47 protein-coding genes and 1 pseudogene (2 of these 48 cut by a window edge) are annotated in these 57,671 nt (G+C 72.4%); 26 read left to right on the top strand and 22 right to left on the bottom strand.

All coding sequences use genetic code 11. The annotated features are described in order from the left end of the window. On the bottom strand, positions 1 to 455 hold the 5' portion of the coding sequence (locus AB0G10_RS02645) for a DUF4126 domain-containing protein (protein WP_360915383.1). 169 nt of this gene lie to the left of the window's left edge; the window shows 455 of its 624 coding nt (coding positions 1-455); it begins with the start codon at positions 453 to 455; its stop codon lies beyond the left edge, outside the window. A gap of 54 nt (positions 456 to 509) precedes the next feature. Between AB0G10_RS02645 and nucS the strand changes: the two genes are divergently transcribed. Next, positions 510 to 1,169: an endonuclease NucS gene (gene nucS, locus AB0G10_RS02650; RefSeq protein ID WP_360915386.1), complete on the top strand. Its 660-nt coding sequence runs from the start codon at positions 510 to 512 to the stop codon at positions 1,167 to 1,169. Positions 1,170 to 1,367: 198 nt separating this feature from the next. Here the strand turns inward: nucS and AB0G10_RS02655 are convergent, their stop codons facing one another. Genes AB0G10_RS02655 through AB0G10_RS02665 form a run of 3 tightly spaced genes read right to left on the bottom strand, consistent with a single transcriptional unit; the run spans position 1,368 to position 4,975 of the window. Next, positions 1,368 to 2,852, bottom strand: coding sequence for a DUF6297 family protein (locus tag AB0G10_RS02655; RefSeq protein ID WP_360915388.1), 1,485 nt, complete (start codon positions 2,850 to 2,852; stop codon positions 1,368 to 1,370). Then, the gene (locus AB0G10_RS02660; RefSeq protein WP_360915391.1) at positions 2,849 to 3,472 is read right to left on the bottom strand and encodes an ATP-binding cassette domain-containing protein; all 624 of its coding nucleotides are present in this window, start codon (positions 3,470 to 3,472) and stop codon (positions 2,849 to 2,851) included. Before AB0G10_RS02660 ends, AB0G10_RS02655 begins: the two co-directional genes overlap by 4 nt. 9 nt (positions 3,473 to 3,481) lie before the next feature. Next, on the bottom strand, positions 3,482 to 4,975 hold the full coding sequence (locus AB0G10_RS02665; protein WP_360915393.1) for an aldehyde dehydrogenase family protein: 1,494 nt from the start codon (positions 4,973 to 4,975) through the stop codon (positions 3,482 to 3,484). 53 nt (positions 4,976 to 5,028) lie between these two features. On the opposite strand from AB0G10_RS02665, the gene AB0G10_RS02670 reads away from it, so the two are divergent. Continuing rightward, positions 5,029 to 5,355: a hypothetical protein gene (locus AB0G10_RS02670; protein ID WP_360915396.1), complete on the top strand. Its 327-nt coding sequence runs from the start codon at positions 5,029 to 5,031 to the stop codon at positions 5,353 to 5,355. A gap of 3 nt (positions 5,356 to 5,358) precedes the next feature. After that, the gene (locus tag AB0G10_RS02675; protein ID WP_360915399.1) at positions 5,359 to 6,153 is read left to right on the top strand and encodes an alpha/beta hydrolase; all 795 of its coding nucleotides are present in this window, start codon (positions 5,359 to 5,361) and stop codon (positions 6,151 to 6,153) included. A gap of 1 nt (position 6,154) precedes the next feature. Here the strand turns inward: AB0G10_RS02675 and AB0G10_RS02680 are convergent, their stop codons facing one another. From AB0G10_RS02680 to mce, 6 genes are all read right to left on the bottom strand, one after another. Continuing rightward, positions 6,155 to 6,661: a hypothetical protein gene (locus AB0G10_RS02680; RefSeq protein WP_360915402.1), complete on the bottom strand. Its 507-nt coding sequence runs from the start codon at positions 6,659 to 6,661 to the stop codon at positions 6,155 to 6,157. Positions 6,662 to 6,678: 17 nt separating this feature from the next. Continuing rightward, positions 6,679 to 8,691 carry an amidase domain-containing protein gene (locus AB0G10_RS02685; protein ID WP_360915405.1) on the bottom strand — a complete coding sequence of 671 codons (2,013 nt, stop codon included), beginning with the start codon at positions 8,689 to 8,691 and terminating at the stop codon, positions 6,679 to 6,681. Between the two features lie 123 nt (positions 8,692 to 8,814). Continuing rightward, entirely contained in the window at positions 8,815 to 9,936 is a 1,122-nt protein-coding gene (locus AB0G10_RS02690) for an AI-2E family transporter (protein WP_360915408.1), read from the bottom strand. A 65-nt stretch (positions 9,937 to 10,001) separates the two neighbouring features. After that, positions 10,002 to 11,453 (bottom strand): Laminin subunit beta-1, encoded by a 1,452-nt coding sequence (locus tag AB0G10_RS02695; RefSeq protein ID WP_360917933.1) that lies wholly within the window; start codon positions 11,451 to 11,453, stop codon positions 10,002 to 10,004. 241 nt (positions 11,454 to 11,694) lie between these two features. Then, a complete protein-coding gene (locus AB0G10_RS02700; protein ID WP_360915411.1) occupies positions 11,695 to 13,077 on the bottom strand; it encodes a cell division protein DivIVA in 1,383 nt (460 codons plus the stop codon). 259 nt (positions 13,078 to 13,336) lie between these two features. Next, positions 13,337 to 13,771 (bottom strand): methylmalonyl-CoA epimerase, encoded by a 435-nt coding sequence (gene mce / locus AB0G10_RS02705; RefSeq protein ID WP_360915414.1) that lies wholly within the window; start codon positions 13,769 to 13,771, stop codon positions 13,337 to 13,339. Positions 13,772 to 13,919: 148 nt separating this feature from the next. On the opposite strand from mce, the gene AB0G10_RS02710 reads away from it, so the two are divergent. Both AB0G10_RS02710 and meaB read left to right on the top strand, forming a co-directional pair. Continuing rightward, entirely contained in the window at positions 13,920 to 15,155 is a 1,236-nt protein-coding gene (locus AB0G10_RS02710) for an acetyl-CoA C-acetyltransferase (RefSeq protein WP_360917934.1), read from the top strand. Next, positions 15,152 to 16,126, top strand: coding sequence for a methylmalonyl Co-A mutase-associated GTPase MeaB (gene meaB, locus AB0G10_RS02715; protein WP_360915417.1), 975 nt, complete (start codon positions 15,152 to 15,154; stop codon positions 16,124 to 16,126). Before AB0G10_RS02710 ends, meaB begins: the two co-directional genes overlap by 4 nt. Before the next feature lie 4 nt (positions 16,127 to 16,130). Here the strand turns inward: meaB and AB0G10_RS02720 are convergent, their stop codons facing one another. Continuing rightward, complete coding sequence (locus AB0G10_RS02720) at positions 16,131 to 16,712, bottom strand: PadR family transcriptional regulator (protein ID WP_360915420.1); 582 nt, start codon at positions 16,710 to 16,712, stop codon at positions 16,131 to 16,133. Positions 16,713 to 16,765: 53 nt separating this feature from the next. On the opposite strand from AB0G10_RS02720, the gene AB0G10_RS02725 reads away from it, so the two are divergent. The 4 genes and pseudogenes from AB0G10_RS02725 to AB0G10_RS02740 all read left to right on the top strand — a co-directional run. Then, positions 16,766 to 17,932: an NAD(P)/FAD-dependent oxidoreductase gene (locus AB0G10_RS02725; RefSeq protein ID WP_360915423.1), complete on the top strand. Its 1,167-nt coding sequence runs from the start codon at positions 16,766 to 16,768 to the stop codon at positions 17,930 to 17,932. Positions 17,933 to 18,112: 180 nt separating this feature from the next. After that, positions 18,113 to 19,786: a methylmalonyl-CoA mutase family protein gene (locus AB0G10_RS02730; protein ID WP_360915426.1), complete on the top strand. Its 1,674-nt coding sequence runs from the start codon at positions 18,113 to 18,115 to the stop codon at positions 19,784 to 19,786. 118 nt (positions 19,787 to 19,904) lie between these two features. Continuing rightward, complete coding sequence (locus AB0G10_RS02735) at positions 19,905 to 20,849, top strand: tetratricopeptide repeat protein (RefSeq protein WP_360915429.1); 945 nt, start codon at positions 19,905 to 19,907, stop codon at positions 20,847 to 20,849. Positions 20,850 to 20,873: 24 nt separating this feature from the next. Beyond that, positions 20,874 to 21,839, top strand: a pseudogene (locus tag AB0G10_RS02740) (arginase family protein); the annotation flags it as partial. 860 nt (positions 21,840 to 22,699) lie between these two features. On the opposite strand, the gene AB0G10_RS02745 reads toward AB0G10_RS02740, so the two are convergent. After that, on the bottom strand, positions 22,700 to 24,604 hold the full coding sequence (locus AB0G10_RS02745) for a penicillin-binding transpeptidase domain-containing protein (protein ID WP_360915432.1): 1,905 nt from the start codon (positions 24,602 to 24,604) through the stop codon (positions 22,700 to 22,702). Between the two features lie 199 nt (positions 24,605 to 24,803). On the opposite strand from AB0G10_RS02745, the gene AB0G10_RS02750 reads away from it, so the two are divergent. Then, the gene (locus AB0G10_RS02750) at positions 24,804 to 29,744 is read left to right on the top strand and encodes an NAD-glutamate dehydrogenase (RefSeq protein WP_360915435.1); all 4,941 of its coding nucleotides are present in this window, start codon (positions 24,804 to 24,806) and stop codon (positions 29,742 to 29,744) included. A gap of 240 nt (positions 29,745 to 29,984) precedes the next feature. Here AB0G10_RS02750 and AB0G10_RS02755 read toward each other — a convergent pair whose 3' ends face one another. After that, positions 29,985 to 31,433 carry a glycoside hydrolase family 3 N-terminal domain-containing protein gene (locus tag AB0G10_RS02755; protein ID WP_360915438.1) on the bottom strand — a complete coding sequence of 483 codons (1,449 nt, stop codon included), beginning with the start codon at positions 31,431 to 31,433 and terminating at the stop codon, positions 29,985 to 29,987. 172 nt (positions 31,434 to 31,605) lie between these two features. On the opposite strand from AB0G10_RS02755, the gene AB0G10_RS02760 reads away from it, so the two are divergent. From AB0G10_RS02760 to AB0G10_RS02770, 3 genes are read left to right on the top strand one after another with little or no spacing between them, the layout of a single operon-like run. Beyond that, a complete protein-coding gene (locus tag AB0G10_RS02760) occupies positions 31,606 to 32,781 on the top strand; it encodes an ROK family transcriptional regulator (RefSeq protein WP_360915440.1) in 1,176 nt (391 codons plus the stop codon). 35 nt (positions 32,782 to 32,816) lie between these two features. Continuing rightward, positions 32,817 to 33,644: an ABC transporter ATP-binding protein gene (locus tag AB0G10_RS02765; RefSeq protein ID WP_360915443.1), complete on the top strand. Its 828-nt coding sequence runs from the start codon at positions 32,817 to 32,819 to the stop codon at positions 33,642 to 33,644. After that, a complete protein-coding gene (locus AB0G10_RS02770) occupies positions 33,641 to 34,534 on the top strand; it encodes a ribokinase (RefSeq protein WP_360917935.1) in 894 nt (297 codons plus the stop codon). Before AB0G10_RS02765 ends, AB0G10_RS02770 begins: the two co-directional genes overlap by 4 nt. 93 nt (positions 34,535 to 34,627) lie before the next feature. Here the strand turns inward: AB0G10_RS02770 and AB0G10_RS02775 are convergent, their stop codons facing one another. The 5 genes from AB0G10_RS02775 to AB0G10_RS02795 all read right to left on the bottom strand — a co-directional run bounded on the left by AB0G10_RS02775 (position 34,628) and on the right by AB0G10_RS02795 (position 37,959). Beyond that, on the bottom strand, positions 34,628 to 35,512 hold the full coding sequence (locus AB0G10_RS02775) for a methyl-accepting chemotaxis protein (protein WP_360915446.1): 885 nt from the start codon (positions 35,510 to 35,512) through the stop codon (positions 34,628 to 34,630). Between the two features lie 40 nt (positions 35,513 to 35,552). After that, entirely contained in the window at positions 35,553 to 36,095 is a 543-nt protein-coding gene (locus AB0G10_RS02780; protein WP_360915449.1) for a PAS domain-containing protein, read from the bottom strand. Between the two features lie 51 nt (positions 36,096 to 36,146). Then, positions 36,147 to 37,064, bottom strand: a complete 918-nt coding sequence (locus AB0G10_RS02785) for a methyl-accepting chemotaxis protein (RefSeq protein WP_360915452.1) — start codon at positions 37,062 to 37,064, stop codon at positions 36,147 to 36,149. An 83-nt stretch (positions 37,065 to 37,147) separates the two neighbouring features. Continuing rightward, entirely contained in the window at positions 37,148 to 37,501 is a 354-nt protein-coding gene (locus AB0G10_RS02790) for a hypothetical protein (RefSeq protein WP_360915455.1), read from the bottom strand. After that, the gene (locus AB0G10_RS02795; protein WP_360915458.1) at positions 37,498 to 37,959 is read right to left on the bottom strand and encodes a DUF6232 family protein; all 462 of its coding nucleotides are present in this window, start codon (positions 37,957 to 37,959) and stop codon (positions 37,498 to 37,500) included. Before AB0G10_RS02795 ends, AB0G10_RS02790 begins: the two co-directional genes overlap by 4 nt. Before the next feature lie 79 nt (positions 37,960 to 38,038). Here AB0G10_RS02795 and AB0G10_RS02800 point away from each other — a divergent pair, with 79 nt between their 5' ends. Next, positions 38,039 to 38,812 (top strand): enoyl-CoA hydratase-related protein, encoded by a 774-nt coding sequence (locus AB0G10_RS02800; RefSeq protein ID WP_360915461.1) that lies wholly within the window; start codon positions 38,039 to 38,041, stop codon positions 38,810 to 38,812. A 42-nt stretch (positions 38,813 to 38,854) separates the two neighbouring features. Beyond that, a complete protein-coding gene (locus AB0G10_RS02805) occupies positions 38,855 to 41,038 on the top strand; it encodes an Hsp70 family protein (protein WP_360915464.1) in 2,184 nt (727 codons plus the stop codon). Positions 41,039 to 41,041: 3 nt separating this feature from the next. On the opposite strand, the gene AB0G10_RS02810 is transcribed toward AB0G10_RS02805, so the two are convergent. Genes AB0G10_RS02810 through AB0G10_RS02820 form a run of 3 tightly spaced genes read right to left on the bottom strand, consistent with a single transcriptional unit; the run spans position 41,042 to position 42,208 of the window. After that, entirely contained in the window at positions 41,042 to 41,437 is a 396-nt protein-coding gene (locus AB0G10_RS02810) for a PLD nuclease N-terminal domain-containing protein (protein ID WP_360915467.1), read from the bottom strand. Between the two features lie 38 nt (positions 41,438 to 41,475). Beyond that, positions 41,476 to 41,775 carry a DUF202 domain-containing protein gene (locus AB0G10_RS02815; RefSeq protein WP_360915470.1) on the bottom strand — a complete coding sequence of 100 codons (300 nt, stop codon included), beginning with the start codon at positions 41,773 to 41,775 and terminating at the stop codon, positions 41,476 to 41,478. A gap of 49 nt (positions 41,776 to 41,824) precedes the next feature. Continuing rightward, a complete protein-coding gene (locus tag AB0G10_RS02820; protein WP_360915473.1) occupies positions 41,825 to 42,208 on the bottom strand; it encodes a DUF202 domain-containing protein in 384 nt (127 codons plus the stop codon). A gap of 372 nt (positions 42,209 to 42,580) precedes the next feature. Between AB0G10_RS02820 and AB0G10_RS02825 the strand changes: the two genes are divergently transcribed. The 11 genes from AB0G10_RS02825 (at position 42,581) to AB0G10_RS02875 (ending at position 56,877) form a co-directional block, all read left to right on the top strand. Continuing rightward, positions 42,581 to 43,357: an electron transfer flavoprotein subunit beta/FixA family protein gene (locus AB0G10_RS02825; RefSeq protein WP_360915476.1), complete on the top strand. Its 777-nt coding sequence runs from the start codon at positions 42,581 to 42,583 to the stop codon at positions 43,355 to 43,357. 14 nt (positions 43,358 to 43,371) lie between these two features. After that, entirely contained in the window at positions 43,372 to 44,304 is a 933-nt protein-coding gene (locus AB0G10_RS02830) for an electron transfer flavoprotein subunit alpha/FixB family protein (RefSeq protein ID WP_360915479.1), read from the top strand. Between the two features lie 73 nt (positions 44,305 to 44,377). Next, positions 44,378 to 45,553, top strand: coding sequence for a cysteine desulfurase family protein (locus AB0G10_RS02835; RefSeq protein ID WP_360915482.1), 1,176 nt, complete (start codon positions 44,378 to 44,380; stop codon positions 45,551 to 45,553). Positions 45,554 to 45,562: 9 nt separating this feature from the next. Continuing rightward, the gene (mnmA, locus tag AB0G10_RS02840) at positions 45,563 to 46,651 is read left to right on the top strand and encodes a tRNA 2-thiouridine(34) synthase MnmA (protein ID WP_360915485.1); all 1,089 of its coding nucleotides are present in this window, start codon (positions 45,563 to 45,565) and stop codon (positions 46,649 to 46,651) included. Further along, entirely contained in the window at positions 46,644 to 47,633 is a 990-nt protein-coding gene (locus AB0G10_RS02845; protein ID WP_360915488.1) for a methionine synthase, read from the top strand. The genes mnmA and AB0G10_RS02845 overlap by 8 nt, the downstream gene beginning before the upstream one ends. 91 nt (positions 47,634 to 47,724) lie before the next feature. Continuing rightward, positions 47,725 to 49,926 carry an NAD-dependent DNA ligase LigA gene (gene ligA / locus AB0G10_RS02850; protein ID WP_360917936.1) on the top strand — a complete coding sequence of 734 codons (2,202 nt, stop codon included), beginning with the start codon at positions 47,725 to 47,727 and terminating at the stop codon, positions 49,924 to 49,926. Between the two features lie 120 nt (positions 49,927 to 50,046). Then, on the top strand, positions 50,047 to 52,164 hold the full coding sequence (locus tag AB0G10_RS02855) for a bifunctional diguanylate cyclase/phosphodiesterase (RefSeq protein ID WP_360915491.1): 2,118 nt from the start codon (positions 50,047 to 50,049) through the stop codon (positions 52,162 to 52,164). A 9-nt stretch (positions 52,165 to 52,173) separates the two neighbouring features. Next, positions 52,174 to 52,473: an Asp-tRNA(Asn)/Glu-tRNA(Gln) amidotransferase subunit GatC gene (gatC, locus tag AB0G10_RS02860; RefSeq protein ID WP_360915494.1), complete on the top strand. Its 300-nt coding sequence runs from the start codon at positions 52,174 to 52,176 to the stop codon at positions 52,471 to 52,473. 3 nt (positions 52,474 to 52,476) lie between these two features. Then, positions 52,477 to 53,940: an Asp-tRNA(Asn)/Glu-tRNA(Gln) amidotransferase subunit GatA gene (gatA, locus tag AB0G10_RS02865; protein ID WP_360915497.1), complete on the top strand. Its 1,464-nt coding sequence runs from the start codon at positions 52,477 to 52,479 to the stop codon at positions 53,938 to 53,940. A 1-nt stretch (position 53,941) separates the two neighbouring features. Further along, positions 53,942 to 55,423, top strand: coding sequence for an Asp-tRNA(Asn)/Glu-tRNA(Gln) amidotransferase subunit GatB (gatB, locus tag AB0G10_RS02870; RefSeq protein ID WP_360915500.1), 1,482 nt, complete (start codon positions 53,942 to 53,944; stop codon positions 55,421 to 55,423). Between the two features lie 218 nt (positions 55,424 to 55,641). Next, positions 55,642 to 56,877 carry a pectate lyase gene (locus tag AB0G10_RS02875; RefSeq protein WP_360915503.1) on the top strand — a complete coding sequence of 412 codons (1,236 nt, stop codon included), beginning with the start codon at positions 55,642 to 55,644 and terminating at the stop codon, positions 56,875 to 56,877. A gap of 265 nt (positions 56,878 to 57,142) precedes the next feature. Here the strand turns inward: AB0G10_RS02875 and AB0G10_RS02880 are convergent, their stop codons facing one another. Further along, on the bottom strand, positions 57,143 to 57,671 hold the final stretch of the coding sequence (locus tag AB0G10_RS02880) for a metallophosphoesterase (RefSeq protein ID WP_360915505.1). 1,112 nt of this gene lie beyond the right edge of the window; the window shows 529 of its 1,641 coding nt (coding positions 1,113-1,641); the start codon falls outside the window, past its right edge; the stop codon is at positions 57,143 to 57,145.

Consider the following 57,671-nt stretch of genomic DNA (forward strand, 5'->3'; position numbering starts at 1 on the left):
TCGGCCGTGCTGGCGACCGGCGCGCCGAAGCCCGCTGTGGTGGCGTTCACGACCGGCCGGGACGCGGCCTTCACCCCGTGCACCCCGAGCGCGATCACCGCGCCCGCCACGATCGGCACCCACGCGTGCGAGCTGAAGAACGCGCCCGGGTCGGCCACCGTCACGGTCTCGGAGGTCGAGCCGGCGCCGAACGCCAGGCCGCCGGCGGTCGGCCGGACGAACGTCTGCACCACGTCGTTGAAGTGGTCGACGACCGGAACCTTGTCGGCCACCACCTCGATCGCCAGCAGCAGGGCCAGGATCGTCAGGGTCCAGCCGTTGGACAGCCAGGACCAGCCGGCCGGCAGGTCGATCGCGTCGGTGAACCGGGCGAGCAGTCCCATCGTCAGCAGGGGGATATACGCATTCAGGCCCGCGGATGCCGCCAGGCCGGTGCCGGTCAGGACTTCGAACACTCAGTCAGCATGGCACCGGCACGCACGTCCCGCCTCTTGGGCTAACCTCGTCCGGTGCGTCTGGTCATCGCGAAGTGTTCAGTGGACTACGTCGGGCGGTTGTCCGCCCACCTCCCGCCGGCAGTCCGGCTGCTGATGGTGAAGGCCGACGGGTCGGTGTCGATCCATGCCGACGACCGTGCCTACAAGCCGCTCAACTGGATGAGCCCGCCGTGCAAGCTGCGGGAGTCGGAGGGCGTCTGGAAGGTGGTCAACAAGGCCGGCGAGGAGCTGCGGATCACCCTGGAGGAGATCTTCCAGGACTATTCGTACGATCTCGGCGTCGACCCGGGCCTGGTCAAGGACGGCGTCGAGGCCCACCTCCAGGAGCTGCTGGCCGCTCACCCGGAGACGTTCGGCGAGGGCTGGACGCTGGTCCGCCGCGAGTTCATGACCGCGATCGGCCCGGTCGACCTGCTCTGCAAGGACGAGAACGGCGGCTCGGTGGCCGTCGAGATCAAGCGGCGCGGCGAGATCGACGGCGTCGAGCAGCTGACGCGCTACCTCGAACTGATGAACCGCGACCCGCTGCTCTCCCCGGTCAAGGGCGTCTTCGCGGCCCAGGAGATCAAGCCGCAGGCCCGGGTGCTGGCGACCGATCGGGGCATCCGCTGCGTCGTCGTCGACTACGACAAGCTCCGCGGCATGGAGCGCGACGAGCTGACCCTCTTCTGACGCCGCTCACCCCTCCGCCCCTGGTGGTGCCGCTCCCGCGTGTTGAGTTCGGGTTCGATGCGCGCCTCAACTCAACACGCGAAGATGGTGCCGCTTCCGCGTGTTGAGTTCGGGTCCGATGCGCGCCTCAACTCAACACGCGAAGATGGTGCCGCTTCCGCGTGTTGAGTTCGGGTCCGATGCGCGATGGTGGGAGGGTCAGCGGGGAGTCAGCTCGGTCCGGTCCTCGGCCGTCGTGGCGTTGACGTAGGCGCGGCAACCGAAGACCGCGATCGCCGCCTGCAGGACGACGGTGGTCCAGGACAGCGGGTGGTCCTGGGCCAGGGCGATCAGCGCCGGCAGGGCCAGCAGCAGGATGTCCGGGCCGGCCAGCGAGTTCACCAGCGGCCCGGTCGAGACCGTCCCCATCGGGGTGTCCAGCGGCAGTAGGTCGTTGCGGACGAACCCGGTCCGGGCGTGCCGGGCCGCGGCCGCCGCGGCGGCCGGCGCGATCGCCGGCCCCAGCGCCCACCAGGGTCCGGCCGGCAGGTGGCCGGTGAGCTGGAGCAGGGCCAGCGCCGTGGTGGCCCAGATCGCGGCCAGCCCGGCGGGCACCCACAGTCGCTGGTAGAGGGCCTCGCGCGAGGTCAGGCCGAGGAGCCGGGACATCACCGGGTTGCCGGCGTCGGTCCGGATCGTGGCCGAGGACGTGCGCGCGGCGACCATCGTGGCGATCAGCAGGACGACCGCGAGCAGCCAGCGCGGCGCCGGGGTCAGCAGCAGCGGCAGCGTGGTGCCGCCGGCCAGCCAGAGCAGGCGCGGGAGCCGGCGGCCGGCCAGCAGCAGGTCCTGGCCGGTCAGGATCGGGAGCCGGGCCGGCAGCCGGGTGGAGCGCAGCCGGCGGTTCGCCCAGTACCGCCTCTCGACCATGTCGGCCACCCAGGACGGCTCCATGCCGAACGCCGCGTCGAAGAGGGTGCCGGCCGTCTTCGCCGACTCCAGGATGCGGTCGTTGCGGGTGCGCGCGAGGGAACGTACAAGATGAAGGAAGCCCAGGAGGGCGACCAGCGCAAGCGGAAGCAGCGAGACGGCCGGAGGCCGGATCGTCAGTGCCGGCGGCACCCAGCCGGATGCCTCCGCGACGAGCTCGGCCAGGCCGATGGCGAGCGCCAGCGAGGCGAGGCGGTCCAGCAGGCCCGCGCCGTGCCGCGCGGTCTGGGCCAGCGCCGCGGCCAGGAAGATCAGCAGGCCGGTCAGGGCGCCCGCGACGATCAGCGAGTCGGTGAGATCGTCGCGGTTGCCGGCGTGGCCGAGGATCGCGAAGGCGGTGGCCGCGCCGGCCAGTGCCGCGCCGGCCGCCGCGAGACGCAGCGACGGGAGCAGCAGGCGGCGGCGGCTCACCGGCGCGGTCAGCAGGAAGTACGCGGCCGGGCGGCTCATCGTGATCGGGCCGAGCTGCCGCAGGGCGAGCAGCAGCAGGGCGCCGCAGATCACCGCCACGGCGACGCCGGCCGGACCGGAGAGCGACGGGTCCGAGGGCCAGAAGACGGCCATGAGCTGGCGTTCGAAGACGGCCGCCGTGATCGCGACGAAGAGCACGCCGACGTAGACGTTGCTGAGGGTGGCGCCGCGTTCCCGATGCGACGCCTGGGTGGCTTGGATCCAGCGGCGGACCGGGCGCAGCGGGACGGCCGGCGAGCTCACAACGAGTCCATCGTGGTCACCGCGGCGCCGGACGCGGCCGCGAACGCGTCGTCGTGGCTCGCCATCAGCAGCGAGCCGCCGTCGGCGAGGTACTCGGCCAGCATGGCGGCGACCGCGGCCTTGCCGTCCGGGTCGAGGCGCTGCTCCGGCTCGTCGAGGATCAGCAGCGAGCTCGGCCGGATCAGCGCGAGCACCAGTGTGAGGCGCTGCTTCTGACCCGAGGAGAGCGACGGCGGGATGGCGTCGGCGTGCCCGGCCAGCCCGAAGCGCTCGAGCGCCTCGTCGATCGCCGAGAGGTCGTGGCCGTGCGCGCGGCAGACCAGCTCGGCGTGCTCGCGGGCGGTGAGGCCGGGGTACCAGGTCGGCGGCTCGACGGTGGTGACCACGGCACGCCAGAACTCCGGGGTGTCGCCCGGCTCGCCGCCGAACACCCGGATCTCGCCGGCGTCCGGCTGCTGCAGGCTGCTCACGCAGCGCAGCAGCGTGGACTTGCCGATGCCGTTCTCCCCGGTCACGCAGACGCCGGCGCCGGCCGGCACGACCAGGCCGACGTCGACCAGGACCGGCGTGGAGCCGTAGCTGACGTGAAGACCGCTGACCTCGACCGCCGGATGATCCACCCGCCCAGACTAGGGCTTTCGTCCGTAGAGCAGGCGCAGGGCCTTGACGATCTGGCTCACCTGGGCGGGGGTCCGCTCGAACGTCATGGCGGGCAGCAGCGACTTCGCCCGGCGCACCGTGATCGCCTTGGGGCGGGCGAACTCGCGCAGCCCGTCCTCGCCGTGGATCCGGCCGAACCCGGACTCGCCGACGCCCCCGAACGGCAGGTTGCCCATGCCGACGAAGGTGAGCGTGCCGTTGACGGCCACCATGCCGGAGCGCAGGCGCCGGGCGATGCGGATGGCGTTCCGCTTGCCGAAGACCGAGCCACCCAATCCGTACGGGGTGTCGTTGGCCTTCTGGACGGCCTCGTCCGCGTCGCGCACCTTCGTGATCGTCAGCGTCGGGCCGAACGTCTCCTCCCGGATCTCCGAGGAGTCCCCGGGAACGTCGACGAGGACGGTCGGCGCGACGTAGGGCGCCCGCACCGCCCCGGCGCCGCCGAGCACGGCCCGGCCGCCCTTCGCGAGCGCGTCCTCGATGTGGTCGCGGATGATCTCCAATTGGCGGGGCATGGTGATCGGCCCGATCTCCTCGCCGGTGCGCAGCCGGCCGGCCTTCTCCACGACGGCCTGCACGAACCGGTCGTAGACCGGCTCGACGGCGTAGACCCGCTCGATGCCGATGCAGGTCTGCCCGGCGTTGGTCATGGCGCCCCAGACGGCGGCCTCGGCCGCGGCGCTGACGTCCGCGTCGGCGTCCACAATGAGCGCGTCCTTGCCGCCCGCCTCGATCACCACCGGGACGAGGTTCTCGGCGCAGGCGGCCATCACCTTCTTGCCGGTGGCGGTGGACCCGGTGAACGAGACCTTGCCGACCCCGGCGCGGCAGAGCGCCCCGCCGACGTCGCCGAGGCCGTGCACGGCCTGCAGGACCGGGTGTTCCGGGACCACCTCGGCGAACGTGTCGGCGAGCCACTGGCCGACCACCGGGGTGTACTCGCTCGGCTTGAAGACCACGGTGTTGCCGGCCGCGAGGGCGCCGCTGATCGGGCCGACCGGCGTCACGATCGGGTAGTTCCACGGGCCGATCACGCCGACCACCCCGAACGGCAGGTACTCCAGGTGGCCGGAGTGCTCGGCGAGCAGCAGCCGGGTGCGTACCTTGCGGGGGCCGAGCACCCGCTTCGCGTTCTTGGCGGCCCAGTCCAGGTGCTCGACGGCCGCGGTGACCTCGATGATCCCGTCGGTGACCGGCTTGCCGGCCTCCCGGTGGGTGAGCCCGGCCAGCTCCTCGATGCGCTCGACCAGCAGGGAGCGCCAGCGCAGCAGCCGGGTCTTGCGGCCTTCGAAGCCGAGGCCCTGCCACCAGGCCGCGGCGGCCCTGGCACGCTCGACGGCGGCCGTGACCTCCTTCTCGCCGGCGACCGGGACGCGCCCGGCCTCCTCGCCGGTGGCCGGATTCGTGGAGATCAACCAGCCGTCCTCGATCACGGGCAGGCCGGGAACGTGAGTCGCCGTCATGTACGGAGTCTAGGGTGATTGTTACCGGTCAGTCACTACGTACTCTTGAGCTTGTGAGCCCCCGCCGTAATCGCCCTCGTCGCCGCGACGCCGAAGATCCACGCCCGGACCGTCCCGGCATCACCGAGGACCGCGTCCAGCAGTGGCAGGACGGCGAGTGGATGGTGCGCAACATCTTCGGGCAGGCGGCCGTCAAGATCTACCGGTGCCCGGGCTGCATGGGGGACATCCGGCCGGGGGTGGCGCACGTCGTGGCCTGGCCGGCCGACGGCTACGGCGACGAGTCCGACCGCCGGCACTGGCACACCGGCTGCTGGCGGGCCCGGGACCGGCGGGCCCCCGGTGTGGAGCGGTCGCGCAACGCCCCTCGTTATGGTTGATCGGTGAGCAACCAGATCCGGGCCAACTCGATCCTGCCCGCGCACCGCGAGGAGATCGAGCTGCACACCGCGGACGGCGTCACCCTCGTCGGCGAGCTGGCCCGCCCGCTCGACCGTGAGCCGGTGGCCACCCTCGTCTGCCTGCACCCGCTGCCCACCCATGGCGGGATGATGGACAGCCACATCTATCGCAAGGCAGCCTGGCGGCTGCCTGCTCTGGCCGGGGTCGCGGTGCTGCGGTTCAACACGCGCGGGACCACTTCGGTACGCGGGACCAGCGGCGGCACGTTCTCCGGGGCGGTCGACGAGAAATACGATGTGGCCGCGGCCATCGAATACGCGGAGTTCGCCGACCTGCCGAACATCTGGCTGGTGGGCTGGTCGTTCGGCACCGACCTGACGCTGATGTACGGCCTCGACCCGGCGGTGAACGGCGCGATCCTGCTCTCCCCGCCGCTGCGCTTCTCCCGCCCCGAGCACCTCGACGCGTGGGCCGCGGCGGGCAAGCCGGTCACCGCGATCATCCCGGAGTTCGACGACTACCTGCGCCCGGCCGAGGCGAAGGAGCGCTTCGCCGCGATCCCGCAGTGCGAGGTGCTGCCGGTCGACGGCGGCAAGCACCTCTGGGTCGGCGACGCCGAGAAGATCCTCGACGAGATCGTCCGCCGGGTCGCGCCGGACGTCCCCACGCCGCTGCCGGTGACGTGGGACGGGCCGATGGAGACCGGCGACATGAACGCGTACGCGGACCGTACGGTCGCCGCCTTCTCCGGAAAGCCCGTCCCCCGTCCCGAATAGGTCAGCCCATGGCCCGGGCGACCGCGGCGTCGAGCTCGGCCATCGCCGCGCTCTCCTCCGGGCTGCCGCCGGCCGCGGCCTCCCGCAGGTTCGCCGGGAAGATCTCGGCGAGTGACTTCGAGTGATCCTCGCCGTCCGCGGGCAGCTCGTACCGCAACGGCGAGGTCAGGTGGATCGCGACCGGCGCGGCGAGCGCCGGGAGATCGGTGATGGACGTCCGCTCTCCCGGGACCCACTTGCAGTAGATCCAGGCGTAGACGGTCCGCGGGTCGGCGCCCTCGGGCGAGAGGCCCATCGGCCGGCCCGCGCAGACCGGCCGCCACCCGGGCTCCTGGGTGGTCTCCCGGCCGAACGTGGCGTCCGCCTCCAGTGCCCGCAGGGCCTCCTCGGTGGCGGCCGCGGCCGCGGGCGAGCCGGTGACCGCGTCGGCCGGCTCGCTGCCGCACGCGGTGAGGGCCGCGCCGATCAGGGCGAGACCCATCGCCGCCGATGCCCGTTTCTTCGTCACGCTCGAGATCCTGTCTCTCAGGGCCGGATGATCCGCAGGCCGTGCCCGGACTTCTCCATGTTGACGCGCTGGTACGAGGTGCGCTTCCAGTACCACGTCCGCCAGTCGGTGATCTTGCCGGAGGAGTGCTGGGCGTACTCGTCGTAGCCCTTCGCGAAGCCCACCTGGACGTACCGGCTGCCGATGTCGTACCAGCGACTGCGGAAGTCCTTGACCCGGATGAAGGAGTAGCTGCCCTCCTCGAAGTAGTAGCCGTCGTTGTTGTACCAGCGGGCTTGATGCCAGTTGTTTGTCATCGGGATCCGGCCGCCCCGGTTCCACGCGGCGCTCACGAAGTTGGTGCAGTCCGAGCCGTAGAACTTGTAGTTCGGGATGGTCGGCTTGCTCTTCGAGGTCTTCGCGTAGTTGGCCTTCGCCCAGTTCTGGGCGGCGACGCCGTCGAACCGGGATCCGTACCCCTTGGCCATGACCTGTCCCTCGGCCTGCGCCTCCGGGGACTCGGAGGGGTCCGGCTCCTCCTGGCCCGGCTCCTCGGCCGGGGTCTCGGTGTAGCCGTCGAAGGTGACCATCCGCCACTGGCCGTCGTCACCCTTGCGCAGGCTCACCTGCCACTGCGTGGGGTCCGGCGCGGTGCAGGCGTCCTCCGGGGCGGAGGCGTCCACGACGAGCGAGCCGCCCTCGAAGCAGTTCGTCGTCGCGCCCAGCACGATCGCCGTCGCGGTGCTGCCGCTGACCTGGATGCCGCGCCACTCCAGCACCTGGAAGTCCGAGCTGACCAGCGAGGGCAGCGTCGGGTCGGCGGCGTCCGCCTGCATCGCCTGGGCGAGCGCCGTCGCCTCGGCGTCCAGCACCGTACGGTCCAGGCTCGTGGACATCTTCGCGATGAAGCTCGACGCGGAGGACGCCGAGTAGGCGCTCATCCCGGGCGAGGTGTTCGCCGCGGTGACGTCGCCGACGTACCGGGTGGCCTGCGCCTGCCGGGTGGCCGGCGCCGGGGACAGCCGCTGGGCCTGGTTGAACGACTCCATCAGCGTCTCCATGCCGGAGCGGATCGCCGTGACGTCGGCCGCCGGTCCGGCGTCGGCGGTGGCCGGCAGCGGCTCGTCGGCGTCGAGGTCGAGGTCGCTCGCCGTGGGGGCGTTGGCGGTGGTCGCCAGCAGGTTGGCCTTGTCGGCCGGCATGTCGGCCACCTCGGCGCTCGCGGTGAACTCACACCACGGCGACCATCCGGAGGTGATCGTCCCCTCGTCCGCCTTGACCCGCCACTGGTAGCTGTCGCCGTCGGTGAGCTGCCCGGCCGGGATCGTGGTGGCGGCCGCCGTGGCGTTCTTGCCGGAGACCGTCGCGCTGCCCAGCGCCTCGGCGCCCTCGACCGGCCACCATTCGAAGGTGACGGCCAGGGTGGCCGACGCGGCGTAGCCGTACGTGGCGGCCAGCGCCGGGGTCAGACCGGCGACCGGGCGGCCGGACCCGGTCACGCAGACCGGCGACGCCGCCGTCGTCCGCGCACCGAGCCGCGGCGACGTGTTCACCACGAACTCGCACTTGCTGCTCCACGCGCTGTAGAGCATGCCGTCGGTGACCCGTACCCGCCAGGCGTACGTGCCGCCGTTGACGAAGGCGCCGGCCGGGACCGTCACCGTCCCCTTGGCGCCGGAGGTGAACTCGGCCGACGTCCCGCCGCCGATCTTGGTGCCGGCGGTGGTGAACCACTCGAAGTCGGCCAGCAGGGTGTCGCCGTTCGGGTCCGTGCCGGTGATGCCGAGCACCGGCCGGTTCGTGGCGATCGACGGCCGGGACGCGCCGGTCACGCAGGAGGTCGCCGGGCTGGTGCTGCGGGTGCCGAGCTTGGGCTGCCCGGCGAACGAGCACTCCTTGGCCGGCGTGGTGGCGCTGCCGTCGTCGTCGAGGTCGATGCTGGAGATGTAGGTGTAGCACCAGAGCCAGACCTTCTGGCCCACGGCGGTCTTCACGCCGGTGTTGGGGCAGTCCGAGTAAGGCCCGGTCCGGAGATTCTGAGCGAAGTTCATGACGCCGCTGCCGGAAATGGCGGCTCACCAAGTGAACCATCGAATTCCCCCGGATTGATACCCGTCGCCGAGCGGGCGAACGGGGGGTTAATGATCTACTTAGGAGTCCCGTCTGGCAAGGTGTCAGCGCTGCTCCTGGGAGGGGACCAGGACCTCTCGCATGATCAGTTGGATGGCGGCCACCATCGGGATCGCGACGAGAGCGCCGATCACGCCGAAGAGGCCGACGCCGACCAGGGCGGCCACCAGCGCCGCCACGTCGCTGACCTTGACCGAGCGGCGCATCACGTTCGGGTAGATCAGGTAGTTCTCGATCTGCTGGTAGAGGATGAAGAACACGATGCAGACGACGCCGTCGGAGATCGAGGAGGCGAGGCCGACGAGGCTCACCACCACGGCGCCGAGGGTGGCGCCGATCTGGGGGATGAGGTCGCAGACCGCCACCACGACGGCAAGCGCGAACGGGAACGCCAGGCCGAGCGCCAGGGCCAGGGCGAACGTGCTCACCCCGGCCAGGATGGCGATCGCCAGCGCGCCCACCATGTAGGCGCCGACCTTCGTGAGGATCTCGTCGCTGAGCAGCCGCACCCGCTCCCGCCGCGAGCCCGGGACCAGGGAGTAACCGGCCTCCTTGATGCGTTCGAAGGCGGCCATGAAGTAGATCGTGAGCACCAGCACGGTCAGGATGTTGAAGACCGTCCCGAAGAGCAGCCGGGCGCCGCCGACCACCCCGCCCACCGCGTTGCCGACGGTGCCCGCGTTGATCGCGCTCTGCACCTTGTTGGCGATGTCGTAGCGCTGCACCAGGTCGTTCACGGTCTCCGAGCGCTGCAGGCTCTCGATCACCTCGGGGGCGTTGTTGATCAGCTCGGTGGTCTGGGTGACCAGCGGCGGTATCAGCGCGATCAGGCCGCCGACCAGCAGGCCGACCACGCTCAGCGCCACGATCGCGACGGCGAATCCGCGGCGCATGCCCCAGCGGCGCAGACGGTCGACGGCCGGGTTCAGGCCTATCGCGAGGAAAAGAGCGATGAAGATGAGTACGAGGATCGACGCGGCGTTCCGGAGGCCGAGGAAGAGCGCGTACGCCAGGATGACGCCGAGCCCGAACAGGAATCCGAAGAGGAACGGGCTGCGCCGGTTGAGCGGACGCCCGGGCTCACCGAAGCGGCCCTCGTCGTCCCTGTCCTCCGCGGGCGGCGCCTCGCCGTCGGCGGCTTCCGGCTCTTCTTCGGCAGCTGACACCCTCGGAAGTTATCGCTGCCGCGCCGTCCCCGCCAGCGATGCGGGGACGGCGTGTCGATGATCGCCTATTCGGCGTCGGCCGGGATCCGGCTGGCCTGCGGCACGGTCACCTTCGCCGAAGCGGTGACCTTGGCGGGCTGCACCTGCTGCGTCGTCTCGGTGGCCGGGGAGGCGGCGGCGGGGGAGACGGCGGGAGCGGCGACGGGGGCCTGCGCCACGGCGGTGGCGGGCCCGTGGTCGGGTTCCGCGTACGCATCCTGGTCTTCCGGAGAGGCGGCGGCCGCGAGCACCGCGGCGGCCGCGAGCTCGGCCACCCGCTTCGCCTCTTTCTGCACCTGGCGGCGAACTTCGGCGGCGTGCCGCTCGGCGGCCTCACCGGCCCGCTCGGCCTCGGCCACCCGCTCCAGCTCGGCATCGAGCTTCTTCCGCGTCTCGGTGAGACGCTGCCCGGCCCGCTCGGCCTCGGCCTCCGACTCGAGGGCCTGCTGCTCGGCGGCGACGCGACGGGCCTCGGCCTCGTCGATCTTGGCGAGCGCGGCCTCCAGATCACGGCCGGCCTGGGCGATCTTCTCCTGCTGGGCGGCGATCTCCTTGCGGACCGCGGTGGCCTGCTCGTCCGAGCGCCGGAGCACCTCTTCGGCGTAGCGGTCGGCCTCGCTGCGCAGGTCGGCGCACTGCTTCTCGACGCCGGTGCGCATCTGGTTGAGCTCCTCGAGCACCGAGTGCCGGCGCAGCGCCAGCTCCTGGTCGACCGCGGCCTTGAGCTCGGTGTGCTCCCGCTCGGCGGCGGCCCGCTTCGCGTTGATCTCCTGCTGCGCCTTCTCCCGCTGGGCCTTGAGCTCCTGCTCGGCCTGCACCCGGGTGGACTGCACGTAACCGTCCACTTCGGCCTTGGTGCGCTGGGCCTCCTGCACGGCCTTGTCGGTGAGCGCCTGCGCCTCGGCGCGGGACCGGGTCAGCACGGCCTCCGCCTCCTTCAGCGTCTGCTCGGCGTTCTGCCGGGCGGTCGCCACGTGCTTCTCGGTGGCGGCCCGCTTCGCGGCGTCGGCCTTCTCCTCCTCGGCCCGGCGCGCGGCCAGGGCGATCTCGAAGTCGCGGATGCCGTCGTGGGCGTGCGCCTCGGCCTCGGCCCGGATCCGCTCCGCCTCGGCGAGCCGGCTCGCGATGTCGTCGGTGGCGGACGCCTTGATCGCCTCGGCCTGCTCCTCGGCCAGCGCGAGGATCTGCTCGACCCGCGGGCCGAGGTGCCGGAAGGAGACCTCGCCCACGGCGCCGGACTGCCGCCGGACCTGGGTCATCTCCTGCTGGAGCCGCTCGATCTGGGCGCTCATCGCCTGGAGCTGCGAGTACGCCTGCTCGCGCTCGGCGGCCAGCGCCGCGATCTCGTTCTCGGCGCGGGCCACGTATCGCTCGACCTGTTTCTTCTCGTAGCCCCGCAGAGCCGTCTCGAAACTGGGCTCGGCCGCCGAGTCTCCAGTGAGACCGAAGATTTCACCGCCGTGCGACATGCTGTCCATCCTCACATACGCATCGTCCCGTGGCGTGTGCATACACACCGGGCTGGCAGGGACTATGCGGGTAGTTGCCGATTTGTCTGACCCCGGCTTGCCAGAACCCAAGGCTACGCGGCGAAAACGAGCGAGGCCGTATCGGAGAAACTCCGATACGGCCGTCGAAGCCGCGACCGCCCGGCCGATTCACCGTCGCGTACTCGCGGCGGCTCCGCAACCCGGGGGCGGCGCGTCGAATATCTCTATCTCAGGAGTTGGTCTTGGCGGCGACCGGCTCGTCGCCGGCCTCGGCCTGTTCGGCCTGCTCGGGCTCGTCGGCCTGCTGCTCGGCGGCGGGCTGCTGCTCGGCCGCGCGCTGGGCGGCGGGCTGCTCGGGGGCGCGCTGGGCGGGCGCCTCCGGCTTCGCCGGGGCGACGGCCTCGGCGACCGCCTTCACGGCCGCGGCGCCACCGCCGACACCGGGGACCAGGCCGGACAGGCCGGAGAGCATCTGGCCGAGCTGGTTGGTGACGGCGTCCTTCTGGCGGGTCAGGTCCTCGACCTCGCGGCGGGCCGCCTGGGTGGTCAGCTCGGCCTCGGTGCGGGCCTCGCTGAGCAGGCGGTTGGACTCGGTGCGGGCCTCGGTGACGGTCTTCTCGGCGAGCGCGCGGGCCTTCTCGACGGCCTCGGCGGCGCTGCGCTCGGACTCGACCCGGCGGGTCTCGGCGCGCTGCTCGATCTCCTTGGCGCGGTCCTCGGCGGCGCGGGCGCGCTCCTCGGCCTCGGACACCATCTTCTGGGTGGCGGCGACCTGGGCGGCGTGCCGCTCGGACTCCTCGCGCTCGGCCTTCTCCCGGCGCTCGGCGATCTCCAGCGCCAGGGCCTGGAGGTCCTTGTCGCGCTTGTCCCGGGCGTCGGTGAGCAGCTTGGTGGCCTCGGCGCGCTTCTCCTCGGCCTCGCGGGCGGCCTTGGCCCGGGCCTGGGTGATCTCGCGCTCGGCGGTGGCGCGGTGCGAGGCGACCTCGCGCTCCACCGTCGACTTCAGCTCGGCGACCTCGTGCGCGGTGACCGTGCGCAGCTGCTTGGTCTCCCGGTCCGCGTCCGAGCGCAGGGTGTCGGCCTCGCGCCGGGCCTGGACCCGGGTCTCGGCGGCCTCCCGCTCGGCGTGCGTCCGCAGCTGGCCGGCCTCGCGCTCGGCGGTGGCCTTCATGGCGGCGGCCTCGGCCCGCGCCTTGTCGGTGATCTCGCGCGCTTCGAGGCGCGCGGCGGAGAGGATGCCCTCGGACTCCCGCTTGGCCTCGTTGCGGTGGTCGTTCGCCTGCTCCTCGGCGAGACGCAGGATCTGCTCGACCCGGGTGCCCAGACCGGAGAGCGTGGGACGGTTGTTCTCCTCCAGCAGCTTGTTGGAGTCGGCGAGCTTCTGCTCCAGCGCGTTGAGACGCTGCTCAGCCTGGCGCAGACGACGCTGGGCGTCGTTCATCCGCTGTTCGGCCTCGCCGCGAGCCTGCTCGGACTGGTTCAGCGCGGCGAGCAGCCGGCCGATGTGTCCGTCGACCTGGTGACGGTCGTAACCCCGCAGAACCACGGTGAAGTCGTGCTGCGAGTTGGCGGTCTCGAAGAAGGCCAGGTTCTGATCCTGCTGCTGGGGCATTGCGCCATCCTGGCGAGAAGGGGGCGGACATGCAAGAGCGGACGGGCATCCGAACCGCATCGTAGATCAGCTTTGACCAGGAGCGTAGCCGGGTCCCGGGCCGAACGGACATGTCGCGCGGCTCACCGGCCGACCGGCTCTCCTCCCGTCGCCACCTGCTCAGTCGGCGCTCCGGATGACCGCCGTTCCTCCGGCCGCGTCGTCGGCCCTGCTCAATGGGCTCGATCCTGCCAGTCCGCCCGGCACGAGTCAGGTCGAATCACCCGACCGGCGTACCCTCCCGGGCCGGCTCGACCAGCTCCACCAGGACCCCGCCGGCGTCCTTCGGATGGACGAAGTTGATTCGCGACCCGGCCGTGCCCCGGCGCGGAGCGTCGTAGAGGAGACGGAGTCCGCGGGCGCGCAGCGCGGCGGCGGCCGCCTCGACGTCGGCCACCGTGTACGCCAGTTGCTGCAGCCCCGGGCCGCTGCGGTCGAGGAACTTCGCGATCGCCGAGTCGGGGCGCAGCGGCGCCAGCAGCTGGATCCGCGGCCCGGTGCCGTCGCCCACGCTCAGCATCGCCTCGCGGACGCCCTGCTCCTCATTCGTCTCTTCGTGCACGCATCGGAGACCGAGGTTCCGTTCGTAGAACTCGATGGCCGCGTCCAGGTCCGGCACGGCGATCCCCACGTGGTCGATGCGCAGCAACTCCATGCCTTCGACGCTCGCGAATGTGACATTCTCGGGTCGGCTGTTGCTCGATGAGACGTCCGTCATGAGGCTAGTCTCGGGCCTGACTCATCGTTAAGGCCAGCCTTTCCCGTCCTCGGGGCGGGCCTTGTCGCAGATTGGGATCGTGACCGTGACCAGCTCCGTCATCGTGAGTGGCGCCCGGACCCCGATGGGGCGCCTGCTCGGCAACCTCAAACACCTCTCCGCCACCGCCCTGGGCGGTCACGCCATCGCCGCCGCCCTCGAGCGCGCCGGCGTCGCCCCCGACCAGGTGCAATACGTGATCATGGGCCAGGTCCTCCAGGCCGGCTGCGGGCAGATCCCGGCCCGGCAGGCCGCGGTCGCGGCGGGCATCCCGATGACCGTGCCGGCGATCACCGTGAACAAGGTCTGCCTCTCCGGCCTCGACGCGATCGCCCTGGCCGACCAGCTGATCCGGGCCGGCGAGTTCGACGTCGTGGTGGCCGGCGGCATGGAGTCGATGACCAACGCGCCGCACCTGCTCACCGACCAGCGGGCCGGCCGCAAGTTCGGCGACGTGACGGCGCGCGACCACATGGCGTTCGACGGGCTCACCGACCCGTGGGCCGGCGTCTCGATGGGCGAGTCGACCGAGACCAGCGGCACGAAGCTCGGGATCTCCCGGGCCGAGCAGGACGCGTTCGCCGCCGCGAGCCACCGGCGGGCCGCCGCGGCGCAGGCGTCCGGCCGGTTCGCCGAGGAGATCGCCGCGGTCCCGGCCGGCGGCCGCGGCGCCACCGGCCTGGTCGACACCGACGAGGGCGTGCGCCCGGACACCACCGCCGAGTCGCTGGCGAAGCTGCGTCCCGCGTTCACCGCGGACGGCACGATCACGGCGGCCTCGTCCTCGCCGATCTCGGACGGCGCCGCCGCCGTCGTGGTGATGCGTAAGGAGAAGGCCGAGGAGCTCGGCCTCACCTGGATCGCCGAGATCGTCGCGCACGGCAACGTGGCCGGCCCGGACAGCTCGTTGCAGTCCCAGCCGGCCAACGCCATCCGGCACGCCCTCGACAAGGCCGGGCTGTCCGTCGACGACCTCGACCTCATCGAGATCAACGAGGCGTTCGCCCAGGTGGTCATCCAGTCGTCGCGCGAGCTCAAGGTCAGCGACGAGATCGTCAACGTGAACGGCGGCGCGATCGCGCTGGGCCACCCGATCGGCATGTCGGGCGCCCGCCTCGCGCTGACCCTCGCCCTCGAGCTGCAGCGGCGCGGCGGCGGCCTCGGCGCGGCCGGCCTGTGCGGCGGCGGCGGCCAGGGCGACGCCCTGATCATCAGGGTGCCGGCCGCTCCCGCGGTGACCGAGGCTCCCGCCGCCGAGGTGGCCGAGGTTCCGGCGGCGTGACCGCTCCAGGCCGCGGGGCGCGCTCCCGCGACGTGCCCTCCCTCGTCGCCAAGGCGAGGGAGGGTGATCCGCGCTCGGTGGCCCGGCTGATCAGCCTGGTCGAGAACGGCGACCCGGCGCTGCCCGAGGTGGCCGCCGCGATGGCGCCGTACGCGGGCCGCGCCCAGGTCGTCGGCCTGACCGGCGCGCCCGGCGTGGGCAAGTCGACCACCACGAACGAGCTGGTCCGCGCGCTCCGCGAGACCGGAGCCCGGGTGGGCGTGCTCGCCGTCGACCCGTCCAGCCCGTTCAGCGGCGGCGCGATCCTCGGCGACCGGATCCGGATGCAGGACCACAGCGCCGACCGCGGCGTCTACATCCGTTCGATGTCGAGCCGGGGGCAGCTCGGCGGCCTCGCCGCGGCGACGCCCCAGGCGGTCCGGGTGCTGGAGGGCGCCGGCTGCGACGTCGTGCTGGTCGAGACGGTCGGGGTCGGCCAGGCCGAGGTGGAGATCGCCTCGCTCGCCGACACCACACTGGTGCTGCTCGCCCCGGGCATGGGCGACGCGATCCAGGCGGTGAAGGCCGGCGTCCTGGAGATCGCCGACGTCTTCGTGATCAACAAGGCGGACCGGCCGGGCGCCGACGTCACCTACCGCGACATCCAGGGGATGCTCGCGCTCGGCGAGCGCGGCCCCGGCGACTGGCGGCCGCAGGTGACCCGGGCCGTCGCGGTCAAGGGCGAGGGCCTCGACGACGTGGTGGCGGCCATCGGCAAGCACCGCGACTGGCTGGAGACCAGCGGCAATCTCCAGGTCCGGCGGGAGCGCCGGGCCGCGGCCGAGGTGTCGGCGCTGGCGCTCGGCGTGCTCCGGGCGCGGATGGGCGACCTGAGCGAGGGCACGGCGCTGGCGGAACTGGCGGCGAAGGTCGCCGCCGGTGAGCTCGACCCGTACGCGGCCTCTGATCTTCTGTTGGAGAGCATCTCCTGAACGACTAGCCGAAACGCGCCAGGGTCTCCTCGATCAGGGCGCGGTCCCAGGTGAGCCGGCCCGACTCGAGGTCGGCCACCACCCGGCGCAGCCAGTCGATCTCGGCGCGCATCATCGCGACCCGGTATTCGTCCTCGATCAGGAAGAGCCGGGGCAGCCCGGCCGGCGCCTGCGCCTCGACGCCCGCGGCCCGGTCCTCCATCGTGGCGAGCCGCCGCCGCAGCAGCCCCCGTGTCTCGTCCGGGGTGAGCAGCGCCAGGAACGCCAGCGAGACCGGGAACTCGGGGAACTCGCGGGCCGGTTCCGGCAGGGTCTCGAACAGCCACCGCCGCAGGGTGGCCGCGCCCTCCTCGGTCACCTCGTAGACCGTGCGCTCCGGCCGTCCCGGTTCCCGGCTCGTGCCGCCGGGGCGGACCAGGCCTTCCCGGACCAGGCGGTCGAGGGCCTGGTAGACGCTGTTCCGCTGGGCGACGTTGACCAGCTGGTCCTGCCCGCGCTCCTTGATCATCTGCTGCATCCGGTAGGGGTGCATGGGCGCCTCGACGAGCAGCGCCAGCAGGACCATCGCGAGGGGGGACCGCTTCATGGCGTAGAGGATAGGCCTTGACGCGCGCTAGTCATGGCATCAATAGTCATTGTATGACTAAAGACCGAAGAGCAGCGTTGATCTCCGGTGGCGGCATCGCGGGGTGCGTCGCCGCCGTGGCCCTGCACCGGGCCGGCTGGCAGCCCCGCGTCTTCGAGGCGCGCGACCGGGACGCCGACGAGCGGGGCGCGTTCCTGACCGTGGCCGTGAACGGCGTGGCCGCGCTGCGCGATCTGGGGCTGGATCCGGGGCGGGTGCTCGCGGCCGGGTTCGCGACGCCGACGCTGGCGATGAGCAACGGCCGGGGGCGGCGGCTCGCGGTGCTGCCGCTCGGCGGGCCGGACGCGGAGGGAACGGTCACCACGACGATCAAGAGAGCCGATCTGTACGCGGCGCTGCGGTCCGCGGTGACCGGCCTGGGCATCCCGATCGAGCACGGCCGCCGTGTCGTGGGTTTCGAGGAGCGGGCGGGCGGGGTGGCCGTGCGGTTCGAGGGCGGCGGCGGGGCCGAGGGTGATCTGCTCGTCGGCGCGGACGGGCTGCGGTCCCGGATCCGCGCGGCGCTCAACCCGGGCGGCGCCGAACCGGAGTACCTCGGGCTGCTCAACGCGGGCGGGTTCACCAGCCGCCCGGTCGACGCGGGCGGCCCCGGCCCGGTGCGGATGGCCTTCGGCCGCCGGGCCTTCTTCGGCTGGGTGGTCGCGCCGGACGGTTCGGTCTGGTGGTTCGCCAACCCGCCGCGCCGCGAGCCGGTCCGCCCCGGCGAGTTCACCCCGGAGGGCTGGCGGGAGCACCTGATCGGCCTCTTCGCCGGCGACGACCTGCCGGCCGCCGCGATCATCCGGGCCACCGGCGAGGTGCTGGGCCCGTGGAACACCGAGGATCTGCGCCGGGTGCCGGTCTGGCGGTCGGCGCGGACCGTCCTGATCGGCGACGCGGCGCACGCCGTCTCGCCGTCCTCGGGCCAGGGCGCGTCGATGGCGATGGAGGACGCGGTCACCCTGGGCCGGTGCCTCACCGGCGCTCCCGATCTGGCGCGCTACGAGTCGCTGCGCCGGCCGCGGGTCGAGAGGGTGGTGGCCCACGGCCGCCGCAACGGGAGCGGCAAGACGGCGGGTCCGGTCGGCGCGGCGATCCGGGACGCGATGTTCCCGCTGGTCGCGAAGATGCTGACGCGCAAGGGCGACCCCCAGGCGTGGATCTTCGAGCACCGGGTGTGAGGCGGAAGGGCGCCCCGGCGGCGTGGCGGACGCCACCGGGGCGGAGGGGGATCGCCGGGATCCACTCTCCCGATCGGACGGTCCGGCCGGCAAGACGCAACAACCGGCAAAAGCCACGAAACGTCATAGCAACCGGGTCATAGCCTTAATGATCGTTCAGTGCTGCTCTACGATGTCGGGATGAACGCTGCCGAGATCGCCGCCGGCCGGGAGCGCTGGCAACGACGCTACGACGAATCCCGCAAACGGGACGCCGACTTCACCACGCTCTCCGGCTCGACGGTGGACCCGGTCTACGGCCCGCCCGAGGGCGCCGACCACCCCGGCTTCGAGCGCATCGGGTGGCCGGGCGAGTTCCCGTACACGAGAGGCCTCTATCCCACCGGATATCGCGGCCGGACCTGGACCATCCGCCAGTTCGCGGGGTTCGGCAACGCCCGGCAGACCAACGAGCGCTACAAGATGATCCTGGCCGCCGGAGGCGGCGGGCTGAGCGTCGCGTTCGACATGCCCACGCTGATGGGGCGCGACTCCGACGAGCCGCAGTCGCTCGGCGAGGTCGGCCACTGCGGCGTCGCCATCGACTCGGCCGCCGACATGGACGTGCTCTTCGACGGCATCCCGCTCCAGGACGTCACCACCAGCATGACCATCTCCGGTCCGGCGGTGCCGGTCTTCTGCATGTACCTGGTGGCCGCCGAGCGGCAGGGCGCCGATCTCAGCAGGCTCGACGGCACCCTGCAGACCGACATCTTCAAGGAGTACATCGCGCAGAAGGAGTGGCTCTTCGAGCCCGAGCCGCACCTGCGCCTCATCGGCGACCTGATGGAGTACTGCGCGCGGGAGATCCCCAAGTACAAGCCGCTGAGCGTCTCCGGCTACCACATCCGGGAGGCCGGGGCGACCGCCGCGCAGGAGCTCGCCTACACGCTCGCCGACGGCTTCGGCTACGTCGAGCTCGGCCTGTCCCGCGGCCTCGACGTCAACACGTTCGCGCCGGGCCTCAGCTTCTTCTTCGACGCGCACGTCGACTTCTTCGAGGAGATCGCCAAGTTCCGGGCGGCCCGCCGGATCTGGGCCCGGCACCTGCGCGACGACTACGGCGCGACCAGCGAGAAGGCGCTGTGGCTCAAGTTCCACACGCAGACCGCCGGCGTCTCGCTCACCGCGCAGCAGCCGGTCAACAACGTGGTGCGGACCGCCGTGGAGGCGCTCGCCGCGGTGCTCGGCGGCACGAACTCGCTGCACACCAACGCCCTCGACGAGACCCTCGCGCTGCCCACCGACGAGTCGGCCGAGATCGCCCTGCGGACCCAGCAGGTGCTGATGGAGGAGACCGGCGTGGTCAACGTGGCCGACCCGCTCGGCGGTTCCTGGTACGTCGAGGCCCTCACCGACCGGATCGAGGCCGAGGCCGAGGAGATCTTCGCCCGGATCCGTGAGCTCGGCCACGACGGCAGCGTCACCCAGGGCATCCTGCGCGGCATCGAGGACGGCTGGTTCACCGCGAACATCGCCGAGGCGGCCTTCGTCTACCAGCAGGCGCTGGAGAAGGGTGACAAGAAGGTGGTCGGCGTCAACGCGCACACCACGACCGTCGCGAAAGACCTGGAGATCCTGCGCGTCTCGCACGAGGTCGAGGTGGTGCAGCGGCGCGAGCTGGGCGCTCGCAAGATCAACCGCGATTCCGTACGGGTGAAGCAGGCGCTCGAGAAGCTCGTGGCGGTGGCCCGCACCGGCGAGAACATGATCCCGGCCATGCTCGACGCGGCCCGTGCCGAGGCGACGCTGGGCGAGATCTGCGGCGTTCTCAAGGACGAGTGGGGCATCTATCGGGAGCCGGCCCGATTCTGACGCCCGGTCCCGGAAGCCGGCCCCGGCCGGTTTCCGGGACGACGACCGTTGTGACGTCCGATATCGGCGGCCTGGTGGCGACGCGAACAGGCGCGACTGCGTGCGAGACTAAATAACCATGAGCGACCCACGGACCACTCCGTCGATCTTCACCCGCGGCGCGGTCGATCTCAGCGCGCTGCGCCCCTCGGCGCCGGCCAGGCCGGCCGCGCCCAGCACCTCGCCGGCCGGCACCCCGGCCGCACCCTCCGGCGCGCCCGCCACCGGGGCCCCGGGCGGCATCCCCGGCGTGGCGCCCGAGACCGTCATCGAGGTGACCGAGGCCAACTTCCAGGAGGTGCTGGAGCGGTCGCTGCAGACGCCGATCCTGCTCGACTTCTGGGCCGACTGGTGCGAGCCGTGCAAGCAGCTCTCGCCGGTGCTGGAGCGGCTGGCCGCCGAGTACGCCGGCGCCTGGATCCTCGGCAAGCTCGATGTGGACTCCAACCCGCGGCTCGCTCAGGCCTTCCGGGTGCAGGGCATCCCGATGGTGACCGCCGTGATCGGCGGCCAGCCGGTCGAGGGCTTCACCGGGGTCCTCCCCGAGGCGCAGATCCGGCAATACATCGACGCCGTCCTCAAGGCCGCCGGCGTGAGCGTGGAGACCCCGGCCGACCCGCGGATCGACGCGGCCGACGACGCCCTCATGGTCGGCGACCTCGACGCGGCCGAGGCGGCGTACCGCAAGGTCCTGGCGGAGTCGCCGGCCGACGCGGCCGCCGAGTCCGGCCTGGCCCAGGTCGAGCTCTACCGCCGGATCGGGGGCGCCGACCCGGCGGCCGTGCTGGCCAAGGCCGAGGCGAACCCGGACGACGTCGAGGCCCAGCGTCTCGCCGCCGACATCGAGGTGCTCAGCGGGCAGGCCGCCGAGGCGTACGCTCGCCTGGTCCGCCTCGTGAAGCGCACCGCCGGCGACGAGCGCGACGCGGTCCGCAAGCACCTGCTCTCGCTGTTCAGCGTGGCCGGGCCGGACGACCCGGCCGTGGCCGGCGCCCGCCGCGCGCTCGCCAGCGCGCTCTTCTAGGCCGTCGACGAAGGGGAGGGCGTCGTGCGCCGCATCGCCGTTCTGGACGCGCCGTCCAACCTCGGCCTGCGCCCGCCGACCGCGACGTCGGTGCCGGGCTGTGCCAAGGCGCCCGGCGCCCTCCGCGACAAGGGCCTGGTGACCCGGCTCGGCGCCCGCGACGCCGGCTGCCTCACCCCGCCGCGCTACGACCCGGGCGACTGGCGTCCCGGCGACGGCGTCGCGCACGCCGCCGAGATCGCCGCGTACTCCCGGGCGCTCGCCGACCGGATCGGCGCCATCATCGACGGCGGCGAGTTCCCGGTGGTGCTCGGCGGCGACTGCTCCATCCTGATCGGATCCGGCCTCGCCATGCACCGTCTCGGCGAGGCGGTCGGCGGCCGGATCGGCCTGGTCTTCGTGGACGGCCACTCCGACTTCCGGCACCCCGGCAACGCGTCCTACGTGGGCGCCGCCGCCGGCGAGGACCTCGCCCTGGTGACCGGCCGCGGGCAGGCCGACCTGGCCGCCATCGAGCGCCGCCGGCCCTACTTCCGCGACGTCGACGTGGTGGTCCTCGGCATCCGCGCCCAGGACGAATACCGCCTCGACCTGCAGGCCGCCGGCATAGTGACCAGGCCGGTGCCGGCCCTGCGCGCCGAGGGCGCCGCCCGCAGCGCGCAGTGGGCGAGGGACCAGCTGGTCGACTGCGCCGGCTACTGGGTCCACATCGACGTCGACGTCCTCGACCCGGCCGTGATGCCCGCCGTCGACGCCCCCGACCCGGGCGGCATCGCCTTCCCCGAGCTCGAGCTCCTCCTCTCCGGCCTGGTCGAGTCCCCGCACTGCCTGGGCGTCGAGATAACCGTCTTCGACCCCGACTACGACCCCGACGGCCGCTACGCCGCCGAGATAACGTCCGCAGTGGTCGCCGGCCTGGCCCCGGTCAAGACCACCACCCCCCGCCCCGACCTGGTGGCGGCCCGCCGAGACCTGGCCTCCCCGCTGGCGCCCCTGCTGTCCCCGGCGGCAGCCACTCCCGACGCCGCCGATCAGCACGTGCCCGACCCGGATCCGGCAACCCAGGACCCGGTAGTGGCATCAGCAACAGGCCTCCCCCCAGTGACCGATATGGATCACCTAGAGGCAGCGGACGCCCTTCCCGAGCCCACTCCCGACCCGGGCGACATTTCCGAAATTTCGGATCTGTCCGGCGAGGCGAATGGCCTGGAAGACGCGGTCACCGAGACCGAAGCCACGCAAATCACGGACGCCGAAACCAGGCGATTCACGCACGCCGAAGCCGCGGATACCGAGGATCCCGAAGACACGAATATCGAGGATCCCGAAGCCACGAGCGACGAGCCCGGGCCGCAGGACACCGAGCGATTCCAGGACGACGAGCTCCCGGCCGAGGAACCGCAGGCCGAAGAGCTCACCGCCGAGGAACCGCAGGATGAGCAGGCTGGTGGCCCGGAGGCGGAACCGGCCACCGCGGAGACCGCCGAGGAGAACGGGCACCGCATCGTGGCGGCGAGCGACCCCGAGCGCCCCGACGTCAGGCTGATGCCCAGGCCGCTGGGCTCGGCCCCCCTGCTCGACTCCGAACCGCTCCCCGCGACCCGCCCCGGCATGCTCCGCCCGAGACCGCCGCTGGACCCACCAGCAGCCGGAGCCCTCAACGCCCCGAGGCCGAACCTCCCCACCGACCAGGGCCCCGGCGCAGCCTGAAGCCCAGGTCCCGAAGCGAGCGAAACCCGCGGCACGCAGAGCGACCAGGCAAGGTTCTGGGGCGGGGATGGCCCACGCAGGGATCAAGCCTGACCGCCCGGAGTGGGCCATCCCGCCCCAGAACCGCCCCGAGGGCGCCCCTACGAGTTCAGAGACGTGAGGAATCGGCGAACGATCGGGACAGCGGCCTCGGAACCCGCGCCGCCCTTCTGGACCATCACGGCGAACGCCACATCACCCTGATACCCGACGAACCACGAGTGCGTCTCCTCCGAGCCGTTCTCGAACTCCGCCGTCCCGGTCTTGCCGTGGACGGGTTTGCCGGGGACGCTCTTCAACGCCGTACCCGTGCCGCTCGTCACCACCTCGCGCATCATCGACCGCAGGGCCGTGAGCGCGTCGGCGTCGAGTTCCGGGCCGGCCTCGCCGGGGTTGGCGGGCGCCGGTTCGAGGACCAGCTTCGGCGGCTGGAATCGGCCGTTCGCGACCGCCGCGGTGGCCACCGCCATGGCGAGCGGGCTGACCACGGTGCTGCCCTGGCCGAAGATCGCGGCGGCCAGTTCGGTCCCGGTGCCGCCGTCGGAGACCTGGCCGGACGAGGCTTCGACGCCGAGGTCCCAGGTGCCGCCGAGGCCGAGGGCCGCGGACGCCTCCTGGAGGCCGGCCGCGGTGAGCTTCGGGGCGAGGCTCGCGAACGCGGTGTTGCAGGACTTCGCGAAGTCGACGTGGAACGGCACCTTGCCGAGCTCCTCGTCGTGTGAGTTCTTGAACTCGCGCCCGTCGACGGTGAACGTCTTCGGGCAGTCGACGACGGTGTCGGCGGTGACCACGTCGCGGGCGAGGGCGCCGTACGCGGAGACCATCTTGAACGTGGAGCCGGGCGGGACCTGGCCGGTGAACGCGGTGTTGACGCCGCCGGCGTCGGGGCCGTTCGCGGCGGCCAGCACGGCGCCGTCGCCGACCCGGATCGCCACCAGGGAGCTGGGCTGCTTCTCGCCGGCGAGGGCCTTGTCGGCGGCGTTCTGCACGGCGGTGTCGATGGTGATCTTCACGGGGGTGCCGGTGACCGGGTCGGACTGGAAGATCTCGGTCTCCTCGGTCTCGCCGTCGGCGGCCTCCTTGGCGATCACCACGGAGAGGCCGGGCTTGCCGCGCAGCGCGTCGTCGTACTTCTGCTGGAGCCCGCCGTGCCCGGCCTGGTCGCCGGTGGCGAGGGTCTCCGGCCGCGCGTCGATGTCCTCTTTCGTGGCGGCGTCGACGGTGCCGAGCAGGGCCCGGGCGAACACCCGGTTGGGCGCGAGCAGCCGGGTCTCCTCGCGGAACACGGTGCCGGGCAGCGGCCGTACCTGTGATCTGATCTTGTCGTAGTCGGGCCGCCGCAGGGTGACCACGTCGATGAAGGCGCCCGGATCGGACTTGCCGACCGTGTCCTCGAGCTTGTCGAAGTCGACGTCCACGTCGACCTTCTTGAAGGCCGCCGTGAGGCCGTTCCGCAACTTCGGGAAGGACGTGATCTTCTCGGGGCTGACCCCGATGACCACCACCTTCTGCGGGCCGACCAGGGGCTTGCCGGCGGCGTCCTGGATGGCGGCGCGCTCCGAGGCGACCCGGCGCAGCCGCAGCTTGTCGCCGGCCGCGAGGTCGGGCTGGACCACGGCCGGCTCCCAGACCACGGCCCAGCCGTCGCGGCCGGCCTTGCTGGAGCGGACCGTGCTCTCGTACGTCCAGTCGACCCCGCCGGGCAGCGTCCACTTCACGGTGATCGGGGTGGTGGCGTTGTCACCGTTCTCGGTGGTCTTCCCGGCGGTGACGGCGAGCGGCTGCCCGGTGAGGTCGCCGTAGAGCTCGCGGATCCCGGTGAGCACCTCCGGCGCCGCGATGCCGCCGCCGTTCGCCGTGATGAAGCCCACGTCGTTGAGGTCGCCGCTCTGCCAGCCGTTCAGGAACGCCGCGACGGTGTCCTCGGGCGGGTCGGCCGAGCATCCGGTCAACCCGCCGGCGGCCAGTACGAGCAACGCGGCCAACCCGGCAGTGGTGCGACGCATGACGTTCCTTTCCCTGGGTAGCTGATCGAACCGTAGTAGGCCAACGCCCGTCATGGTGACCCGCAGTGGTGGATATGGCGCAAAAGCGCACATCGCTCGCGGCACACCCGGGGTGTGAGGGGGTGTCGGGCCGGTCGTTCTAGGCTGTCCTCGACACGTTCGAACCCACAGTGCCGTGGGTGAGGGGAGCGCCGGAGCCATGGCTGTCGCCGACGAGGCAGCGACCGATTCTGATCAGACTGTGACCGATCCTTCGGTGCCGCAGCCCGGACTCGCCCTCACCGGGCGTCTGGGTGCGTCCACCGATTCGGGCGAGCTCGACGAGCCGATGCCGAACGCCGAGAGGCTCGTCGCGCAGGCGGTGCAGAAAGCGGGCGAGGACACCACCACCGCATCGCTTGTCGACCGCTTCTGGCGGTTCGCGCCGGACGAGGAGCTGGTCGGGTACACGCCCGACGAGATGTACGCCGCCGCGGTCGAGCACCGCGAGCTGGCCCGCAACCGGCTCCCGGGCGAGGTGAAGCTGGCCGTCACCGAGCCGGCCGGGGCGCAGGGCCACACCGTCCTGCGGGTGGTCACCGACGACATGCCGTTCCTGGTGGACTCGGTGATGGCGCTGCTGACCGCGCACAACCTCCAGGTCTACCTGCTGGTGCACCCGCTCATCGTGGTGCGCCGCGAGCCGCTGGGCGCGCTCGCGCAGGTCGAGCCCGAGGTCGAGCCGGACGACGCGATCGACGGCGATCTGGTGGAGAGCTGGATCCGGATCGAGATCGACCCGGTGCGCCGGCCCGCCGACCGCGAGCAACTGATCAACGAGGTCCGGCGCGTCCTCACCGACGTCCGGGACGCGGTCGAGGACTGGCCGCGGATGAAGCAGCGGGCCCTGGTCATCTCCGAGGAGCTGGCCGCGGCGCACCGGGCCGGCAACACGCCGCCGGTGCCGGAGAAGGACGTCACCGACACGATCGAGCTGCTCAAGTGGCTGGCGAGCGATCACTTCACGTTTCTCGGCTACCGCGAGTACCACCTGGACGAGGGCGTCCTGAGCGCGGTCCCGGGCACCGGTCTCGGCATCATGCGCGGGGCGAGCCGGCCGCGGAAGCTCGCCACCATGGCGCCGGAGGCGTACGAGCGGGTCCTGGAGAAGCGCCTCCTGGTGATCACCAAGGCGAACTCGCGGGCCACCGTGCACCGGTCGGCCTACCTCGACTACATCGGCGTGAAGGTCTTCGACGCGAACGGCACCGTGATCGGCGAGCGTCGCTTCCTCGGCCTCTTCTCCTCCTCGGCCTACCGGACCAGCGTGCGCGAGCTCCCGGTGGTCAAGCGCAAGGTCATGGAGGTGATGGAGCGCTCCGGCCTCTCCCCGCGCGGGCACTCCGGCAAGGACCTGCTGCAGATCCTGGAGACCTACCCGAGGGACGAGCTCTTCCAGATCAAGACCGATGATCTGTACGAGGCGGTGATCGGTGTCCTGCGGATGGCGGGCCGCCGGCAGTTGCGCCTGTTCCTGCGGCGCGACGGCTACGGCCGGTTCATCTCGTGCCTGATCTACCTGCCCCGGGACCGGTTCACCACCGGCAACCGGCTGCGGATGCAGGAGATCCTGCTCCGCGAGCTGAACGGCGTGGGCGTCGACTACACCACCCGGGTCACCGAGCGGATGCTGGCGCGGGTCCACTTCATCGTCCGGACCGACCCGGCCGACCCGCCCGGCCCGGTCGACCCGAACGAGCTGGCCGAGCTGCTCGCCGACGCGACCCGGATGTGGGACGACGACTTCTCCCTGGTCCTGGAGCGCAAGCTCGGCGACGAGCAGGCGAAGACGCTCTTCAACAGGTACTCGTCGGCCTACCCGGAGAGCTACAAGAACGGCCACACACCGTACGAGGGCATGCAGGACCTCGCGAAGCTGGAGCTGCTCGAGGAGCCCGGCCAGCTGGCCATGCACCTGTTCCGGCGGCGCCGGCTGGGCGCCGACGGCGTGCCCGAGCCGGACGAGCGGGACGTGCGGTTCAAGGTCTACCGGTACGGCGAGCCGATGATGCTCTCCGCGGTCCTGCCGGTGCTGCACTCGCTCGGCGTCCGGGTCACCGACGAGCGGCCGTACGAGATCCGCCGCGACGACGGCGTGATCTACCTCTACGACTTCGGCCTGCTGCCGCCGGCCGGGCACCGCGAGCTGGCCGAGGTCCGGCCGCAGGTGGAGAACGCGTTCGCGGCGGCCTGGCGGGGCGAGGCCGAGGTGGACGGCTTCAACGAGCTCGTGCTGCGGGCCGGCCTCACCTGGCGTCAGGTCGTGGTGCTCCGGGCGTACGCGAAATATCTGCGCCAGACCGGGACGGTCTTCTCCCAGCGGTACGTCGAGACGACCTTCACGCAGTACCCGGAGATCGCCGGGCTGCTGGTGCGCCTCTTCGAGACCCGGTTCTCGCCGTCGCTGGAGTTCGGCGAGGCGGAGCGGTCCAAGCGGGCCGGCGCGCTGCGCGACCGGATCACCGAGCTGCTCGATCAGGTGGACAGCCTGGACCAGGACCGGATCCTGCGGTCCTACCTCACGCTGATCGAGGCGACCCTGCGGACCAGCTTCTTCCAGCGCGGCACCGAGGGCCGGCCCAAGTCGTACGTGGCGTTCAAGCTGGACCCGCAGGCCATCCCGGACCTGCCCCAGCCGCGCCCGAAGTACGAGATCTTCGTCTACTCGCCGCGGTTCGAGGGCGTGCACCTGCGGTTCGGCGCGGTGGCCCGGGGTGGCCTCCGCTGGTCCGACCGGCGCGAGGACTTCCGTACCGAAGTGCTCGGTCTGGTGAAAGCCCAGATGGTCAAGAACGCGGTGATCGTCCCGGTGGGCGCGAAGGGCGGTTTCGTCCTGAAGCAGAAGCCGGGCGATCGGGACGAGGCGGTGGAGTGCTACAAGGGCTTCATCAACGCCCTGCTGGACGTCACCGACAACATCCTGAGCGGCAAGATCGTGCCGCCGCGGGACGTGGTGCGCCACGACGGCGACGACCCCTACCTGGTGGTCGCGGCGGACAAGGGCACCGCCACGTTCAGCGACATCGCCAACGAGATCTCGGTCGGCAAGGAGTTCTGGCTCGGCGACGCGTTCGCGAGCGGCGGCTCGGCCGGGTACGACCACAAGAAGATGGGCATCACCGCCCGCGGCGCGTGGGAGTCGGTCAAGAAGCACTTCCGTGACCTGGGCGTCGACACCCAGACCCAGGACTTCACGGTGGTCGGCGTCGGCGACATGTCCGGCGACGTCTTCGGCAACGGGATGCTGCTGTCCGAGCACATCCGGCTGGTGGCGGCGTTCGACCACCGGCACATCTTCCTGGACCCCGACCCGGACGCGGCCGTCTCGTACGCGGAGCGCCGCCGCCTCTTCGACCTGCCCCGCTCCTCGTGGGCCGACTACGACAGCAAGCTGATCAGCGAGGGCGGCGGCGTCTATCCGCGCAGCGCCAAGTCGATCCCGGTCAGCCCGCAGGTCCGCGCGGTGCTCGATCTCGGCGAGGCGACCGCGGTGAGCCCGGCCGACCTGATGAGGGCGATCCTGAAGGCGCCCGTCGACCTGTACTTCAACGGCGGCATCGGCACCTATGTGAAGGCGGCCTCCGAGTCGCACGCCGACGTCGGCGACAAGGGCAACGACGCCATCCGGATCAACGGCTCGGACCTGCGGGTCAAGGTGGTCGGCGAGGGCGGCAACCTCGGCCTCACCCAGCGCGGGCGCATCGAGTTCGCCCGTACCGGTGGCCGGGTCTTCACCGACTTCATCGACAACTCGGCCGGCGTGGACTGCTCCGACCACGAGGTCAACATCAAGATCCTGCTCGGCGGCGCGGTGACCGACGGCGAGATGACCATCCCGGAGCGCGACGAGCTGCTCGCCGCGATGACCGACGAGGTCGGCGCGCTGGTGCTGCGCGACAACTACGAGCAGGCCATGGCGCTCGGCAACGCCCGCGCCCAGGCCCACTCGCTGCTCCCGGTCCACCGGCGGATGCTGAAGTCGCTGGAGGAGCGGGGCGTGCTGAACCGCGAGCTCGAGGCGCTGCCCTCGGACAAGGAGCTGGCGGCCCGGCACGAGGCCGGCGAGGGCCTCACGGCGCCGGAGTTCGCGGTCCTCCTCGCCTACGTGAAGATCAGCCTCGAGCGCGAGGTCCTCGCCGACGAGCTGGTCGACGAGGCGTGGACCACCGGGGTGCTGCACCGGTACTTCCCGACCCCGCTGCGCGAGCGCTTCGCCGGGCGGATGGCCGGCCACCGCCTGCGCCGGGAGATCATCTCCACGTCGCTGGTGAACGAGGTGGTCAACCGCGGCGGCACCTCCTTCGTCCACCGGGCGATGGAGGAGAGCGGCGCGTCGGCCGCCGACGTGATCCGGGCGTACGTGGTGATCCGCGAGGTCTACGGCCTCAAGGAGATCTGGGCGGCCACCGAGGCGCTGGACAACCGGGTGCCGACGGCCGCGCAGACCGCCGTCCTGCTGGAGACCCGGCGGCTGCTCGACCGGGCGGTCCGCTGGCTGGTCAGCACCCGGCGCTCGCCGATCGACGTGCCCGGCGAGATCGCCAAGCTCCAGCCCGGCGTCTCCGAGCTGCTGCCGCGCCTGCCGCAGGCGATCGTCGGCGCGGAGCGGCGCAACCTGGAGCAGCTGGTCGAGCGGCTGACCGGCAAGGAGGTCCCGGAGCAGCTCGCCGAGGTGGTGAGCCGGGTGTTCTACGGCTTCGGCCTGCTGGACATCCTGGAGACGGCCGCGTCGGTCGGCCGGGACGCCGACGAGGTGGCCTCGGTCTACTTCGTGCTCTCCGAGCGTTTCGGGGTGGACACGCTGCTGTCGCACATCTCCCGGCTGCCGCGCAACGACAGGTGGCAGACCCTGGCCCGGATGGCGCTGCGCTACGACCTCTACGCGGCCCTCGCCGCGCTCACGGCCGAGGTCCTGCAGTCCACCCCGGCCGAGGCGAAGCCGGAGGACCGGGTCTCCGAGTGGGAGCAGGTCAACGCCGCGTCGATCGCCCGGGCCTCGAACGCCATGGGCGACGTCGAGGACTCCCCGGCCGACCTGGCGGCGCTCTCCGTGCTGCTCCGCCAGATCCGTACGTTGGTGAAGACCTCGTCGGCAAGCTGATCCCCGCCGCGATCCAGGCGACCCGGACTCGCCTGGATCGCGGCCCGGACGTGGCTGAACGGGCATATCGGTTATCTGCGGGTTTCGGGATGCCCCATTTGCCACGTATGGTTCTGCCGCAGGTGGGTCTGGGGACGTCGCGGAACTCGACTCGGGACCGGTTCGATCCGCGACGCAGACGGTGAGCCGGGCTCGGTGCGACTTCGGGAGCAGTCGCCCGGAGCCCGGCTCACCACCTCGCTACACCAGGTTCAGGACCTCGGCCGCCGCCCGGCCGTTGGCCAGGCTCGCGCCGTGGGTCACCACGAACGCCTTCACGCCGGACGGGCGCCACGCCGACGGCCAGCCCATCTCGACCACGCCGACCGGGTGCGCCGCGGCCAGCTTCTCGACCAGGTCGCGGGCCTCCGGCGAGCTGTGGATGCGCCGGCCGGTCAGCACGATCGGGCGGCCGGCGGCCCGCGCGGCGATCTCCTCGGGACTGGTCCCGGCGGCCGTCACCTCGATCTGCTCGACGCCGTTCAGGTGCGGCCGGAGACCCCACGGCACCCGCCCCTCGGCGATCGAGAAGCCGGAGACCAGCTGGACCACCAGGGGACCGGCGAGCTCGGCGGGGGAGCCCTCCACCCGTACGCCGGAACGCGCCGCGGCGACGCCCAGCGCGACATCCGGTCCGGCCGTGGGGCGCGGCGCCGCCGCCCAGGCGGCCAGCGCCGCGTTGCGGGCCGCCGCACCCTCCAGCCGGGACGCCGGGAGCCGGCCGTCGGTGACCGCCGCGGCGATCTCGGCGGCGACCGCCTCGACCAGATCCCGGTCCACCTGGGCGCCGATGCAGAGCAGGTCGGCGCCGGCGCCGAGCGCGGCCACGGCGGCGAGCGGGATGCTGCCGGCCGTCGCCGCGGCGCCGCGCATCTCCAGGGCGTCGGTGACGATCGCGCCGCGGAAGCCGAGCTCGTCGCGGAGCAGGCCGGTCAGCGCGGCCCGGCTGAACGTGGCCGGCAGGTCCCCGGTCAGCGCCGGCACCCGGATGTGCGCGCTCATGACGGTCTGCGCGCCGGCCGCGACGGCCGCGTGGAAGGGCGGCAGGTCGCGCTCGCGGAGCACGTCGAGGGACACGTCGACGGTCGGCAGCTCGAGATGGGAATCGGACACCGTGGCGCCGTGGCCGGGGAAGTGCTTGGCGCAGGCCGCCACCCCGGCCGACTCCAGGCCGGTCACCGCGGCGGCGGCGTGCCGGGCCACCAGGGCCGGGTCGGCGCCGAACGAGCGGGTCCCGATGATCGGGTTGTCGTCGGCCGTGTTGACGTCGACGGTGGGCGCGAGGTCGAGGTTCACGCCGGCCGCCGCGAGGTCGCCGCCGATGGCGGCGTAGACCCGGCGGGTGAGATCGGGGTCGTCCGCCGCGCCGAGTGCGGCGTTCCCCGGGTACGGGCTACCGGTCCGGTGGCCGAGCCGGGTGACGTCGCCGCCCTCCTCGTCGATGGCGATCAGGACGTCCGGTCGTACCGAGCGCAGCGCGGCGGTCAGCGCCGCGAGCTGGCCGGTCTCGACCACGTTCGTCCCGAAGAGGGTGTGCCCGGCCAGTCCGTCGGCGACCAGCTCGAGCGCCCACGCCGGCGCTGCCGGCCCTTCGAAGGCGGCGAGCAGGGTACGCAGAGCGAGCCGGCGAAGGCCCGGATCGTGAGACATGTCGTCCTTCCGATGGCGTGAATGTGGTCCCGGAACCCCGCGACCTGCCATGATCGCTCGGGGTCGATGAGCCACCCTCCGGTTAGGCAACGTCGCCTACCGTTACGCTGCGGCTGCGTGTCGAGCGTCGACACTGTAACAGGAAAGAACCTTTAGTATTAAGGACAACGCTATGGCCACCCGTCTCCCGGGCACGCCCCGGCTGCTGCGCGCACTCAACGACCGTGCGGCGCTGGACCTGCTGCTCAACCGCGGACCACTGACGCGGGCGCAGCTCGGCGAGATGACCGGCCTGAGCAAGGTCACCGCCTCACAGCTCGTCGAACGGCTCGAGGAGCGCGGCCTGGTCCGCCGCGTCGGCGAGCAGGCCGGCGGCCGCGGCCCCAACGCGCAGCTCTACGCCGTCACTCCGGGTAGTGCCCACGTGATCGGCGTGGACGTCGGCCCGGACTGCGTCGTGGCCGCCTGCGCGGACATCACCGGCGCCCTGATCAGCCGGGTCGAGCAGAGCACCAAGGACACCGACGACCCGGTCGGCGTCGTGCACAACGCGGTGGTCCAGGCGGCCGGCGAGGCCGGCACCGACATGTCCTCGGTACGCCGGGTCGTCCTCGGCACCCCCGGCCTCGTCGACCCGGAGTCGGGCGAGATCTCCTTCGCCCACGACCTGCCGCGCTGGCACCGGGGCCTGCTCGCCGAGCTGCGCCGCGACCTGAGCACCCCGGTCTTCTTCGGCAACGACGTGAACCTCGCCGCGATCGCCGAGTCCGGCACCGGCGCGGCGACCGGGGTGAAGGACTTCGCACTGATCTGGATCGGTCGCGGCGTGGGCCTCGCGACGGTCATCAACGGGCGGCTCCACCAGGGCGCCACCGGCGCGGCCGGCGAGATCGGCTACCTGCCGGTGTCCGGCGCCGAGGTGCCGCACAACGCGTCCCGCCGCGGGGTGAAGGGCGCGTTCCAGGCGATCGCCGGCGCCGACGCGGTCAAGGCGATCGGCAAGCAGTTCGGCTTCCGCGGCAACGAGGCGTCCGATGTGGTCCGCGCTGCCGTCGCGGCCGGGCCGGCCGGCGAGCCGGTCCTCGACGAGCTGGCCCGCCGCCTCGCGCTCGGCGTGGCCGCCACCTGCGTGGTCCTCGACCCGCCGCTGGTGGTGCTGGCCGGCGAGGTGAGCCGGGCCGGCGGCGAGGCGCTCGCCGAGCGGGTGGAGCGCGAGGTCGCCGCGATAACGCTCGTCTCGCCGAAGGTCGTGGTGACCGGGGTGGCGTCCGAGCCGGTGCTGCACGGCGCCCTGCGGATGGCCCTCGACGCCGTGCGCGACGAGGTGTTCGGCTCGACGACCGACTGAGTCGGGTGGTGCCGGGAAACCCCGGGCCCACGTGGTTGGATGGACGCGTGCTGGAGGCTGCCGTATCCATTCCGCCCGACGAGGACACCGTCATCGCCTTCGACCGCGTCAGCGTGGTCCGCGCGGGAAACTTCCTGATCCGTGACCTGTCCTGGCAGGTCGAGCTCGACGAGCGGTGGGTGGTGCTGGGGCCGAACGGCGCCGGCAAGACCACCCTGCTCAACCTCGCGTCCGCCCGGATGCACCCGACCAGCGGCCAGGCGTACGTGCTGGCCGAGAAGCTGGGCCGCACCGACGTCAACGAGCTGCGTACCCGGGTGGGCATCACCACCGGGCGCTTCGCCGACCAGGTGCCGCCGGACGAGAAGGTCATCGACGTCGTGGTCACCGCCGCGTGGTCGGTGGTCGGCCGCTGGCGGGAGAGCTACGACCCGCAGGACGAGGCCCGCGCCCGTGAGCTGCTCGACCAGCTCGGCATGACCGGCTTCACCGACCGCGCGTTCGGCACCCTCTCCGAGGGCGAGCGCAAGCGCACCCAGATCGCCCGCGCGCTGATGACCGACCCCGAGCTGATGCTGCTCGACGAGCCGACCGCCGGCCTCGACCTGGGCGGCCGGGAGGTCCTCATCGGCCACCTGAGCGAGCTCGCGCTCGACCCGGACGCCCCGGCCATGGTGCTCGTCACCCACCACGTCGAGGAGATCCCGCCCGGCTTCACCCACGGCCTGCTGCTGCGCGAGGGCAACGTCGTGGCGTCCGGCCTGCTCGGCGAGGTGATGACCGCGGAGAACCTGACCAAGACGTTCGGCCTGCCGCTCGTGGTGGACCGGATCGGCGACCGGTACACGGCCCGGGCCGCCTGATGGCCCCGAAGGTGGTCGTCGCCGGCAGCGCCAACATGGACCTGGTCGGGCTGGCGCCGGCGCTGCCCCGGCCGGGCGAGACGGTGCTCGGCGACGACTTCGTGATGGCGCCCGGCGGCAAGGGCTCGAACCAGGCCATCGCGGCGGCCCGGGCCGGCGGCGCCACCACGTTCCTCGGCGCGATCGGCTCGGACGCGTTCGGGGTCACCCTGGGCGCGCGGCTGACCGCCGCGGGGGTGGACACCTCGAGGGTACGGACCAGCTACGGCGCCTCCGGCGTCGCGGTGATCATGGTGGACCGGGCCGGCGAGAACTCCATCCTGGTCAGCCCGGGCGCGAACCGGACCTTCGCCGGCCTCACCGCCGACGAGGAGGCTGCGATCGCCGGGGCCGACGTGCTGCTCTGCCAGCAGGAGATCCCGATGGAGACGGTGCACGCCGCGCTCCGGGCCGGCCGGGCCGGCGGCACCCGCACGATCCTGAACGCCGCGCCGGCCCGGGACCTCCCGGAGGGCCTGCTCGACGAGGTGGACCTGCTCGTGGTCAACGAGATCGAGGCGCGGGCCATCACCGGCGGCGAGGCCTCGGACATGGCCGCCCTGCTCGCCCGGGTCCCGCGGGTGGTGCTCACGCTCAGCGGAGCCGGCGCCCGGTACGCCGACCGGGACGGCCGCGACGAGCACGTCCCCGCCTTCACCGTCGAGGTGGCCGACACGACGGCGGCCGGTGACGCGTTCACCGGCGCGCTCGCCGTCGCCTGGGGCGAGGGACGCGACCTGCTCGACGCCGTCCGCTGGGCGAACGCGGCCGGCGCCGCCTGCGTGCAGCGGGTCGGGGCGAGCGGGGCCCTCCCGGAGCGCGCCGAGATCGAGGCCATCTACACCCGCTAGCGGTCCTCGGCGCCGCTGGCGGTCCTCGGCCGATCGGCTGCAGCGTATCGCTGTGCGGGAGCGCTCCTGAGTGCACTGGACCGCAGCCGAACCTCAGGCGCGGGCGCTGGTCAGGAAGCGCTGGACCTCGCCGCGGAGGACCTCGGCGAGCTCGGCCAGCCCGGTCTCCTCGGTTGTCGCGTCGCCCTCGACCGCGGCCGCGATGTCGTCGATCAGGCCGCTCATCTCGCGGATCCGGTCGGTCACCGCCGTGAGCACCCGGACCGCGTCGGCCGCGCCCTGCCGCACCGCGTCGACCTGGTCCATGATCTCGCCGCTGGACTCGCCGGTCTCGTTCGCGAGCGTCTTCACCTCGTTGGCGACCACGCTGAACCCGCGCCCGGCCGGGCCGGCCCGGGCCGCCTCGATCGACGCGTTCAGCGACAGCAGCTGAGTCTGCATCGCCACCCGGTTGATCAGGTCGACGGCGTGCCGGATCTGCCCGGTCGAGCGCCGCAGGCCGGTGACGGTCTCCAGGCCCTGCTCGGCGTCGCCCACCGCGGTCCGCGCGAACTCGGCCAGCCCGCTCGCCGACCGGCCCATCTCACCGGCCGCCGCGGCGATCCGCTCGGAGAGGGCCATCACCACCCTCTCCAACTCGTCGGCGAGGGTGATCCGGGACACGGCGGCCTGCGCGATCTGGTCGGCGTTCGCGCTCATCATGTCGGTCGAGTGGCTGATCTGCTCGGCCGCCCGCCGGTACGCCCCGCCCATGCCGGCCGTGAGGAACCGCCGGTGGAAATGCCCGGCCGCGCCCGCCGCCGACGCCGCGCCGGCCTCGCGGACGAACGCGTCGGTGCGGTCCAGCAGGTCGTTGATGGCGGCCCGGGCCTCGTCCGCGGCCGCCGAGGGCTCCAGCGGCGGCACCCGGGCCTCCAGGTCGCCGGCGGCGGCCCGGCGGCAGGTCTCGGCGATGGCGTGCAGCGAGTCGGTGGTCATGGCCGGGCTCCCGAGGCGGGATCCCACAGCGGGTCGGTGGTCACGACCGGGTGCCCGAGGCGAGATCCCAGACCAGCTCGTCGTAGGTCATGCCGCGCTCGTCGAGCATCTGCTGCAGCGCCGCCTCGCCGGCCGCCACGGCGTCCGGGGTGCGGTCGTGCCGGCGTTCGGCAGCGCGCAGCACGCCGTAGAGCTCGGTCACGGCGGCCACCGCCGAGCGGGACGGCACCCGGCGGTTGGAGTGGTAGCCGATCACCCGGCCGGCGGCGTCGTAAGAGGGTGTGACGTGCGCGAACACCCAGTAGTGCGCGCCGTCGGCGGCGAGGTTCACGACGTACGCGAAGATCTCCCGCTCCTCCTTGAGGGTGTCCCACAGAAGCTTGAAGACGGCGCGGGGCATGTCGGGATGGCGGATCACGCTGTGCGGCTGCCCGATCGCCTCCTCCTCGCTGAGCGCGGAGATGCGCAGGAAGACGTCGTTCGCGTAGGTGAGGACGCCGCGCGGATCGGTCTTCGTGACGATCAGCTCGCCGTCACCGAACGTCCGCTCCGTCCCGGTCGGCCGGATCTGAGTGAGTCTCATGATGACTCGATGTTCCCTGGTCGGAGCGCTCCCTGCCCCGGATTCCGGGTTTCATGCCTCCCGGATCATCGTGACGAAGCGCGACACCTCGCCCTGGAGCACCTCGGCGAGCTGGGAGAGGCCGCCGTCGGTGACGTCCTGCCCACCGTCGACGGCCCGGGCGATGCCGTCGACCAGGCCGCTCATCTCCCGGATCCGGCCGGTGACCGCCTCCAGCACGCCGATCGCGTCGGCCGCCGCCTGCTGCACCGTGGCGACCTGCCGCATGATCTCCTCGCTGGACTCGCTCGTCTCGTTCGCGAGCGACTTCACCTCGTTGGCGACCACGCCGAAGCCGAGGCCCGCCGTGCCGGCCCGGGCCGCCTCGATGGTGGCGTTGAGGGCGAGGAGCCGGGTCTGCGCCGACACCTTGTTGATCAGGTCGACGGCGTGCCGGATCTCGTCCGAGGAGCTGCGCAGCGAGGAGACCGTGCCGAGGCCCCGCTCGGCGTCGGTGACCGCCTCCCGGGCGAAGTCGGCCAGCCCGTTCGCCGAGGCGCCCATCTCGGTGGCGGCCGTGGCGACCTGCTCGGAGACGGTGAGCACGGCCGACTCGAGCTGGTCGGCGAGGCGCAGCCGGCCCTGGGCGGCCTTCTCGAACTCGGCGGCGGTCCGGCTCATCACCTGGTTCGAGTGGGTGATCTGCTGGGCGGCCGTGCGGTAGGCCCCGGCCAGGCCCTGGTCGAGGAAGCGCCGGTGGAAACGGCCCTCGGCGGCCGCGGCCGAGGCGGCGCCGGCCTCCCGGACGAACGCGTCCACCTGGTCGAGCAGGCCGTTCACGGCGGCCCGCAGGGGAGCGGCGAGTGTCACCTCGCCGGCCGGGGGCACCCGGGCCTCCAGGTCGCCGTTGCGGGCGCGCTCGCAGACCTCGGTGACGACGCGCACGGCGTCGTCCAGGGACGCGACGGGGGTGATGTCTCGCTTGCTCATATGCCTACATCGTCCACAAGCGGGGGCGTTCCGGACCGGGAATCGCGGAAGCGGTCAGCGGGAGACGCGCCAGGCCCAGGCGATCAGCGGGAGACGCGCCAGGCCCAGGCGATCAGCGGGACCTGCAGCGGCAGCCTGCCGTAGGCGATCGCCCGCCGCGCCGGGGACGCGTGCCGCCAGTCGGCCGCCATCTTGACGTTGGCGGGGAAGACGGCGGCGAAGAGGGCCGCGGCGGCGATGCCGCCGGCCCGGCGGGTCCGGGGATGTGCGACGGCGGCGGCCACTGCCAGCTCGGCCACCCCGCTCGCGTACGTCCAAACCCGTGGCGTGCCCGGGAGTGACCGGGGGATCAGGCCGTCGAACGGTCTCGGGGCGGCGAAGTGCAGCGCCCCCATGACGGTGAGGAACCCGGCCAGACCGGCGGCGTCCCGCCTCACCGGCGGACCGCCGGCTCCAGGGCACGCTGGAGAGCGCGGTAGACCCGGCCGAAGCGCTGGGCGTTGTCGGTGCGCAGCAGCAGCACGTCGCCGCCCGGCACCCGGCCCCAGATCTCCAGGTTGCGGCTGCCCCGGTCGTACGACCTGTCGACCCGCTCGAGCATGAGGTCGGCGACCGGGACGACGGCGAGGCCGAGCAGGACGCCGCCGACCAGCAGGGCCAGCGTGGTGGCGAGCGACGCCTCGATGACCAGGGCGACCCCGATCGCGAGGGCGCCCATCACGAGCGGCAGCAGGATGGTGAGGCCGAGCGCGCCGCGCCAGGCGATGACGCCCCAGTCCCGGGCACCCCTCGTGTACCACACCCGGATCAGCTCGGGCAGCCGGAAGTCCTGGTCGTTCATGTGGACCCCGGACGATGTGATGAGCACTTCCGGGTCTCGGTAGTACGTCGTCATTTCCCCTCCCAGAGGACCCCAATGTAGCCCCTACCCGTCGTAGGCTGGCGGCCAAACGACCCAGGGCGAGGAGGCACGGGTGGGCGAGTTCGTACGGCTCGAGGTGGCGGACGGCATCGGCACGATCCGGCTCGAGCGGCCACCGATGAACGCGCTGAACACCCGGGTCCAGGAGGAGCTGCGGGAGGCCGCCCAGGCCGCCACCGCCGACGAGCAGGTCCGCGCCGTGATCGTCTTCGGCGGCGAGAAGGTGTTCGCGGCGGGCGCCGACATCACCGAGTTCACCACGGTCACCTACCAGGACATGGTGGCCCGGGCCGCGGCCCTCTCCGGCGCGTTCGACGCGGTGGCCCGCATCCCGAAGCCGGTCGTCGCCGCGATCACCGGCTGGGCGCTGGGCGGCGGCTGTGAGCTCGCTCTCGCCTGCGACTGGCGGGTGGTGGCCGACGACGCCAAGCTCGGCCAGCCGGAGATCAGGCTCGGCATCATCCCGGGCGCCGGCGGCACCCAGCGGCTGGCCCGGCTGATCGGCCCGGCGAGAGCCAAGGATCTGATCTTCTCGGGCCGGATGGTGGACGCCGAGGAGGCGCTGCGGATCGGCCTGGCCGACCGGGTGGTCCCGGCCGCCGAGGTGTACTCGGCCGCCACCGAGCTCGTCCGTTCGTACACGACCGGCCCGGCGCTCGCGCTGCGCGCCGCCAAGCAGGCGATCGACGGCGGGCTGAGTGTCGACCTCGCCGCCGGCCTGGCGCTGGAGTCGCACCTGTTCGCAGGGCTGTTCGCGACCGACGACCGGGTGGAGGGGACCACCGCTTTCGTCGAGAAGCGCAAGCCGAAGTTCACCGGGAGGTAGTAGGGGGGCCGATACGGGTCCGTCATTGCCTACACTGCGGTCATGTCCATCGACCAGGGTGGTCCGAAGCGGTACGCCCTCGGCATCGACTTCGGCACCTCGAACACCGTCGCCGTGGCGCGATGGCCGGACGGCCGTGCCCGCCCGATCCTGGTCGACGGCTCACCGTTGCTGCCGTCCGCCGTCTACGCCGACGCCGCGGGCAACCTGCTGGTCGGCCGGGACGCGGTGCACAGCGCCCGGCTCGACCCGGCCCGCTTCGAGCCGAACCCGAAACGCCGCGTCGACGACGGCACCGTGCTGCTCGGCGAGCGGGAGTTCGAGGTCGTCGAGCTGATCGCGGCGGTGCTGGCCCGGGTCGTCGAGGAGTGGCACCGGGCGGTCGGCCCCTACCGGCCGGAGACCACACTCACCTGCCCGGCCAGCTGGGGCTCGGCCCGCCGGACCCTGCTCGCCGAGGCCGCCGCGCAGGCCGGGCTGGAAGGCGCCCGCCTGGTCGCCGAGCCGGTCGCCGCGGCCACCTACTTCGCCGAGGTGCTCGGCCGTGACGTGCCGATCGGCTCGGTCGTCGTGGTGCACGACTTCGGCGCCGGCACGTTCGACGCGAGCGTGGTGGCGCGGACCTCCTCCGGGTTCGAGGTGCTGGCCGTGGACGGCCGGGACGACCTCGGCGGCCTGGACGTGGACGCCGCGGTCGTCGAGCACCTGAAGACCGGCGAGTGGGGCCGGCTGCTGGAGCCGTCCACGGTCGAGGAGCGGCGCGCCCGCCGGCAGCTCTGGGACGACGTGCGGATCGCGAAGGAGCGGCTCTCCCGCGCCCAGGCGGCCGACTTCGTGGTGCCGCTGCTCGACGTCGAGGCGCACCTCACCCGCGAGGAGCTGGAGACGGTGGCCCGGCCGGTGCTGGACCAGACCGTACAGATCACCAAGAACCTGCTCCGCTGGGCCGACCTGCCCGAAGGACGCCTGGCCGGGGTCTTCCTGGTCGGTGGCGCGAGCCGGATCCCGCTGGTCGCGACGCTGCTGCACCGCGAGCTGGGCGACCCGCCGGTGGTGATCGAGCAGCCCGAGCTGGTGGTGGCCGAGGGCAGCATCCTGGCCGGCGCGGCGCTGCTGACCAGCGAGCCGGCCGCGCCCGGCCCGACCGAGGAGATGCGGCTCCCGTCGAAGTACCTGCCGTCCCGCAAGACCGGCGGGGAGACCGTGGTGGCCGGTCCTCTTCCCGAGCGACCCGCGATGGCCGGGCCGGCTCCCGAACGACCCGCGATGGCCGGGCCGGCTCCCGAACGACCCGCGATGGCCGGGCCGGCTCTCGAGCGACCCGCCATGGCCGGGCCCACCGAGGAGCGGCCCGCGGTGACCGAGCCGGTGCCGCCGCGCCCGTCGGCGGAGCTCGCCGCGGACGCCGCGGCCGAGGCGGAGACGGTGCTGTCCGGCCGTCCCGGGGCGCCCGCCGGCGCTCCGGCCGAGCCGGAGAGCGGCGGCAACGGGCCGACCGAGGTGCACGAGGCGGCGCCGATCCCGGTGTCCGCCCCGCCCTCGGAGGAGATCCCCGGCGGGCCGCTCGCGACGGAGCGGCTCGGCGAGGCGCCGCCGCCGCCCGATCCGCTGCCGAAGCGCACCCCGCAGCAGGTCGAGGACGTGGCCGACGACCCCGCGCACGCCGGGCTGCCGCCGCACCTGCGCCCGCCGGTCGATCCGTGGCCGGACGCCGACCCGTCGACCTGGCGGCCCGACCCCGATGCCACGGCGGCGACCCCACCCCCGCGGAACGACGGAGGCTGGCAGGCTCCGCCCGTACCCCCGAGGCAAGCCGGACCGGCGCCGCGCGTGACGCGGCAGACGAAGCCGGTGGTGGCACATGCCCGGCCGATCTCCCCGGTCGGCGGGCAGGCGCATCCGGTGTCGCCGGTGATGGGGTCGGCGCGCCCGGTTCCTCCGGCGCGCGCCGTCGCGTCCGCGCCCCGTGCCCCGCAGCGGCCCCCGTCGGTGCCGCAGCGTCCGCAACCGGCTCCGGCGGCGGCCGAGTCCCGGGGCGGACCGGGGAGGAAGAAGCGTCGCGGGCGGGCGCTGCGCGGATTTCAGATCCTGCTGAGCCTGCTGGCCATGGTGGTCGTGCCGCTGGTCGCGCTGGTGCTCGCGTACGGGTACGCGAACGGCGCTCCGCTGCAGGACGACGCGGTGAACGTCTTCGAGGACATCGCGAGGCTGGTGGGTCTGGCCTGAGGGTCAGGGTTTCTTTTCGTCTTTTTGTTCGCCATCCGGCTGTTCGTTCTTCCGCTCGTCCTTCTCGTCGGGCAGGCGCTCCGGCTCCGGGCTCAACTCGCGCTCCCACTGGGCGAGCATCTCGCGCTCGCGGCGGGACTGCTCGACGTTCATCGAGCGCAGGAAGTCCGGGTCGTCGTCCGGCGAGGACGGGCGGGACGGCGCGCGCCGGGAGCCCGCGGCGACCGGGCGGCCCCAGGCGAAGTAGGCGGCCGGACCGGCGATCGGGATGAGAAGGATCACCAGAACCCAGACCGCGCGGGGCAGGTTGCGGACACGCTCCGCCGAAAGACCGCTGATGAGCGCCAATATGAGAAGGACGAGCGCCACCGCGGCCAAGAGGATGAACAACCGGACCATGCCGCAATGATGCCCCGCCCGAGCGGCGTCGGCGACGATCAGAGCATGACAACCCATCCCGCGATGACGGCGAGGGCCACCGTGATCAGGGCATAGGCCCGGATCGAGCGCGGAACGGCGGACGGAATCGGGTCGTGCAGGCCGCGGGCGCGGTGCTGGGAGATCCCGACCAGGGCGGCCCAGGAGATCATCGCGGCGGCCGCAGCCAGCCACTCCGGGGGGCCGGCGCCGGGCGTGAAGGCGGGCCGGACGGCGAGCAGGGCGACCGCCGCGGCGGAGAGGCCGGTGCGGCGCCAGGCGAGGCGGGTGCGTTCGGGCGCGGCGCCGGGGTCGGCCATCCGGGGCTCTTCGGGACTGGCGCCGGGGTCGGGCGTCGGCATCCGGGGCTCAGAAGATCTGGACCAGGACGGCCACCACCAGGGCGACCGCGCCGAGGGCCACCACCAGCGCGAGCACCGCGGGGAAGCGGGAACGGGGCAGGTCGGTGCCGAGGCGCATGGCGCGCTCGGTGCGCGCCCAGTGGTCGACCGCGCGCAGCGCCACCAGGCCGCCGAGCAGCAGCAGGGTGATCGAGATGATCTCGCGGAGGTGCTCGATCGGGAGCGGCGGCAGGAACTGGGCGCAGGCCAGGCCGCCGGCGATCAGGGCGAGGCCGGTGCGGATCCAGGCGAGGAAGGTCCGTTCGTTGGCGAGCGAGAACCGGTAGTCCGGCGTACTGCCCACCTTCGACGTCCGTTCCGGGTCGAACCAAAGAGTCAGGTCACCGAGCACGAGGCCGATTATCGACCCAGACCGTGCGGACCTCGTCACTGACGCAGGCCTCGCGCGGGCGGCCGCAGAGGCACCACGGAGAGTCAGGGCCGCCGCGGCCGTGGGACTGAGGCTCCGTTAAGTTCCCCGGTGGGGGAGTATGGGGCGTGGGCGGGCTCGTCCCGTCCACGAGATAGACGTTTTGACCGGACATGTCGTGACACCTCCTCGTCGCCACTGTAGCGATCCCGATCGTCCCGTGGGTGAGGTGTGTCACTCTCGGTGGCCGGCAACAGCGAAGCTACTGGCGGGTAACCTTGCGGACATGTCCCGCCGCAAGGTGTGGCCGCGACCGCAACGGTGCGTTCAATACAGGAGGGTCGTAGGAGCGCGATGAATATCGTCGTACTGGTCAAGCAGGTACCCGACTCCGGTGCCGAGCGCACCCTGAGCGCTGACTTCTCGGTGGACCGCGCGTCCGCGAGCAACGTCATCAACGAGATGGACGAGTACGCCATCGAGGAAGCGCTGAAGATCAAGGAAGCACACGGCGGCGAGGTGACCGTGCTGACGGTCGGCCCGGCCGGCGCCACCGAGTCGATCCGCAAGGCGCTCTCCATGGGCCCGGACAAGGCCGTCCACGTCCAGGACGACGCCCTGCACGGCTCCTGCGCGGTCGCCACCTCCAAGGTCCTCGCTGCCGCGCTGCGCACGCTGAACCCCGACCTGATCCTCAGTGGCGCCGAGTCCACCGACGGCCGGGTCCAGGTCGTGCCGCACATGCTGGCCGAGCTGCTCGGTGTGGCCGCCCTCACCGGCGCCCGCAAGCTGACCGTGGACGGCTCGCAGCTGACCGTCGAGCGGCAGACCGACGAGGGCTACGAGGTCGTCACGGCCGCCACCCCGGCGATCGTGAGCGTGTGGGACACCATCAACGAGCCGCGGTACCCGTCCTTCAAGGGCATCATGGCCGCGAAGAAGAAGCCGGTGCAGAGCCTCACCCTGGGTGACCTCGGCGTGCCGGCCGAGGAGGTCGGCTTCGCCGGCGCCACCAGCCAGGTGCTGGAGTTCGCGAAGCGCCCGGCCCGCTCCGGCGGCACCAAGGTCATCGACGAGGGCGACGGCGGCACGCAGCTGGTCGCGTTCCTCGCCACCGAGAAGTTCGTCTGAGAAGGGGTTTCCTGATGGCAGAGGTTCTGGTCGTCGTCGAGGCCGGTGTCAAGAAGGTCACCCTCGAACTGCTCACGATCGCCCGTGGGCTCGGGTCGGTCTCGGCGGTGGTGTTCGGCGACGCCGACACCGCCAAGCTCGGCGAGTACGGCGCCGAGAAGATCTACACGGCGTCCGGTGAGGACGTCGAGGGCTACCTGGTCGCCCCCAAGGCCACCGTGGTCGCCGAGCTGGTGAAGCGGGTGCAGCCGGCCGCCGTGCTGCTCGCCTCGACCCAGGAGGGCAAGGAGATCGCCGCGCGTCTGGCGATCAAGCTGGACAACGGCCTGCTCACCGACGCGGTCGGCCTGGACGCCGACGGCACCGCGACCCAGGCGGTCTTCGCCGGTTCCGCGATCGTGAAGTCGAAGGTCACCAAGGGCCTGCCGATCGTCACGATCCGCCCGAACTCGGTGACCCCCGAGCCCTCGGCCGCGACGCCCGCGATCGAGCAGGTCGCCGTGGCGGTGGCCGGCTCGGACAAGCTCACCAAGGTCGTCGAGCGGGTCGCCGAGCAGAAGGGCTCGCGCCCCGAGCTCACCGAGGCCGGCATCGTCGTCTCCGGTGGCCGCGGCGTCGGCAACGCCGACAACTTCAAGCTGGTCGAGGAACTCGCCGACCTGCTCGGCGGCGCGGTCGGCGCGTCCCGCGCGGCGGTCGACTCGGGCTACTACCCGCACCAGTTCCAGGTCGGCCAGACCGGCAAGACCGTGTCGCCGCAGCTCTACGTGGCGCTCGGCATCTCCGGCGCGATCCAGCACCGGGCCGGCATGCAGACCTCGAAGACCATCGTCGCGGTGAACAAGGACGCCGAGGCGCCGATCTTCGAGCTCGCCGACTTCGGCGTGGTGGGCGACCTGTTCAAGGTCGTACCCCAGGCCGCCGACGAGGTTCGCAAGCGCAAGTAAGTGATCTGCGTCAAACGGCCCGGCGGTTCTCCGCCGGGCCGTTTCCCTGTCACCACGGCCTAAGCTGGGAACGATGGCCTACCTGGATCACGCGGCGACCACGCCGATGCTCCCCGCCGCGCTGGACGCCTACGTCGCCGCGGCCCGGGAGGTCGGCAATCCGTCGTCCCTTCATGCCGCCGGCCGCGGCGCCCGGCGCCTGGTCGAGGAGTCGCGCGAGCGGATCGCGGCGGTGCTCGGCGCCCGCCCCTCCGAAGTGATCTTCACGGGTGGCGGCACCGAGAGCGACAACCTGGCGGTGAAGGGCACGTTCTGGGCCCGCCGTGCCGCCGACCCGGCGCGCGACGTCGTGGCGGTCTCCGCGGTCGAGCACCACGCCGTGCTGGACGCGGTCGACTGGCTCGGCGCCCGGGAGGGCGCCCGGGTGGTGACGCTGCCGGTCGACGGCGAGGGCCGGGTGCTGCTCGAGGCGGTGGCCGAGCTGATCGCCGAGGAGGGCGACCGGGTCGCCGTGATCAGCGTCCAGTGGGCCAACAACGAGGTCGGCACGATCCAGCCGGTCGCCGACCTGGCGGCGCTGGCCGCCGAGGCCGGCATCCCCTTCCACACCGACGCGGTGCAGGCGGCCGGTCAGATCCCGGTCGACTTCGCGGCGAGCGGCGCCTCCGCGCTCACGCTCACCGGCCACAAGCTGGGCGGCCCGGTCGGGGTCGGCGCGCTGCTGCTCGGCCGGGACGTGCCGGTCACGCCGCTGCTGCACGGCGGCGGCCAGGAGCGCGACGTGCGCTCCGGGACCCTGGACACCCCCGGCGTGGCCGCCTTCGCCGCGGCGGTCGAGGCCGCCGTGAAGAGCCGGGATGAGTACGCCCACCGCGTCGCCGCCCTCCGCGACGACCTGGTGGCCCGGGTCCGCGCGGCGATCCCGGACGCGATCTACAACGGCGCTCCGGCCGACCGTCTCCCCGGCAACGCCCACTTCTCCTTCCCCGGCTGCGAGGGCGACGCGCTGCTGCTGCTCCTCGACGCGCAGGGGATCTACTGCTCGACCGGCTCGGCCTGCTCGGCCGGGGTGGCCCAGCCGAGCCACGTGCTGCTCGCCATGGGCGCCGACGACGCCCGGGCCCGGGGCTCGCTGCGGTTCACCCTCGGCCACGACAGCTCGGTCGCCGACGTCGACGCCCTCCTCGCCGCGCTGCCCGGCGCCGTGGAGCGCGCCCGCCGGGCCGGGGCCTGGAAGACGCCCAGATAGGCTGGAGTCATGCGAGTTCTTGCGGCCATGTCGGGCGGCGTCGATTCCGCGGTCGCCGCAGCGCGCGCCAAGGACGCCGGTCACGACGTCACCGGCGTGCACCTGGCCTTGGCCCGTAATCCCCAGACGTTCCGGACCGGAGCGCGCGGCTGCTGCACCCTGGAGGACTCCCGGGACGCGCGCCGCGCCGCCGATGTGATCGGCATCCCCTTCTACGTCTGGGACATGGCGGAGGAGTTCCACGACAGCGTCGTCGACGACTTCGTCAGCGAATACGCGGCCGGCCGTACGCCGAACCCGTGCCTGCGCTGCAACGAGAAGATCAAGTTCGCGGCGGTGCTGGACCGCGCGGTCGCCCTCGGCTTCGACGCGGTCGTCACCGGGCACCACGCCCGGCTCGGCGCCGACGGCCTGCTGCGGCGCAGCGTCGACATCGCGAAGGACCAGTCCTACGTCCTGGCGGTGCTGACCCGGCAGCAGCTCGACCGCGCGATCTTCCCGCTCGGCGACTCGACCAAGGAGCAGGTGCGCGCCGAGGCGGCCGCCCGCGACCTGGCGGTGGCCGACAAGCCCGACTCGCACGACATCTGCTTCATCGCCGACGGCGACACCCGGGGCTTCCTGGAGAGCCGGCTCGGCAGCGCCCCCGGCGACATCGTCGACGGGCGGACCGGCGAGAAGCTCGGCACGCACAACGGGGCCTACGGGTTCACGATCGGCCAGCGGAAGGGGCTCGACCTGCGGGTCCCGGCGGCCGACGGGCGTCCGCGCTACGTCCTGTCGATCACTCCGGTCTCCAACACGGTGACCGTCGGCCCGCGCGAGGACCTCGCCGTCGACGTGGTGAGCGCGGAGCGCCCGATCTGGCACTCCGATGCGGATGTCTCGGACTGTGAAGTCCAGCTCCGGGCTCACGGCGAGGTGGTCGGGGCCAGCGTGTCGGTGAACGACGGCGTGCTCACCGCCCGCTTGACGTCGCCGGCTCGCGGTGTCGCCGCCGGCCAGGCCATCGTCGCCTACCGGCCCGACCCCGGCGGCGACGTCGTGCTCGGCTCGGCGACCATCACCGAGGGAAGCCGGGCCGCCGTCGATGCCTGACTTCCCCTGGCCGGCCGGCTCCGCCACCGGCATCGGCTCGCTGCCCGGCACCGACATCGCCGAGGCGCAGCGGATCGTCATGGGCGAGCTGCCCGGCCTGCCCCACCTGGCCGAGCTGCCGGGCCGCGGCCCGGGCGCCGACATGATCGGCCGGACCGCCGGGTTCCTGGTCGAGATGCCGGTGCAGCTCTACGCCGGCCGCTGGCAGATCGCCTCCCGCCCGGGCAGGGACATGCGGCACACCGCCGACCTGCTCGAACGCGACCTCGACCAGCTCACCGAGCAGGCCGACGGGTTCACCGGCACGCTGAAGATCCAGGCGGCCGGCCCGTGGACCCTCGCGGCGAGCCTCGACCTGCCGATCGGCGGCCGGATGCTGCGCGACCCGGGCGCCGTGCGCGACCTCACCGACTCGCTCGCCGAGGGCCTCCGCCGGCACGTCGCCGACGTGCGCAAACGGGTCCCCGGCGCGACCGTGCTGCTCCAGCTGGACGAGCCGTCGCTGCCGGCCGTGCTGGCCGGCCGGGTGCCGACCGAGAGCGGGCTCTCCGCGTACCGGAAGGTGGACGGCCCGGACGCGTCGACCCGGCTGCGGACCGTCGTCGAGCAGGCGGACGCCCCGGCCGTCCTGCACTGCTGCGCTCCCGGCCTGCCCCTCCAGGTCGTGCGGGACGCGCTCTTCCGGGGCGTGGCGCTCGACCTCTCGCTGCTCGAGGACCTCGACCCGCTCGGCGAGGCGATCGAGGCCGGGCTCGGGATCTTCGCGGGCGCGGTGGCCTCCACCGGCACCTCGCGGCCCTCGTCCCGCACGATCGCCGAGCGGGTGACCGGGCTCTGGCGCAAGCTGGGCTTCCCTGCCGCGCGGCTGCCGGAGCAGGTGGTGATCTCGCCGGCGTGCGGTCTCGCCGGGGCCACCCCGAAATACGCGCGGGCGGTCCTCGAAGCGGTGACCGAGGCGGGCCGGCGCATCTCCGAGGTCTGAGCACGGTTTTGTCAGTGGGTGCGGTTACCGTGCTGGGTAGGTTTCACTGACAAGGGGGATTGTGGTGGTCGAGGATCCCACGGCACAGGCCATGGCCCGGCATGCCGAGCTGGCCGACGAGATTCGTGGTCACCAATACCGTTACTACGTGCTGGATTCGCCGACGATCTCGGACGCCGAGTTCGACGTGCTGCTCCGCGAGCTGCAGGCGCTCGAGGAGGAGTTCCCGGCGCTGCGGACGCCCGAGTCCCCGACGCAGACCGTCGGCGGCACGTTCTCCAGCGACTTCGCCTCGGTCGACCACATCGAGCGGATGATGTCGCTCGACAACGTGTTCAACACCGACGAGCTCACCGCCTGGGCGGACCGGACGGTGCGCGACGCCGGCGGCCCGGTGCGGTTCCTCTGCGAGCTCAAGGTCGACGGCCTGGCGATCAACCTGACCTACGAGAAGGGCCGGCTGGTCCGCGGCGCCACCCGCGGCGACGGGCGCACCGGCGACGACGTCACGCCCAACGTGCGGGCCATCCAGGGCATCCCGGAGCGGCTCACCGGCGACGACGTGCCCGACCTCATCGAGGTGCGCGGCGAGATCTACTTCCCGGCCGAGGCCTTCGCCGACCTCAACGCGGGGTTGATCGAGCGCGGCAAGGATCCGTACATGAATCCCCGCAACGCTGCCGCCGGCAGCCTCCGCCAGAAGGACCCGCGCATCACCGCCTCGCGCGGCCTGCGGATGGTGGTGCACGGCATCGGCGCGCGCGAGGGCTTCGCCCCGGTGTCGCAGTCCCGGGCCTACGAAGCTCTGCAGGCGTGGGGCCTGCCGACCAGCACCCGGTGGAAGCTCGTCGACGACATGGCCGGGGTCCGCGAGTTCATCGAGTTCTACGGCAAGCACCGGCACGACGTCGAGCACGAGATCGACGGTGTGGTGGTGAAGGTCGACGAGGTCGCCATCCAGGGCCGGCTCGGCTCGACCAGCCGGGCGCCGCGGTGGGCGATCGCCTTCAAGTACCCGCCCGAGGAGGTCACCACCAAGCTGCTCGACATCGCGGTGAACGTGGGGCGCACCGGACGGGTCACGCCCTACGCCGTGCTCGAGCCGGTGAAGGTGGCCGGCTCGGTGGTCGCCCAGGCCACGCTGCACAACGAGCAGGAGGTCGTCCGCAAGGGCGTGCTGATCGGCGACACCGTGGTGCTGCGCAAGGCCGGCGACGTGATCCCGGAGATCCTCGGCCCGGTCATCGATCTGCGGCCGGACGACGCGCGGGCGTTCGTCATGCCGACCGTCTGCCCCGACTGCGGCACGCCACTCGCCCCGGCCAAGGAGAGCGACGTCGACATCCGCTGCCCCAACTCGGAGTCCTGCCCCGGGCAGCTCTGGGAGCGGCTGACCCACGTGGGCAGCCGGGACGTGCTCGACATCGAGGTGCTCGGCGCCAAGGCGGCGCGGGCGCTGCTCGACTCGGGGGTGCTGCACAACGAGGGCGACCTGTTCGACCTCACCGAGGAGCATCTGCGGCGGGTCCCGTTCTTCGTGAAACAGAACGGTGAGCTCGGCGCCAACGCCGCCAAGATGCTGCAGAGCCTCGCCGAGGCGAGATCCCGGCCGCTCGCGCGCGTGCTCGTCGCCCTCTCGATCCGCCACGTCGGACCGACGGCGGCGCAGGCGCTCGCCGTCGAGTTCGGCTCGATGACGGCGCTCGAGGAGATGCTGGCCGCCACCGCGGCCGACCCGGAGGCGGTGGCCGCGAGCGCCGAGGCGGCCGAGGCCGCGGAAGCCGCAGGGGCTACGGAGGCCGCGCCGACCGAGGAGTCCGCCACCGAAGAGGCCGCTGCGGCGACGCGGAAGGCCAAGGCCGTCGATCCGCTCGCCGCGGTCGAGGGGGTCGGGCCGATCATCGCGGACAGCCTGCGGGAGTGGTTCACCGTGCCGTGGCACCGGGAGATTATCCGCAAGTGGCGGGCGGCCGGGGTGCGGATGGCCGACGAGCGGGTCGAGTCCGGGCCGCGGCCGCTCGAAGGGCTCACCTTCGTGGTCACCGGCACCCTCGCCGGGTTCACCCGCGACCAGGCGGCCGAGGCGATCACCTCGCGGGGCGGCAAGGTGAGCGGCTCGGTGTCGAAGAAGACCGGGTTCGTGGTGGTCGGCGACAACCCCGGCAGCAAGTACGACAAGGCGGTGGCGCTCAAGGTGCCGGTGCTCGACGACGCCGGGTTCGCGGTGCTGCTGAGCGAGGGACCGGAGGCCGCCCGGCAGGTCGCCGAGGCGTCACCCGATGGAGGGAATTAGCGGCATTTGCCCGTGTGCAAGCATATGTCGGTTTAGTAACGGGAAGGTAGTTTGTCCTAGAAGGCACCATGTGGATCTATGGTGTAGGCGATCGGTGATCGAGGCCATCATGGAGGTCGCATGGATGCCGCTCGCCTGCATGCGGCCGGCCCTGGTGAGGCACGCCCGGACGTCACTCGTCTGGACATCACCCGCTTCAATCCGCCGCGGCCGGAGCCGGACAGCCCGCACGCGCTGACCGGCCCGCGCCGCCGGCGGACGATCATCGTGACGGCCGCCGGCTCGGTCGCGGGCGGGCTCGGGCTCTGGGCGGCGGACCCGGGCGCGTTCGCCGGGCTGCCGGCCGCCTTCTGGGTGATGGCCGTGCTGGCGCTGATCGCCGACGCGCGGCCCTACCTCGTTCCCGGGCGCCGGGTCGGCTCGATCATCCTGCCGTCGATCTGCTTCACCTTCGCGATCCTGCTGGCGTGGGGCAGCGCGCCGGCCCTGGTCGTCCAGTTCGGGGCGGTCACGGTCGCGGGTGTCCGGATGCGGCATTCGGTCCGGCGTACCCTGCACCTGGCTCTTCAGCACGCGGTCGCGCTCGGCGCGGCCGCCGTCGTCGCCGGTGTCACGTCGCTCCGCATCGGCCCCGGCGAGTTCGGGCCGAGCCTGCGCGAGTCCCTGCTCATCTGTGTGGCCGCGGCCGCCTGGATCGGGGCGCGCCACGGGGTGGCCGCCCTCGTGCGCCGGTGGACCGCCGACGTCCGCCCGCGCACCCACCGCCGGCGGGGGAGGGCCGACCTGCTGGCCACCGCGGCGCTGCTGCTGCTCGGGCCGATCCTGCTGGTGGCCGCCGTGGTGAGCCCGGCGCTGCTGCCGCTCTCCCTGCTCGCGCTGCACGCCGTGCACCGGATGGTCCGCTGGGCGGGCGAGTCCGAGCGGGCCGCCCGGTTCGACGCGCTGACCGGGCTGCCGAACCGGCGGGCGCTGCAGGCCGCGATCGCCGAGCGCTCCCCGGACCGGCGCCGGGCGCTGCTGCTGCTCGACCTGGACCGGTTCCGCACCGTCAACGACGCCCTCGGCCACGGCAGCGGCGACCGGCTGCTGACCCGGGTGGCCGACCGTCTCGCCGGCGTGGTGCCCGCCCACGACCTGGTCGTCCGGCTCGGCGGCGACGAGTTCGCCGTGCTCGCCACGCGGGTGGAGGGACCGGCCGCGGCCCGGCGGATCGCGCAACACCTGGCCGAGGCGTTGAGCCGCCCGTTCCCGCTGGACGGCACGCCGGTGGAGCTGAGCGCGTCGATCGGGATAGCGCTCCAGTCCGGCCGCCGCGACGCCGGCACCCTGCTGCGCGAGGCCGAGGCCGCCATGTACGAGGCGAAGCAGCGCGGCGACCAGATCGCGGTGCACGGGCCGGACGCCGCCCACCACTCCCCGGACCGGCTCGCGCTGCTGGCCGAGCTGCGTACCGCGCTGCGGGAGAACGACGAGGGGATAACGCTCTTCTACCAGCCGCAGATCGCGATCGCGACCGGCGAGGTGACCGGGGTGGAGGCGCTGCTGCGCTGGTGCCACCCGAAGCGCGGCACGGTCGGCCCCGAGGAACTGCTGCGGGTGGCCGAGCCGACCCCGGTCATGCGGATGCTCACGGCCCGGGTGCTGGAGGAGGTGATCGCCCAGCTGGCGCAGTGGCGCAGCCAGGGCCGGCCGTTGCGGGCCGCCGTCAACGTGAGCGCCCGCGACCTGCACGCCGGCGACATCGCGGATCGGGTCGGCGCGCTGCTGAGCCGCTACTCGGTCCCGGCCGAGCTGCTCCAGCTGGAGATCACCGAGAGCGCGCTGATGGCCGACCCGCACCGGGTGCTGGAGACCACGACCCGGCTCAGCCGGATGGGCGTGGCGATCTCGCTCGACGACTTCGGCACCGGCTACTCCTCGCTCCAGCACCTGCGCCGGCTGCCCCTGGCCGAGGTGAAGATCGACAGATCGTTCGTGCTGGGCATGGCGACCGACCGGGGCGACGCCGCGATCGTCCGCTCGGTGGTCGGCCTGGCCGAGGCGCTCGGATTGCGCGCGGTGGCCGAGGGCGTCGAGGACGAGGCGACCTGGCGTCTCCTGGCGGCGGCCGGATGCCACACGGCGCAGGGCTGGTTCCACGCGCGCCCGATGCCGGCGGCCGGCCTGGCCGAGTGGCTGGCCCGGTACCGGCCGGTCCAGCCTCGGAAAATAGAATCAGGCAAACCGTCGAACCAATAAGGGGGCAGGATGGCCGCCATCTCCCGCGAAGAGGTAGCGCACCTGGCGCGCCTGTCGCGGCTCGCCGTGACCGAAGAGGAGCTCGATCGATTCGCGGGGCAGCTCGACGTGATCCTGCAGTCGGTCGCCCGGGTCGGTGAGGTGGCCGCGGATGACATCCCGCCGACCTCGCACTCGGTGCCGGTGACCAACGTGTACCGCGAGGACGTCCCCACTCCGAGTCTCACGCAGGCGGAGGCGCTCTCCGGCGCGCCGGACGCCTTCGAGGACCGGTTCCGGGTGCCGCGCATCCTGGACGAGGAGGACTGATCCGTGACCGATCTGACCAAGCTGAGCGCCGCTGACCTGGCCGGCAAGATCGCGAGCAGGGAGGTGTCCGCCGTCGAGGTGGCCACCGCCCACCTCGACCGGATCGACGCCGTCGACGGCCGGGTGCACGCGTTCCTGCACGTCGACCGCGAGGGCGCCCTCGCGGCGGCGAAGAAGGTCGACGACGGCGAGATCACCGGGCCGCTCGCCGGCGTCCCGATCGCCGTGAAGGACGTGGTGACGACCAAGGGCGTCCCCACCACCGCCGCCTCCAAGATCCTCGAGGGCTGGAAGCCGCCCTACGACGCGACGATCGTCGAGCGTCTCAAGGCCGCCGGCATGCCGATCCTCGGCAAGACCAACATGGACGAGTTCGCGATGGGCTCGTCCACCGAATATTCCGCGTACGGCGCCACCAACAACCCGTGGGACCTCGGCCGGATCCCCGGTGGTTCCGGTGGTGGTTCGGCCGCCGCGCTGGCCGCCTACGAGGCGCCGCTCGCGATCGGCACCGACACCGGTGGCTCGATCCGCCAGCCGGGCGCGGTCACCGGGACGGTGGGCGCGAAGCCGACCTACGGCGGCACGTCCCGCTACGGCCTGATCGCCTTCTCCTCCTCGCTGGACACCCCGGGCCCGTGCGGCCGGACCGTCGAGGACACCGCCCTGCTGCACGCGGTGATGGCGGGCTACGACCCGCGCGACTCGACGTCGATCAACCAGCCGGTGCCGGACGTCGTCGCGGCCGCCCGGCTCGGCAAGAGCGGCGACCTGTCGGGCGTGAAGCTCGGTGTCGTCAAGGAGTTCGCGGGCGACGGATCCGAGCCGGGCGTCCTGAGCTCCTTCAAGGAGTCGCTGGAGGCGCTGGTCAAGCTCGGCGCCGAGATCGTCGAGGTGTCCTGCCCGCACTTCCAGTACGCCCTGCCGGCCTACTACCTGATCGCCCCCAGCGAGGCGTCCAGCAACCTGGCCCGCTTCGACGGCGTGCGCTACGGGCTCCGCTCCGGCGACGACGGCAGCCGCTCGCTCGAGGAGGTCATGTCGCTGACCCGCGAGGCCGGTTTCGGCCCCGAGGTGAAGCGCCGGATCATCATCGGCACCTACGCGCTGTCGAGCGGGTACTACGACGCGTACTACGGCCAGGCGCAGAAGGTCCGTACCCTGATCACGCGCGACTTCCAGTCCGCGTTCGAGCAGGTCGACGTGCTGGTCTCGCCGACCACCCCGTTCGTGGCGTTCCCGTTCGGCTCGCGGACCAGCGACCCGTACCAGATGTACCTCGCCGACCTCTTCACGATCCCGACGAACCTGTACGGCGGACCGGCCATCTCGGTCCCGTGCGGTCTCTCCGAGGGCCTGCCGGTCGGCTTCCAGATCATGGCCCCGACCATGGCCGACGACCGCATGTACCGGGTCGCCGCCGCGCTGGAGTCCGCTGTCGGCTCGTTCACTCCTCCGGAGCTGTGAGATGACATACGAAGAGATCCTCACCAAGTACGAGCCGGTGATCGGCCTCGAGACGCACGTCGAGCTCGGCACGAACACGAAGATGTTCTGCGGCTGCAAGACCGAGTTCGGCGCCGAGCCGAACACCCAGGTCTGCCCGGTCTGCCTGGCCCTGCCGGGCGCGCTGCCGGTGATGAACCGGGCCGCGATCGAGGCGACCATCCGGATCGGCCTCGCGCTGAACTGCGACATCGCCGAGTGGTGCCGGATGGCCCGGAAGAACTACTTCTACCCGGACATGCCGAAGAACTTCCAGACCTCGCAGTACGACGAGCCGCTCTGCGTCGAGGGCTACGTCGACGTCGTCGTGGACGGTAAGGAATACCGGATCGGCATCGAGCGGGTGCACATCGAGGAGGACACCGGCAAGACGCTGCACGTCGGCGGCGCCACCGGTCGCATCCACGGCGCGACCGAGTCGCTGGTCGACTACAACCGGGCCGGCATCCCGCTCGTCGAGATCGTCACGAAGCCCGTACCCGGGCTCGGTGCTCTTGCTCCCGAGGTGGCGAAGGCCTACGTCGCCGAGCTGCGCGACATCATCCGGTCGCTCGGCGTCTCCGACGTCCGGATGGAGCAGGGCTCGATGCGCTGCGACGTGAACACCTCGCTGAACCTCCCGGGCGACGAGTGGGGCACGCGGACCGAGACGAAGAACGTCAACTCGCTCCGCTCGGTCGAGCGCGCCGTCCGCTCCGAGATCATCCGGCAGGCCGGGATCCTGGACGAGGGCGGCAAGATCTTCCAGGAGACGCGGCACTTCCAGGAGACCACCGGCGACACCCGCCCGGGCCGCTCCAAGGAGACCGCGACCGACTACCGCTACTTCCCCGAGCCCGACCTGGTGCCGATCGCGCCGTCCCGCGAATGGGTCTCGGCGTTGAAGGCGGAACTCCCGGAGAAGCCCAGCTCCAAGCGGGCCCGGCTCCGCGAGGACTGGGGCATCTCCGAGATCGACATGCAGTCGGTGGCGAACGCCGGCGCGGTCGAGCTGATCGAGGAGACCATCGCGGCGGGCGCGTCCCCGGCGGGCGCCCGCAAGTGGTGGATGGGCGAGCTGGCCCGCCGCGCCAACGAGCAGGACATCGAGTTGGCCGCCGTGGGCGCCACCCCGGCCCAGGTCGCGGCGCTGCAGAAGCTGGTCGACGAGGGCAAGCTCAACGACAAGCTGGCCCGCCAGGTCCTCGAGGGCGTGGTGGCCGGCGAGGGTGACCCGGCCGCTGTCATGGCGGCCCGCGGTCTCGAGGTCGTCAACGACACCGGCGCGCTCACCAAGGCGGTCGACGAGGCCATCGCCGCCAACCCGGACATCGCCGCGAAGATCCGGGACGGCAAGGTGGCGGCCGCGGGCGCGCTCGTGGGCGCGGTCATGAAGACCACGCGGGGCCAGGCGGACGCCAAGGCCGTCCGCGAGTTGCTCTTGGAGCGTCTCGGCGTCTCCTGAGATCCGTACGTCGTCAGCCGCCCGTTCCCGCACGTCGCCGGGGGCGGGCGGCCGTCGTTTGACCAGGGGTTTCTCGGGAGCGCTCCCAAGCGGCCGGAAACCTGCAACAAACTGCAACAACGCCCTCTCTTGACCAGGGATTTTGTGAGCGACAACATCGATGGACACCGTTCCCTGATTCGATGCTCGCATCCCCCGGCGGGCGGAGAGGAATCCCCATGAGACCACGCTGGACAGCCGTGGCGATCACCGCGCTGGCCACCGCCGCGGCCGGGTTGATCGCCCCGCAGCAGGCGAGCGCCGCCACCATCGACCTGAACGCCTACTACGTCCTGAAGAACCAGCACAGCGGCAAGGTGCTGGACGTCTGGAACCTCTCCACCGCCGACGGCGCCGTGATCAACCAGTGGACCCAGAACAACGGTGACTGGCAGCAGTGGAAGTTCCTCGACATGGGCAGCGGCAACTACCGCCTCCAGGCCAAGCACAGCGGCAAGGTGCTCAACGTGCAGGGCGCCTCGACCGCCGACGGGGCGCAGGTGATCCAGTCGAACGGTGACCGGAACGCCACCAGCCAGCAGTGGAGGATTCAGGACATCGGCGGCAACATCCAGCTGATCAACCGGAACAGCGGCAAGGCCCTCGAGGTCTTCGAATGGTCGACCGCCGACGGCGGCAACGTCGTGCAGTACGCCGACCAGAACTTCGCGAACCAGCAGTGGCAGCTCATCAAGGTGGGCAGCGGCAGCGGTGGCGGCGGCACCGGCCCGACCACGCCGTGGCCGAGCGAGACCGGCAGCGTGAAGGTGAACGCCACGATCAGCGTGCCGGCGAGCGGCCTGGACGGCGGCAACAAGCGCTACTACGGCATCGGCGACGGCGGGCAGAGCGAAAGCCAGGACCCGATGTTCAAACTCGCCAACGGCGCCACCCTCTCCAACGTCATCATCGGCGCCCCGGCCGGCGACGGCGTGCACTGCGACGGCAACTGCACCCTGCGCAACGTGTGGTGGCTGGACGTGGGCGAGGACGCGGCCACCTTCCGCGGCGGCAGCTCGACGGTGGCCACTGTCGACGGCGGCGGCGCCCGCTCGGCGTCCGACAAGGTCTTCCAGCACAACGGCGGCGGCACGCTGACCATCAAGAACTTCCAGGTCACGAACTTCGGCAAGCTGTACCGCTCGTGCGGCAACTGCTCGACGCAGTACAAGCGCACCGTGGTGATCCAGAACATCCGGGCCACCGCGCCGGGCGGCTCGATCGCCGGCATCAACACCAACTACGGCGACACGGCGACGTTCAGCGGCATCACGATCGTCGGCGACAGCTCCAAGAAGATCTCGATCTGCGACCGCTTCACCGGCAACAGCAGCGGTAACGAGCCGACCAAGACCGGTTCCGGTCCGGACGGCACCTATTGCCGCTACTCAACCTCCGACATCACCTACTCCTAACCACCCTGCCCCTGACCACCTCCGTCGCCGCGCCGCGCCCCATTCCCGGTCCTTCCTCTTCCCACGCCCCTCCTCTTCCCGCGATCTTGTGAAGTTCCGCAGGGGCGGTCCTGTGCCAATCATCAAGATCGCGGCGAGGCGGGGGGCCGTCGCTCGCCCCCTGCCGCGATCTTGTGGAGTTCCGCAGGGGCGGTCCTGTGCCAATCATCAAGATCGCGGTGCGGTGCGGTGCGGTGCGGCGCGGCGGGGCTGGGGCGCGGGCTGGTCAGCTGGCTGACGGGGTTGGGGTGGGGGTCTCCTCGGGCGCCAGCCCGACCACGTTGCGCTGCATCTCGACGTTGGATTGGCCGGTGCCGCCGAGCTGGATGTCGTCGTAGGCCTTCAGCTCGTTCAGCTCGTCGAAGTAGAGGACCGACAGCGCCAGCGGGGTCGGCTCCTCGTTCTCCAGGCCGCGCAGCCCGGCCCCGCCGGTCGAGCCTTCGATCATGAGCCGGGTGGTCATCAGCGGTTCGGCAGGGGCTGCCGAGGCGGCCGGGGACGCGGCGGCCGAGGCCGAGGGGTCGGGGGTGGGTTCGGCCGGCGGCGGCAGGATCGAGACCGAGCGCTGGTGTTTGTGGCCGGACAGTACGAGCGGGACCAGGCCGGAGAGCGGCTGCGCCATCGCCGGGTCGTGGACCAGCGCGATGTCGACCTGCTTCTTCGACTGGCGGACCGTGGTGGCGAGGGCCTCCCCGGCCGTGGTGAGCAGTTCCGGCCCGGCGTTGTCGCCGGTCGCCTCGTTCGACTCGCTCTTG

The organism is Actinoplanes sp. NPDC023714 (assembly GCF_040639855.1).
In the GTDB taxonomy this organism is placed as follows: domain Bacteria; phylum Actinomycetota; class Actinomycetes; order Mycobacteriales; family Micromonosporaceae; genus Actinoplanes.

Bases quoted from the DNA above. Each gene is read 5' to 3' on its own strand.
- AB0G10_RS02805 (WP_360915464.1), top strand. From the start codon at position 38,855: ATGTCCATCGACCAGGGTGGTCCGAAGCGGTACGCCCTCGGCATCGAC.
- AB0G10_RS02730 (WP_360915426.1), top strand. From the start codon at position 18,113: ATGAACGCTGCCGAGATCGCCGCCGGCCGGGAGCGCTGGCAACGACGC.
- AB0G10_RS02875 (WP_360915503.1), top strand. From the start codon at position 55,642: ATGAGACCACGCTGGACAGCCGTGGCGATCACCGCGCTGGCCACCGCC.
- AB0G10_RS02695 (WP_360917933.1), bottom strand. From the start codon at position 11,453: ATGGACAGCATGTCGCACGGCGGTGAAATCTTCGGTCTCACTGGAGAC.
- AB0G10_RS02745 (WP_360915432.1), bottom strand. From the start codon at position 24,604: ATGCGTCGCACCACTGCCGGGTTGGCCGCGTTGCTCGTACTGGCCGCC.
- AB0G10_RS02810 (WP_360915467.1), bottom strand. From the start codon at position 41,437: ATGGTCCGGTTGTTCATCCTCTTGGCCGCGGTGGCGCTCGTCCTTCTC.
- mce (WP_360915414.1), bottom strand. From the start codon at position 13,771: ATGGAGTTGCTGCGCATCGACCACGTGGGGATCGCCGTGCCGGACCTG.
- AB0G10_RS02815 (WP_360915470.1), bottom strand. From the start codon at position 41,775: ATGGCCGACCCCGGCGCCGCGCCCGAACGCACCCGCCTCGCCTGGCGC.
- mnmA (WP_360915485.1), top strand. From the start codon at position 45,563: ATGCGAGTTCTTGCGGCCATGTCGGGCGGCGTCGATTCCGCGGTCGCC.
- AB0G10_RS02780 (WP_360915449.1), bottom strand. From the start codon at position 36,095: ATGAGACTCACTCAGATCCGGCCGACCGGGACGGAGCGGACGTTCGGT.
- AB0G10_RS02725 (WP_360915423.1), top strand. From the start codon at position 16,766: ATGACTAAAGACCGAAGAGCAGCGTTGATCTCCGGTGGCGGCATCGCG.
- AB0G10_RS02825 (WP_360915476.1), top strand. From the start codon at position 42,581: ATGAATATCGTCGTACTGGTCAAGCAGGTACCCGACTCCGGTGCCGAG.
- AB0G10_RS02845 (WP_360915488.1), top strand. From the start codon at position 46,644: ATGCCTGACTTCCCCTGGCCGGCCGGCTCCGCCACCGGCATCGGCTCG.
- AB0G10_RS02835 (WP_360915482.1), top strand. From the start codon at position 44,378: ATGGCCTACCTGGATCACGCGGCGACCACGCCGATGCTCCCCGCCGCG.
- AB0G10_RS02795 (WP_360915458.1), bottom strand. From the start codon at position 37,959: ATGACGACGTACTACCGAGACCCGGAAGTGCTCATCACATCGTCCGGG.
- AB0G10_RS02685 (WP_360915405.1), bottom strand. From the start codon at position 8,691: ATGAACTTCGCTCAGAATCTCCGGACCGGGCCTTACTCGGACTGCCCC.
- AB0G10_RS02700 (WP_360915411.1), bottom strand. From the start codon at position 13,077: ATGCCCCAGCAGCAGGATCAGAACCTGGCCTTCTTCGAGACCGCCAAC.
- AB0G10_RS02785 (WP_360915452.1), bottom strand. From the start codon at position 37,064: ATGAGCAAGCGAGACATCACCCCCGTCGCGTCCCTGGACGACGCCGTG.
- AB0G10_RS02755 (WP_360915438.1), bottom strand. From the start codon at position 31,433: ATGTCTCACGATCCGGGCCTTCGCCGGCTCGCTCTGCGTACCCTGCTC.
- AB0G10_RS02720 (WP_360915420.1), bottom strand. From the start codon at position 16,712: ATGAAGCGGTCCCCCCTCGCGATGGTCCTGCTGGCGCTGCTCGTCGAG.
- AB0G10_RS02855 (WP_360915491.1), top strand. From the start codon at position 50,047: ATGGATGCCGCTCGCCTGCATGCGGCCGGCCCTGGTGAGGCACGCCCG.
- AB0G10_RS02775 (WP_360915446.1), bottom strand. From the start codon at position 35,512: ATGACCACCGACTCGCTGCACGCCATCGCCGAGACCTGCCGCCGGGCC.
- AB0G10_RS02760 (WP_360915440.1), top strand. From the start codon at position 31,606: ATGGCCACCCGTCTCCCGGGCACGCCCCGGCTGCTGCGCGCACTCAAC.
- AB0G10_RS02750 (WP_360915435.1), top strand. From the start codon at position 24,804: ATGGCTGTCGCCGACGAGGCAGCGACCGATTCTGATCAGACTGTGACC.
- AB0G10_RS02735 (WP_360915429.1), top strand. From the start codon at position 19,905: ATGAGCGACCCACGGACCACTCCGTCGATCTTCACCCGCGGCGCGGTC.
- AB0G10_RS02665 (WP_360915393.1), bottom strand. From the start codon at position 4,975: ATGACGGCGACTCACGTTCCCGGCCTGCCCGTGATCGAGGACGGCTGG.
- gatC (WP_360915494.1), top strand. From the start codon at position 52,174: ATGGCCGCCATCTCCCGCGAAGAGGTAGCGCACCTGGCGCGCCTGTCG.
- gatB (WP_360915500.1), top strand. From the start codon at position 53,942: ATGACATACGAAGAGATCCTCACCAAGTACGAGCCGGTGATCGGCCTC.
- ligA (WP_360917936.1), top strand. From the start codon at position 47,725: ATGGCCCGGCATGCCGAGCTGGCCGACGAGATTCGTGGTCACCAATAC.
- AB0G10_RS02830 (WP_360915479.1), top strand. From the start codon at position 43,372: ATGGCAGAGGTTCTGGTCGTCGTCGAGGCCGGTGTCAAGAAGGTCACC.